The sequence below is a fragment of the bacterium 336/3 genome, assembly GCA_001281695.1.
Classification (GTDB): domain Bacteria; phylum Bacteroidota; class Bacteroidia; order Cytophagales; family Thermonemataceae; genus Raineya.
In genome coordinates this window covers 871179-928849 of the sequence record LJIE01000001.1, presented here as the reverse complement: position 1 = coordinate 928849, position 57671 = coordinate 871179, and the positions used below count along the sequence as shown (strand labels likewise).

The 57671-nt window shown below is 33.3% G+C and carries 49 protein-coding genes, 1 tRNA gene, 2 pseudogenes and 1 other annotated feature (2 of these 53 cut by a window edge); of the genes and pseudogenes, 19 read left to right on the top strand and 33 right to left on the bottom strand.

Going from position 1 to position 57671, the window contains the following annotated elements:
• A protein-coding gene (locus AD998_04340; GenBank protein KOY85483.1) for a hypothetical protein crosses the window boundary here: on the bottom strand, positions 1–78 show its 5' end (the start). It extends 255 nt beyond the left edge of the window; 78 of the gene's 333 nt are visible here — the first part of the coding sequence; the start codon lies at positions 76–78; its stop codon lies off the left edge, out of view.
• 78 nt (positions 79–156) lie between these two features.
• Entirely contained in the window at positions 157–2679 is a 2523-nt protein-coding gene (locus tag AD998_04335) for a hypothetical protein (GenBank protein ID KOY85482.1), read from the bottom strand.
• A 169-nt stretch (positions 2680–2848) separates the two neighbouring features.
• Between AD998_04335 and AD998_04330 the strand changes: the two genes are divergently transcribed.
• A complete protein-coding gene (locus AD998_04330; GenBank protein KOY85481.1) occupies positions 2849–3445 on the top strand; it encodes a hypothetical protein in 597 nt (198 codons plus the stop codon).
• 67 nt (positions 3446–3512) lie between these two features.
• Here AD998_04330 and AD998_04325 read toward each other — a convergent pair.
• The 7 genes from AD998_04325 to AD998_04295 all read right to left on the bottom strand — a co-directional run bounded on the left by AD998_04325 (position 3513) and on the right by AD998_04295 (position 10238).
• Positions 3513–3600, bottom strand: a tRNA-Ser gene (locus AD998_04325).
• Positions 3601–3672: 72 nt separating this feature from the next.
• A complete protein-coding gene (locus tag AD998_04320; GenBank protein ID KOY85480.1) occupies positions 3673–5295 on the bottom strand; it encodes a hypothetical protein in 1623 nt (540 codons plus the stop codon).
• A 301-nt stretch (positions 5296–5596) separates the two neighbouring features.
• The gene (locus AD998_04315) at positions 5597–7150 is read right to left on the bottom strand and encodes a ribonuclease G (GenBank protein KOY85479.1); all 1554 of its coding nucleotides are present in this window, start codon (positions 7148–7150) and stop codon (positions 5597–5599) included.
• Between the two features lie 189 nt (positions 7151–7339).
• Positions 7340–8170, bottom strand: coding sequence for a hypothetical protein (locus AD998_04310; protein KOY85478.1), 831 nt, complete (start codon positions 8168–8170; stop codon positions 7340–7342).
• Position 8171: 1 nt separating this feature from the next.
• Positions 8172–8495 (bottom strand): DNA-binding protein, encoded by a 324-nt coding sequence (locus AD998_04305; GenBank protein KOY85477.1) that lies wholly within the window; start codon positions 8493–8495, stop codon positions 8172–8174.
• A 151-nt stretch (positions 8496–8646) separates the two neighbouring features.
• Entirely contained in the window at positions 8647–9753 is a 1107-nt protein-coding gene (locus AD998_04300; protein ID KOY85476.1) for a hypothetical protein, read from the bottom strand.
• Between the two features lie 158 nt (positions 9754–9911).
• Positions 9912–10238, bottom strand: a complete 327-nt coding sequence (locus AD998_04295; GenBank protein KOY88050.1) for a hypothetical protein — start codon at positions 10236–10238, stop codon at positions 9912–9914.
• A gap of 18 nt (positions 10239–10256) precedes the next feature.
• On the opposite strand from AD998_04295, the gene AD998_04290 reads away from it, so the two are divergent.
• The 6 genes and pseudogenes from AD998_04290 to AD998_04265 all read left to right on the top strand — a co-directional run bounded on the left by AD998_04290 (position 10257) and on the right by AD998_04265 (position 15927).
• A complete protein-coding gene (locus AD998_04290; GenBank protein KOY85475.1) occupies positions 10257–10766 on the top strand; it encodes a carboxylesterase in 510 nt (169 codons plus the stop codon).
• Positions 10767–10849: 83 nt separating this feature from the next.
• Entirely contained in the window at positions 10850–12343 is a 1494-nt protein-coding gene (locus AD998_04285) for a hypothetical protein (protein ID KOY85474.1), read from the top strand.
• Between the two features lie 604 nt (positions 12344–12947).
• Positions 12948–13499: pseudogene (locus AD998_04280) on the top strand (hypothetical protein).
• Between the two features lie 505 nt (positions 13500–14004).
• The gene (locus AD998_04275; GenBank protein ID KOY85473.1) at positions 14005–14505 is read left to right on the top strand and encodes an RNA polymerase subunit sigma-70; all 501 of its coding nucleotides are present in this window, start codon (positions 14005–14007) and stop codon (positions 14503–14505) included.
• A 4-nt stretch (positions 14506–14509) separates the two neighbouring features.
• Positions 14510–15169 carry a hypothetical protein gene (locus tag AD998_04270; GenBank protein KOY85472.1) on the top strand — a complete coding sequence of 220 codons (660 nt, stop codon included), beginning with the start codon at positions 14510–14512 and terminating at the stop codon, positions 15167–15169.
• A gap of 41 nt (positions 15170–15210) precedes the next feature.
• Positions 15211–15927, top strand: coding sequence for a pyridoxine 5'-phosphate synthase (locus AD998_04265; GenBank protein ID KOY85471.1), 717 nt, complete (start codon positions 15211–15213; stop codon positions 15925–15927).
• On the opposite strand, the gene AD998_04260 is transcribed toward AD998_04265, so the two are convergent.
• On the bottom strand, positions 15916–16275 hold the full coding sequence (locus AD998_04260; protein KOY85470.1) for a hypothetical protein: 360 nt from the start codon (positions 16273–16275) through the stop codon (positions 15916–15918). The genes AD998_04265 and AD998_04260 overlap by 12 nt on opposite strands.
• An 88-nt stretch (positions 16276–16363) precedes the next feature.
• On the opposite strand from AD998_04260, the gene AD998_04255 reads away from it, so the two are divergent.
• Positions 16364–17317, top strand: a complete 954-nt coding sequence (locus AD998_04255; protein KOY85469.1) for a hypothetical protein — start codon at positions 16364–16366, stop codon at positions 17315–17317.
• A 24-nt stretch (positions 17318–17341) separates the two neighbouring features.
• Here AD998_04255 and AD998_04250 read toward each other — a convergent pair whose 3' ends face one another.
• From AD998_04250 to AD998_04220, 7 genes are all read right to left on the bottom strand, one after another.
• On the bottom strand, positions 17342–18112 hold the full coding sequence (locus AD998_04250) for a UDP-2,3-diacylglucosamine hydrolase (GenBank protein ID KOY85468.1): 771 nt from the start codon (positions 18110–18112) through the stop codon (positions 17342–17344).
• 81 nt (positions 18113–18193) lie between these two features.
• Positions 18194–19276, bottom strand: coding sequence for an alcohol dehydrogenase (locus AD998_04245; GenBank protein KOY85467.1), 1083 nt, complete (start codon positions 19274–19276; stop codon positions 18194–18196).
• 53 nt (positions 19277–19329) lie between these two features.
• Positions 19330–20646: a hypothetical protein gene (locus AD998_04240; protein KOY85466.1), complete on the bottom strand. Its 1317-nt coding sequence runs from the start codon at positions 20644–20646 to the stop codon at positions 19330–19332.
• A 7-nt stretch (positions 20647–20653) separates the two neighbouring features.
• A complete protein-coding gene (locus AD998_04235; GenBank protein ID KOY85465.1) occupies positions 20654–21343 on the bottom strand; it encodes a chemotaxis protein CheY in 690 nt (229 codons plus the stop codon).
• Positions 21333–22376 carry a hypothetical protein gene (locus AD998_04230; protein KOY85464.1) on the bottom strand — a complete coding sequence of 348 codons (1044 nt, stop codon included), beginning with the start codon at positions 22374–22376 and terminating at the stop codon, positions 21333–21335. Before AD998_04230 ends, AD998_04235 begins: the two co-directional genes overlap by 11 nt.
• A 22-nt stretch (positions 22377–22398) precedes the next feature.
• Entirely contained in the window at positions 22399–23298 is a 900-nt protein-coding gene (locus AD998_04225; protein KOY85463.1) for a hypothetical protein, read from the bottom strand.
• Positions 23299–23304: 6 nt separating this feature from the next.
• Entirely contained in the window at positions 23305–24201 is an 897-nt protein-coding gene (locus AD998_04220; GenBank protein KOY85462.1) for a multidrug ABC transporter ATP-binding protein, read from the bottom strand.
• Positions 24202–24517: 316 nt separating this feature from the next.
• On the opposite strand from AD998_04220, the gene AD998_04215 reads away from it, so the two are divergent.
• The 5 genes from AD998_04215 to AD998_04195 all read left to right on the top strand — a co-directional run bounded on the left by AD998_04215 (position 24518) and on the right by AD998_04195 (position 28029).
• Positions 24518–25108 (top strand): hypothetical protein, encoded by a 591-nt coding sequence (locus AD998_04215; protein KOY85461.1) that lies wholly within the window; start codon positions 24518–24520, stop codon positions 25106–25108.
• 9 nt (positions 25109–25117) lie between these two features.
• Positions 25118–26272: a molecular chaperone DnaJ gene (locus AD998_04210; GenBank protein ID KOY85460.1), complete on the top strand. Its 1155-nt coding sequence runs from the start codon at positions 25118–25120 to the stop codon at positions 26270–26272.
• A 136-nt stretch (positions 26273–26408) separates the two neighbouring features.
• Entirely contained in the window at positions 26409–26810 is a 402-nt protein-coding gene (locus tag AD998_04205) for a hypothetical protein (GenBank protein KOY85459.1), read from the top strand.
• Positions 26811–27040: 230 nt separating this feature from the next.
• Complete coding sequence (locus tag AD998_04200; GenBank protein KOY85458.1) at positions 27041–27253, top strand: hypothetical protein; 213 nt, start codon at positions 27041–27043, stop codon at positions 27251–27253.
• Positions 27254–27330: 77 nt separating this feature from the next.
• Positions 27331–28029, top strand: a complete 699-nt coding sequence (locus AD998_04195; protein KOY85457.1) for an urease-associated protein — start codon at positions 27331–27333, stop codon at positions 28027–28029.
• A 55-nt stretch (positions 28030–28084) separates the two neighbouring features.
• Here AD998_04195 and AD998_04190 read toward each other — a convergent pair whose 3' ends face one another.
• The 6 genes from AD998_04190 to AD998_04165 all read right to left on the bottom strand — a co-directional run bounded on the left by AD998_04190 (position 28085) and on the right by AD998_04165 (position 30726).
• Positions 28085–28441 carry a hypothetical protein gene (locus tag AD998_04190; protein KOY88049.1) on the bottom strand — a complete coding sequence of 119 codons (357 nt, stop codon included), beginning with the start codon at positions 28439–28441 and terminating at the stop codon, positions 28085–28087.
• A 280-nt stretch (positions 28442–28721) separates the two neighbouring features.
• The gene (locus tag AD998_04185) at positions 28722–28988 is read right to left on the bottom strand and encodes a hypothetical protein (protein ID KOY85456.1); all 267 of its coding nucleotides are present in this window, start codon (positions 28986–28988) and stop codon (positions 28722–28724) included.
• Between the two features lie 101 nt (positions 28989–29089).
• Positions 29090–29425, bottom strand: coding sequence for a hypothetical protein (locus AD998_04180; GenBank protein KOY88048.1), 336 nt, complete (start codon positions 29423–29425; stop codon positions 29090–29092).
• A gap of 4 nt (positions 29426–29429) precedes the next feature.
• Positions 29430–30002 carry an RNA polymerase subunit sigma-24 gene (locus AD998_04175; GenBank protein KOY85455.1) on the bottom strand — a complete coding sequence of 191 codons (573 nt, stop codon included), beginning with the start codon at positions 30000–30002 and terminating at the stop codon, positions 29430–29432.
• A gap of 54 nt (positions 30003–30056) precedes the next feature.
• Complete coding sequence (locus AD998_04170) at positions 30057–30257, bottom strand: hypothetical protein (protein KOY85454.1); 201 nt, start codon at positions 30255–30257, stop codon at positions 30057–30059.
• Positions 30247–30726 (bottom strand): hypothetical protein, encoded by a 480-nt coding sequence (locus AD998_04165; protein ID KOY85453.1) that lies wholly within the window; start codon positions 30724–30726, stop codon positions 30247–30249. The genes AD998_04170 and AD998_04165 overlap by 11 nt, the downstream gene beginning before the upstream one ends.
• A 232-nt stretch (positions 30727–30958) precedes the next feature.
• Between AD998_04165 and AD998_04160 the strand changes: the two genes are divergently transcribed.
• Complete coding sequence (locus AD998_04160; protein KOY85452.1) at positions 30959–34345, top strand: isoleucine--tRNA ligase; 3387 nt, start codon at positions 30959–30961, stop codon at positions 34343–34345.
• A gap of 95 nt (positions 34346–34440) precedes the next feature.
• Positions 34441–34863 (top strand): fasciclin, encoded by a 423-nt coding sequence (locus AD998_04155; protein ID KOY85451.1) that lies wholly within the window; start codon positions 34441–34443, stop codon positions 34861–34863.
• Between the two features lie 252 nt (positions 34864–35115).
• On the opposite strand, the gene AD998_04150 is transcribed toward AD998_04155, so the two are convergent.
• The 3 genes and pseudogenes from AD998_04150 to AD998_04140 form a co-directional block, all read right to left on the bottom strand.
• Positions 35116–37365 (bottom strand): hypothetical protein, encoded by a 2250-nt coding sequence (locus AD998_04150; protein ID KOY85450.1) that lies wholly within the window; start codon positions 37363–37365, stop codon positions 35116–35118.
• A 2-nt stretch (positions 37366–37367) separates the two neighbouring features.
• A complete protein-coding gene (locus tag AD998_04145; protein ID KOY85449.1) occupies positions 37368–38297 on the bottom strand; it encodes a hypothetical protein in 930 nt (309 codons plus the stop codon).
• A gap of 1180 nt (positions 38298–39477) precedes the next feature.
• Positions 39478–42003 (bottom strand): annotated as a pseudogene (locus tag AD998_04140) (hypothetical protein).
• Between the two features lie 2692 nt (positions 42004–44695).
• Between AD998_04140 and AD998_04135 the strand changes: the two are divergent.
• Complete coding sequence (locus AD998_04135; GenBank protein ID KOY88047.1) at positions 44696–44890, top strand: hypothetical protein; 195 nt, start codon at positions 44696–44698, stop codon at positions 44888–44890.
• Between the two features lie 2567 nt (positions 44891–47457).
• Here the strand turns inward: AD998_04135 and AD998_04130 are convergent.
• From AD998_04130 to AD998_04110, 5 genes are all read right to left on the bottom strand, one after another.
• On the bottom strand, positions 47458–48126 hold the full coding sequence (locus AD998_04130; GenBank protein KOY85448.1) for a hypothetical protein: 669 nt from the start codon (positions 48124–48126) through the stop codon (positions 47458–47460).
• Between the two features lie 33 nt (positions 48127–48159).
• Positions 48160–48939, bottom strand: a complete 780-nt coding sequence (locus AD998_04125; protein ID KOY88046.1) for an alpha/beta hydrolase — start codon at positions 48937–48939, stop codon at positions 48160–48162.
• Between the two features lie 285 nt (positions 48940–49224).
• Positions 49225–50481 carry an 8-amino-7-oxononanoate synthase gene (locus AD998_04120; protein ID KOY85447.1) on the bottom strand — a complete coding sequence of 419 codons (1257 nt, stop codon included), beginning with the start codon at positions 50479–50481 and terminating at the stop codon, positions 49225–49227.
• Positions 50482–50563: 82 nt separating this feature from the next.
• Entirely contained in the window at positions 50564–51310 is a 747-nt protein-coding gene (locus tag AD998_04115) for a capsular biosynthesis protein (GenBank protein ID KOY85446.1), read from the bottom strand.
• Entirely contained in the window at positions 51307–53757 is a 2451-nt protein-coding gene (locus AD998_04110; GenBank protein ID KOY85445.1) for a hypothetical protein, read from the bottom strand. Before AD998_04110 ends, AD998_04115 begins: the two co-directional genes overlap by 4 nt.
• Before the next feature lie 119 nt (positions 53758–53876).
• On the opposite strand from AD998_04110, the gene AD998_04105 reads away from it, so the two are divergent.
• Entirely contained in the window at positions 53877–54512 is a 636-nt protein-coding gene (locus AD998_04105) for an MBL fold metallo-hydrolase (protein ID KOY85444.1), read from the top strand.
• 112 nt (positions 54513–54624) lie between these two features.
• Here the strand turns inward: AD998_04105 and AD998_04100 are convergent, their stop codons facing one another.
• On the bottom strand, positions 54625–55050 hold the full coding sequence (locus tag AD998_04100) for a hypothetical protein (protein KOY85443.1): 426 nt from the start codon (positions 55048–55050) through the stop codon (positions 54625–54627).
• 59 nt (positions 55051–55109) lie between these two features.
• Positions 55110–56429 (bottom strand): O-acetylhomoserine aminocarboxypropyltransferase, encoded by a 1320-nt coding sequence (locus AD998_04095; protein KOY85442.1) that lies wholly within the window; start codon positions 56427–56429, stop codon positions 55110–55112.
• A 30-nt stretch (positions 56430–56459) separates the two neighbouring features.
• Here AD998_04095 and AD998_04090 point away from each other — a divergent pair, with 30 nt between their 5' ends.
• Together AD998_04090 and AD998_04085 are read left to right on the top strand one after the other, a co-directional pair.
• Positions 56460–56642, top strand: a complete 183-nt coding sequence (locus AD998_04090) for a hypothetical protein (protein KOY85441.1) — start codon at positions 56460–56462, stop codon at positions 56640–56642.
• Between the two features lie 7 nt (positions 56643–56649).
• Positions 56650–56753 (bottom strand) — a binding site (SAM riboswitch).
• A 181-nt stretch (positions 56754–56934) separates the two neighbouring features.
• Positions 56935–57671, top strand: the start of a protein-coding gene (locus AD998_04085) for a hypothetical protein (protein ID KOY85440.1). Its footprint extends 1420 nt past the window's final position; only the first 737 of its 2157 coding nucleotides appear in the window; the start codon lies at positions 56935–56937; its stop codon lies beyond the right edge, outside the window.

The following is a 57671-nucleotide window of genomic DNA, read 5'->3' as shown; positions in this document are numbered from 1 at the left end:
TTCTTTATCAAAAAAATTGTCTATCTCTATATATTTTTCTTCTCCATTTTTTAGCTCTCCTATTTTTTCTCCATTCATAAATATTATATAGGAGCAATATTTATTAAACCTTTCATAAGGTCGTGTTAAAATTAAAGTTTCCATAGTCATTGCTTCTTATCTATTAGAACTTTCGATTATTTTCCTATTTTTAAGTAAAAGAAGGTCTTTTTTATCTATAGCAGGATTATGTCTATCACATACATAAATATCTTTTTGTCCATCTCCATCCAAATCAGCGACTATTACTCCCAAACCATCTCTTACATATTTCTTTCCTAAAACAGCATCTGTCTCATCTGCAAATGTACCTTTACCATTATTCAGGTATATCTTCAAATAGCCTCCAAAAACATTGGAAACCACTAAATCCAAACTACCATCATTATTTATATCTTCAAAAACAGCATCAATGGTATGGTCTGTATCTGTTGGAAGTCTTGAATCTGTTTCGTCTGTAAATTTTCCTCTTCCATTATTGATATAAAGCCTATTCTGAGGATTTTTATTACCTATAAAATTCACATTAGACAAAAATAAATCCAAATCTCCATCTTTATCCACATCTGCAAAGCTAATTTTTCTAGTTTCCATATCAACACCTTTAGGGAGGTTTGTTTCTGTTACATCTGTAAAAAAGCCTTTACCATTATTGATGTACAATAAATTACCATCTTCGCAACCAACAAATAAATCCAAATCGCCATCTTTATCCACATCCAACAGAGCTAAATCTTGTGTAACTCTTTTTATTTGAGGCAAACGGTTATTTTCTTGGTTAAAAGTTCCATCTCCCTTGTTAATAAGTATAGTATTCACTCCATTATTACCAAATATCAAATCCAGTTTACCATCTTTATTCAAATCAGCTGTAATGATAGCATTGGCTTCTGAATCAGGTAGTTTAAAACTCGATTCTTTAAATACCCCCTTCCCTGTATTGATATAATATTCATGGATTTTATCATCTTCGCTACAAAATATTAAGTCTAATAATTTATCTCCATTAAAGTCAGCAACCACCACATCTTCGCTATCATGTACTACTTGTGGCAATCTTTGAGTCGATTCATTTGTAAAAACACCTTTCCCATTATTTATGAGAATTGTATTTGCCTGAAATTCATTGGCAAGCACAATATCTAAATCTTTATCCCCATCTATATCTATAGCTTTTACATCCATACTTGCTCCTTTTGCTCCATTATCCATCAAGTTTTCACTTGCTTCCCTAAAAAGAGGCTCTTTTCTCTTATTAGGCATTTTTTTAAGAACATCTTTCATCCAATCACAGGTATAGTCAAAAACTTTAGGATTAAATCTGGTAGCTGCATATTGTTGATAGGCTTGTGGATTATCTTGCCATTTCATAAATTCTTCCATTGTTCCAATCTCTTCAAAACCATGTGTAGTTTTAGGAGCAAGCCAAAAAGTTCCATTCCCTGAGCGTTTAGAATTTACATACTTGATAAGATTAATATGGTCATCAGCATTGTTGGCAGCAATATCACATTCGCCATAAATAGCCAATACATCATTTTGATAGTTACTTAATGCTTTTGCCAAATTATGTTGATTTAATTCTTTGTAAGTCAAAGGGCTTCTTGATGATGATGTTATTTTTGTAGCAGGATTATAACCTAAGATTTCTTGCATTGCCATCAATCCAATAGGTTCTTTACAAATTTCATCAATAGGCTTATCTTTATAAAAGTAATCGTATAAATATGGTTTAAACATCTCTAAACTAGCTCTGAGAGCTCCTAAATCTTCACCTCTCCATTGTAATTGAATCAGATATGCATCACAAAGATATTCTAACCAAGGTTTGAAACCTGTACCATACACTACAATCCCTCTTGGCTGAAATTTTTCAGCTAAAATGGGTGCTGTAATGCCCCCCATAGAGTGTCCAAAAAGAAAAATAGAAGACTTATCTACTTCTTTGAGTGTAAGTAAATGTTTATAACCAGCTTCGTACATGGCTAATTCTTCGTGATAACCCATTGTTTCACAAGGAGGCATACCCATATTATCTCCCATATCGGCCTTCTCCATTCTGAATACAGCAAAACCTCTATCTACCATTGCATCAAGAGCTTGTTTAGTTTTGTCTAACTCTTGAAAGTTATCCATGGAATAACAAGCTAAACCTTGCAGAAAATAAACTGTTCCCAGTGGTTTTTTACCTTTAAGTGTTTTGTAAATGGTTCGTACATAACCATTTTTATAAGCAAACTCCCCATATACAACATCTGCTGTGGCACTTGTTTCTTTAGGACGAGCTACCACTTTGCCTTCTAATGTCATTGGGTTCTGGTTACGAACAAGAGAAATTGTTATTTTTTCGCCATCCCTTAAGTTCTTTGCAATGGGAAATAGTTCATTTGGAGCATTAATAGGCTTGTTATTGATTTGAGTAATAATATCATTGGGTTGAATGCCTAAACTGGCTGCCGTAGTATTGGGTACAATAAAGCGAATCAAAGCTCCTTTTTGATATTGTAACTTAGTCAATAAGCTATCAGGAACTTTCTGGTAGAAACCTACTCCAAGACTTCCTTTTCGTATAAGATTCTGAGCCCATGACTTCTGAGTCACTAACAGAAAACATAAGAGAGGTAAAAATAGATATTTCATAAACGGTTTTATTTATTTACGAATATATCAAGTATATAACGTTCTTATTTGTCAAATCCTGCTTATTTTAGCATATACAGTAAAAAACTAATAATTTGTAGAATTTACATTATTTTTTGTATAGTTTAGAAACATAGAGTAAACCATTATGAGAAAGTACATATATCAAATGATTCTATTTATTCTTAATGCTTTCATTTTTGGATGTTTTTGCTTTTATATAATTTTTTCTTTTTTTATAGTGGTTACTGATTTTGGAGAGTTTACTGGCAAAGAAGTAGCCGATGAAATTTCAAATAAATTTACTTTTTATACATTCATTATTTTTTTAATTACAATTGGCATAAATTATTTAATACTTAAAAATATAGTTAAAACAAGAATGTCCTTTTTAAAAAGTCTGATTCTTCCAATCATTGGATTATTCATTTCTATTTTGACTCTTACATTTAATAAAAGCAAATTCATTGAAAGACAAACCTCTGTTACTCAACTTCAACATTATTTAGATAGTTCCATTGAAAATATTGAAGTTCAAAATAAAAATAAGAAATTAATAATTAACAATAAAGACAGTGTAAAAGCCATTGCTTATACAATCTACTCTCTTAGAAAAATAAATGTTGCTTATAAATTTGGAAAGGAATACAGAATCATTATGAACAAGAAAGATACAATTTTCTCTGATGGAATTATTTTTACTTTTAAAGGTAAATACTTTAAAAGTAAAGGTGATTTTTTAGATAAATATTTTGAAAAGTTATAGAAGCATCATAGCATTACCGATTTTGCAGCCTTATACAAATAAAAAAACCTAAACGAATGTTTAGGTTTAGTAGAGAGAGAGGGATTCGAACCCCCGGACCTGTTACAGTCAACGGTTTTCAAGACCGCCGCATTCGACCGCTCTGCCATCTCTCTGTGTTTGGAGTGCAAATATAAGAATTATATTTTACACTCCAAATTTTTTTTATGTTTTTGTAAAAATATTATCTATTGAATAGCTTTGCTTACATCGCAACTTCCCCAACCAAATTGAGGATGACGGTTATTGCCAAAATTGGAATAAATTCTGAGTCTGTATAAAATATCATTGGCTGTAGCACCAGGGAATTTAGACCATACCAAAGCCGCCATACCTGCCATAGTTGCTGTAGCTACAGAAGAGCCTCCAATAGTTGAAGGATATGGACGAGAACTTTTAGACATACCCAATGGAGTTTTTGCAGTACCAGCAGGTAAATTATCATTTTGCATCACTACAACAAAATCTGTTTCTGCACCTACTACTGCTTCATCAGCTCTTGTAAAATTAGTTTTGATACCTGAAACGGCTACTGTTTCATTTACCATATTTGCAGGGAATACAATACTTGAAGCACCATTCCAGTTAGAGAAAACAGATACTAACCAAGGTGCTGTACCTGATGCAACAAAAATTAGTTTACCTCTATTTTTTGCATTACGAATGGCATCTGCTATGGTTGTCACGTTGCCTATTCTACCCAAGCTCATACTAATAATTCTTACAGAAGAAGAATTGGCTGCTGTATTAAAGGCATTGGCTACTGCTGCAACTTCTTCGGCAGTATCTATCACTACATCATTTACAACTTTTGCCATATATAAGTTACAACCATAAGCCACCCCCATCATAGATTGCTCTCTATCAAAACCAAAACCATTATCCATACGAGGAGCTCCTATTACTCCTGCTAAAGCTGTGCCATGACCACAATTGTCTTGAGGATCATTTACACTATTAGAGATAAAAGATTGCTTACGGAAACTTCTGCCTTTAATTAAACCATTGTTAATGTATGTAGTTAATAATTGTTGTTGGTCAAAATGTCCACCATCTAAAACCATAACTTCTATTCCTTTACCTGTAACATTACTTGCCCAAGCACCTTTGATTCTGTGATAACCATAATTCCATGATTCCATTGCAATAGAATTTGGATTAGGAGTTAAAAAACTCACTGTAACTGGTGAGTATGCTCCACAACCAAAATTTTGAGGTAAGATCGACTCCGTAGCAATTTGCTGATTTTCATAATGTTTTGATGGTTCATAAGTTGGTTCAGCATAACGAAGGAAATCACTTTTCTTCATTTTTTTAAGTGTATTAGGGTTTGAAATCCTAATAACTATAGCAGATAGTTCATCCATTTCTGAAACTAATATATCTTCTTGTTTTACAGATGGATTAATTTTTGCTTCTTCTTCTAAGATAAGATTTAATAAAGCCCCCTTCTCACTTGTCCAACTTGTTGTACGACTTCCAGAAGACTCTAAAAGATGTTTTTGTACCTCTAATTCTGATACTTGAGCAGGTTTGTACCCTACAAATAGAAGTTTATCTTGTGAATGTTGAATAGCACTCCAAACTACATTAATTGGAGACTTATTCCAATCAAGACCTTCTTGTGAGTTTTTCATTTGCTCTTCAATTGCTTTGTTTAAGTCATTTTCATTCAAAACCATGACTTCATCTGCAATCTGTGTAGATGCATTTGTCTGAGGCTGAATATCTTGGACAGTTTCAGCTTTTTTACAGCTATACAATGTAGCTACTGAGGCTAAAATCAGGAAACTTTGCTTAAGATTTTTCATACTGCGTACACTTTAGGAAATTAAAATTAAATTGATTATATTGTTTAATTGTTCTTAGAAATATCATATTACTTCCGGACGTTTATGAATTTCAAAAACATGGTACAAAAGTAGCTCCTTGAATTATATTGGCAAATTTTTAAGGAGGATTAGGAGTGGACAATAATCTAAAAATAGAGGACTCTAAGTGGACACTTATCAAATTTATTAGAAAAGTTATATCTAAAAGCAGAAAAGTTTTATTAAAAGATAGGGTATATAAAAAGGTAGGAATAAAAAAACCCTCATGAAGAGGGTTTTTTTACAATTCAATTTCTTCTTCTTGCTTATTTTTAAAACGAAACTCATTGATTCCAAATGAGCTATCAGCAAGAATTTTTACCCATCTACCATAACGGAAGAACCACTTAAATCTTTTGGAGCGGAACCATCCTTTGGTAAAATAAGCATATAAATAAGGATGAACAATGAGTTGAATGCCTTTTTCATTATTTTTTTGAATCAGGTATTCTAAATTTTGTTCTATCAAATCAGAAACAATAATACTTGCTCCAATTTTGCCTGTGCCTCCACAAGCTGAGCAGTCTTCGAGTGTTGCAATATTTACTTCTGGGCGTACTCTTTGGCGTGTAACTTGCATCAAGCCAAAGCGTGTAAGAGGTAAAATAGTGTGTTTGGCTCTATCATCGGCCATAGCTTCTTTCATTTTTTCATAGATAACACGCTTATTATCAGCTTTTTTCATATCTATAAAATCAATAACCACGATTCCTCCCATATCTCTCATACGGAGTTGGCGGGCTATTTCAGTAGCAGCCTCTAAGTTTACATTCAGAGCTGTTGCTTCTTGGTCTGCTTCAGAAGAAGATTTATTACCACTATTTACATCAATTACATGGAGAGCTTCTGTATGTTCAATAATCAGGTAGCCTCCACCCGAAAGAGGTACTGTTTTGCCAAAAAGTCCTTTAAGTTGTCTCTCTATACCAAGAGTTTCAAATATTTTAGTTTTGCTATTGTGTAGCTTTACAATTTTTTCTTGCTTAGGAGCAATTTTTTTGATATAGCCTCTAATTTCTTCGTAAAGTAGTTTATCATCTACCACAATATTATCGAAATTATCGTTAAGCATATCACGCAAAATTGCAGAAACGCGACCAATCTCACCTATTACTTTTTCACGAGGCATAGCCTCTTTGAGATTTTTATAACCTTCTTGCCATTTTTGCATCAGGCTTTGTAAATCAGCTTCTATTTCGGATAGTTCCACATTTTCGGCTACAGTTCTGACAATCACCCCAAAGTTTTCGGGTTTTACAGAATTCACCAATTTAGAAAGCCTTTGTCTTTCATCTCGGCTTACAATTTTCTTAGAAATGCTGACTGCATCTGAGAAAGGAACTAATACTAAATATCGTCCAGCTAATGAAAGTTCACAAGCCAAACGAGGTCCTTTGGTTGATATGGGTTCTTTAGCAATTTGAACTAAAATAGGAGTATTTTTCTGTAATACCTCTTCTATTTTACCCATTTTATCAATTTCAGACTCTAATTTGAAGCCTTTTAAAAAAGCTGATTGTTGTCTTTTGGCTATTACTTCTTTGGTATATTTGAGCAACGACCTCACATTTGCACCTAAGTCTAAGTAATGTAGGAAACCATCTTTTTCATAACCTACATCTACAAAAGCTGCATTCATGCCAGGTACTAACTTTTTGATAACCCCCAAGTAAATATCACCTACTACAAACTGACTGCCTTCTTGCTCTACGTGGTATTCAACAATCTGTTTTTCCTTGAGTAGAGCAATACGTACCCCTTCAGGGCTGGCATTGATAATCAGTTCATTATTCAAATTGATAGTATTTTTTGGTTATACAATAAATAAATGAAGGGCTTTCACGTATTGAAAGCCCAAACGTAAGAGAAGTATGTTACTTCTTCTTGTGACGATTTTTTCTTAATCTCTTTTTACGCTTATGAGTAGCGATTTTGTGTCTTTTTCTTTTCTTTCCACAAGGCATAATAGTAATATTTTTAAAGGTTAACGAATACTTTTAATTTTCTTTTCTAACTCCTTTTTAATGTCGGGAGATATATCCAAAGCCAAAACATTAGTCAAGGCTTCTTTTACCTTTTCGGGTTTACCAGTTTCCTCATAACACTGTGCAAGGTAAATCCAAGCATCAGGATTTTTTGGATTAATAGCAACTACTTGTTCAAGTCTATCAATAGCATCAGGGAAAGCTCCACGTTCTGCAAAGAAAGTTCCCAAATAAAACAAAGCTAATTCATTCTTAGGATCTTTTTTCACTACTGCCGAAACCATTTGGATACCTTTCATAGGTGCTTGAGGGTTTAAGCTTTTATATAAAACCCCCATTTTTGTTTGAGCTAATAAATTACTCTCATTCAAACTTAACACTTTTTCATAGGCTGTATAACCTTTTTGCCCTAGTGTACGAATTTTCGTACTATCTAAGGCAAAGGTAAATGCTTCAAAATATGTTTCGGCTGTTTTAAGCCATGTTGCTTCATTATTGATTTTATTAGATAGTTTTTCTGCATAATTGGCAGCACTATCCCACTGATTAATAGCCTTAAAAGATACTATCAAAGAATCAGTCCATTGACTTTGTTCTTGGATAGATGTAGATTTTAATAAATTTTTCTTAAACAGTGTAATTTTTTGTTTCTGATTTTCAGATATTTCCATAGTATGAGATTCCTCTTTGGTTGCTTCAGTCTTTTTATTATTCAAAGACTCTTGTGTTACCATACCTGAAGGATTTTTCACAACAACTTTGGGTAGGAAGAATAAACCTGCTACCAAAACTATTGCACCTGTTACTATGATTATCTGAGGTTTGAGCACACTATGCTAAGTTTTTCTTTTTAACTTGCTTTGCATTTTTGTCACTTACAGTTTTCTTTACCTGATCAACAAAAGTTTTAGCAGGTTTGAAAGCAGGAACATAATGAGCATCAATGATAAGTGCTGTATTTTTAGAAATGTTACGAGCTGTTTTCTTTGCTCTTTTCTTATTGATAAAAGAACCGAAACCTCTTACATAAACGTTTTCGCCTTTTACCATGTTACCTTTGATCACGTTGAAAAACTCTTCAACTGTTTTTTGAACCTCTGTACGGTCAATGCCTGTGTTGTTGGCGATTTCTGAAATAACTTCTGCTTTTGTCATCTTTTTATTGTTAATTTATGCTAAACAAGAAATTAGCTTTAATTTTTGGAGGCACAAAGATAAGATAATCAAACACATAAAAAAAACTTTTATTAAAAATCTTTTTTATATTGTTAAAATTCTGACTTTAAACCGAATAGTCTGAATAGATTTAGATATTTTTCTTTCTGTTTTTCTGATAATCTTCAAAGATATAATGCCCTAAGCCTTTGAGTGAGCTGTAATAAGCTCTTCCCTGATTAACTTCTGTAAACTCTCTTACAAACTCTTGTAAATATGGGTCTGAAGCTATCATAAAAGTAGTGATGGGTATTTTCAGTCTACGGCATTGAGCACCTAAATTAAGTGTTCTGTTTAATATTTTTTTATCCAAGCCAAAGCTATTTTTATAATATCGGATACCTTCTTTCAGACAAGTGGGCTTTCCATCTGTTATCATAAAAATTTGTTTGTTGGCATTTTTTCTTCTTCTGAGCAAGTCCATTGCCAATTCCAAACCAGCTACTGTATTGGTATGGTAAGGTCCTACTTGTAGATAAGGTAAATCTTTGATATTAATCTGCCAAGCATCATTTCCAAATACCAAAATATCAAGAGTATCTTTAGGATATTTAGTTGTAATCAGTTCGGCTAGTGCCATTGCCACTTTTTTTGCAGGTGTGATGCGATCTTCTCCATAAAGAATCATGGAGTGAGAAATATCAATCATCAGAACCGTAGAAGTTTGAGCTTTGTATTCTGTTTCTACAACTTCCAAATCTTCTTGAGTTAGGAAAAAATTTTCGTATCCATGATTAATTTGAGCATTTCTGATAGATTCTGTGAATGCTATTTTATCCAATTCATCCCCAAATTGAAAGGTTTTTCTATCAGAACCCAGTTCATCACCCTGCCCTGTTTTCTTGGTTTGATGATTTCCTACTTTTGTTTTTTTTAGTTTACCAAATATTTCATCTAAGGCATTTCTTCGAATAGTTTGCTCACTTTTGGGAGTAATTTGTAAACCACTACGTTCTTGTTCATTTTCTTCGATATAGCCTTTTTGTTTTAGATCTTCAATAAAATCTCCTATTCCATAGCCATCGTCTGTGAGATTATATTTTTTATCTAAATTATTGAGCCATGCCAATGCCTCTGCCACATTCCCTCCTGTCATATTAATGAGATCAAGGAATATTTTTAACAAATCCTGAAAGTTTGCTTTTCCTTGTTGGCTACTTTCTTCAGGGGCATAATCAGTAAAACGGTAACCTAACATAGAATTAAAATATTAGATGTGATGTATCAAGAACAAGAAAATGTATCTGTTTTTTGAGCAAAATGTTAAGAAAGAGCAGTCATCAAACACTTTTTTCTGAAAACTCAAACAGATACTAAACTAACATTATTCTAAACTAAAAAGTTTGAAGAAATTTGTTATTCTTCCTCTTCTACAATGACAAATACGTCTTCGTTAGGCTTTTGAAGCAAGTGTTTTTCACGAGCAAATCGCTCAAAATTTTCAGATTCAGTGTAATCTTTCATTTGTTGTTTGAGCGAATTATTTAATTCTTCATAATATATTTTTTCTTTCAGCAGTCGGTCTTGGCGTTTTTTCCATTTATATTGACTGATAAAATCATTTACATCAAAAAAGAGCATCCAAACAAACAAAGCAAAGCCTGTCATAAAGTAAAAATTCTTTGTAAATTTGGGCAAATGAATTTTTTTTATTTGTTTTATTACCTTTCTCAACACACTCATAAGGTCTTCGATAAATTTATGCATAAAATTACACTAAATCATGGGAATGAGCAAACAAATTTTGAAGTAGAAACCTCTCAAGATCAGAAAATAATCAACCAAGAAGCATTTGATTGGGATTTTACAACGCTCAATGATTCTACTTTTCATGTAGTACACCAAGACCAATCGTTTACAATAGAAGTAGTAAAAGCTGATTTCCAAGAGAAAAGTTTCCAGTTGAAAATCAATGGAGAAGTTTTTGATTATACAGCCAAAGATCGTATGGATTTACTTTTGGAAAAAATGGGGTTGAATAGTACAGCTTCTGTTAAAGTAAATCAAGTGAAAGCTCCCATGCCTGGACTGATTATAAATATTAAGATTGAAGTAGGTCAGAAAGTACAAAAAGGAGATATTTTGCTCATTTTGGAGGCAATGAAGATGGAAAATGTAATCAAATCGCCTACAGATGCCACTATTAAGGCTATTAAAATTAAACAAGGAGAAAATGTAGAAAAGAATAAGGTTTTAATAGAATTTGAATAAAGCTTATTAATTCAAATTTTATATACACTTTAAAATAATAGAATAAAAAGCCTATATTTTATAATATTAATAATTAAAATTAAATGCAGAAGATATTCTTGGTATTTATCTTTATTCTTTTTATTCTAAATCACAAGATATTTTCACAAGAGAATAAAAATTTAGTTATAAAGTTTGAAAATGGATTAAGCACAACTAATCAACTTAAAGATAGTGCAATTACGCATTATCATATTGTTGATAGAATGAAACTTAGAAAAGTTCCCTCAGTAGCTATTTCAGTAATTAAAAATGGAAATATTGTTCTATCCAAAAGTTATGGATTAGCTGATATCTCAAAAAATACAAAAGCAGATAGTTCAACGTTATTTCATTTTGCTTCAATTAGTAAGACTGCCAATGCATTGTGTGTGATGAAATTAATTGAACAAGGTAAACTTTCACTTAATACTGATTTTAGAGAGTATATAAAAGATGGAAGTTTTAAGGAAAATAAATTTTCAAAAGGACAAAAAATTACAATTGCTAACTTATTAAGCCACACTGCAGGTATTATTAGGGATGATGGAGCTTCAGGGGATTACACACATAACAAACCTTTACCAAATATTACACAAATTGTAAAAGGCGAAAAACCCGCTTTAGGAAAGGGTGCTATTAGCATCCGTAAACCCAATGAAGATTATCAGTATTCTAACCAAGCAATCTGTATTATTCAAAAAATATTGTCTGATAATTTTGATACGGATTATAACCGTTTGTTAACCAATAGTATTTTTAGACCTTTACAAATGAATAATAGTACTTTTGCAGTAAAGTTAAATAATGTACAAGAAGAAAAATTGGCTCGTGGTTATGTATATGATTATGAAGTTGTGCCTTCTTGGGTTTTTCCTTGTCAGGCTGAGGGAGGATTAGTTTCTACTACTGATGATATTGCAAAAATGGTTATTGCAATTCAAAATGCTTATAATGAAAAAGATAATACATTTCTCAAAAAAGAAACTATTCAAAAAATGTTTACACCACAATTAGGTGAAAAAACCTACGATGGCAATTTAGATGTACCTTATAAAAATGGTTTGGGTATCATGTTGTTTGAAAAAGGAAACAGACAATATTTTACACATGCGGGTAGCATAGATGGCTATACATCTGTATATATAGGAAGTCTTGATGGAAAAGATGGGGCTGTAATTATTGTAAATACTTCTTACGCAGGAATAATCCTTGAAATATTAAATAGCATTGCCACTACTTTTCATTGGGAGAACTATGTAAGTTATCAATATAAGACTGTTATTCAACCAAATATCAAATCAAATGATATTTTAACAGGTAGTTATACCCTCAAAACTCTAAAAAAAGAATTTAATATTTCCATTACAAAGAATAATAATCAGTTCTATATCCAAAATAGCAATGATGGTACACCTGAAAAGCTATATTTCTCATCTGAAAATACTGCTTTTGTATTATCAAGAAACTACTCTGTTACATTTTTAGATAAAGACACTATTCTTATCAAAAACAATGGAGAATTTTCAGGTGAAGCGAAAAGAATAAATAAAAATTAAATAATAAAATTTTATTATTTTTTTTCTTTATATTTGATATATCAATTATATTTACATCAAATACAAATCACAAAAACTTATTACCTATTTTCTCTATTTACAAAGATGATATTATAAAAATATCTTAAGCATATCATTAATAACAAAATTTGACCTTTGAATAAGGTTGAATATTTATAAATTATTCTTTCCAAAATTATTTCGAACAAAAACTAATAACAAAATGAAAAACAGCATCTTTTCTTTAATTTTTTTTGTTTTTGTCCACATTGTGTCAATAGGACAAACCAAGTTAATGGACTTAAAAACTAAAAATACAGTGGTTGATAATATTTGCAAAGCATTAGATAAAAACTAAGTTTTCCCTGAAAAGGCAAAACTTATGACTGACTTTATCAAAGAGCAAAATAAAAAAGGTGTATATGACACATTGAAAAGACCAAATGATTTGGCTCGTCAAATAAACAAAGATATTCGTTCTATTTACCATGATAAACACCTCAGAATTGATTATGACTTTGAACTTGAAAAAGAAATAATAGAATTTTTATCTTCAAAAAAAGGAGCTGAGAAAATAACAACAGAAGATATTGAAAAAGACAAGAAGAAAAATTTCCATTTCAGAAAAGTAGAAATTTTACCCTCAAATATTGGCTATATTCAGTTAAATGGTTTTGCTGTTCCCAGTCAAGCAACCAGTGAAACTATTCATGCTGCTATGCAATTTGTAGCTAATACAGATGCATTAATTATTGATTTAAGAAATAATTTTGGAGGAAATGGACTGGTTGCTGGTGAAGTTTTAAACTATTTTTTCAGTTCCAAAACTTATACAGGTAGACGTTTTAATAGAATTGATAATAAATGGAATGATCAATATATTGAAAACCATTCAAAAAAAACAAGAGGGTTGGTTATGAAAATGCCCATTTACATACTCACTAGTGAAAGAACTTTCTCTGCAGCAGAGAGTTTTGCCTATAATTTGCAAAACCTAAAAAATGCCACAATAGTAGGAGAAATCACAAGAGGTGGAGCTCATTTGACACGAAGTTTTAGTCTAAGCAATGGATTTGTAGGTTTTATACCTTATTCACGTTCTGAGCATGTGATAACAAAAACAGATTGGGAAGGAAAAGGAATCATTCCAAAAATACAAATACCAGAAGAAAATGCCTTACTTACAGCTCAAGGTCTTATTTTAGAGGATAAAAAAAATGCTGCAAAATCAGATACTGAGAAAAATCAAATTAATTTTCTAATCAATTTTCTTAAATCAAAAAGTATTGTATTCACTCTTAATCCTTCTATTGCATCAAAACTTGTAGGTGAATACGACTATTTTGAAGTAACCCTTAAAGATAATCAGTTACTATTTATGGATAAAAAAAATTATAAAAGTCCTGAAAAAATGATTGGTATTACCCAAATACTTTATCAAATTGGCAATGATTATCAAATTGAGTTTATTTTTGATGAGAATGGTTTCTGTAATTCGTTTAAGATGTATTGGGATGATGGTTATACAGATACTGTTTTAAGAAATAAAAAATAGTTTTAAAAAAGTGTGATTAAATCACAAAACCTACGAATAATAGAGAAGAAATTGTCTCACTCTGTTATTCGTTTTTTTATGATTTTTTTTAATTACAATTGTCTTTATGGATTATAGTCAGTGGTTTCAGGATATTATAGAAGAGCATAAGGGCATTTTTTTAAAAATAGCTCGTACTTATTGTTTTGGTGAACTTGATAGACAAGACCTTGTACAAGAAATGATGATACAAGTATGGAGAGCTCTTCCCAAATACAATCAAAGTGTTAAAATTTCCACTTGGCTATATCGGATAGCCCTGAATGTTGCTATTTCATTTTATCGAAAAGGCTCTATTAAAAAATCTAAAGATGTTCCTTTAAACAAACAAGTTTTTCAGATTCAGGAAGAACAAACACCTCAAAAAGAACAACAAATCAGTCTTTTAGAACAATTTATTAGTGAATTAAAAGAACTTGATAAAGCCCTGATTTTACTTTATTTGGAAGATAAGACTCATGCAGAAATTGCAGATATTTTAGGAATTTCTGTAACCAATGTAGCTACCAAAGTAGGCAGAATTAAAGAAAAACTGAAACTACAATTCTCAAAACATTCAAATTTTTAAAACTATGGAAGAATTTAATTTAAAACAAATGTGGCAATCTTATCATCAGAAATTGGAAGATGTATTGCTGATAAATAAACAACAAACTGAAGAAATTAGTACGCTGAAAGCTCAGTCTTTTATCTCTTCTATGAAGCCTATAAAAATATTTACGATTATAATAGGTGTTTTATGGGTGTTAATGGTGGATTATATTGTCATCAATTTAACATTGTATGCTTTTAGTTCTACAAGTATTTTCTTTTTGATTTCAGCAGGTTTGCAAAGTCTTATTACAAAAATTGCAATTGGAGTGTATTTATACCAAATGTATTTAATCCACAATATAGATATAAGCCATTCCATTATCCAAACACAAGAACAAATTACTCGTTTACAGGCTTCTACTCTATGGGTGACACGAATATTATTTTTACAGCTACCACTTTGGACAACTTTTTATTGGGGTGATTATGTGTTTGAAAACCTCTGGGTTTTTGCTTTACAAATGAGCGTTATATCTATATTTGTGTATGTGGCTGTTTGGTTATTTCTGAATATCAAAAAAGAAAACAGAGACAAAAAATGGTTTTTATTAATATTTAAAGGAAAAGAATGGACTCCTTTATTGAATGCCATGAAAGCTCTAGAACAAATAGACGATTTTAAGACTGAAAAAAACTAAACTTTTATTAAATTTGTCTTGGATTCCTACTTCAACAAGCCATGACAAAACTAAGTGTAAACATCAATAAATTTGCCACTATCCGTAATGCAAGAGGGGGCAATAATCCTGATATTCAGAAAGTAACAACAGATATTCAAAATTTTGGAGCTGAGGGTGTTACAGTTCACCCACGTCCAGATGAAAGGCATATTCGTTATCAGGATGTTTTAGATATTGCTCCACTCATTACCACAGAGTTTAATATTGAAGGCTACCCTGATAGACAATGGCTTGATTTAGTTTTGAAAGTAAAACCCACACAAGCTACGCTTGTCCCTGATGCTCCCAATGTACTTACATCAAATGCTGGCTGGGATACTATTAAGCATCAAAGTTTTTTGAAAGAAATTGTGGCAGAATTAAAAAATGCTGGTATTCGAGTTTCATTATTTACAGATACCTCTCAGGAAACTATTGAAGGTGCTGCCAAAATAGGCACAGACCGAATTGAGCTTTATACAGAGCCTTACGCTCATCATTTTGATCAAAACCCATTGAATGCAGTAATACCTTATAAAAAAGCTGCTGAAATTGCTCATAGTTTAGGTTTAGGCATCAATGCAGGACACGATTTGAGTTTAGAGAATTTATATTATTTCCATCAGAGTGTGCCTCATTTATTAGAAGTCTCGATTGGGCATGCGTTAGTCTGCGATGCTTTGTATTTAGGCTTAGAAAATACGATTCAATTGTATTTGAGGTCTTTAAGAAGTTAATTTATAACCCAGCCAAACCAACAATAGAGTGAGGCAAACATTAGCTAATACATTTAAAACGGCTAATAGCATAGATTTTTGAGCTAATACAAAAGTTTCATAACTAAAAGCTGAAAAAGTTGTAAACCCTCCCAAAAAGCCTGTTACTATAATCAGTTTGTTTCTAGTGGCAGGCTCTTGGTACATTCCGAAAAACAAGCCTATCAGAAAAGCTCCTATGGTATTTACTATCAAGGTATTATAAGGAAATTTTTGCCAGTTCAAATATTGAGTCAGAAGTGTTATTCCATACCTCACCACGCTTCCTACCCCACCACCAACAAACACCCAAAGAAATTCTTTCCACATAAATAGTATAATTTATTAAGAAGATAAAATTATAAAAATATTTACTTTTAAGCTCAATTACTATCAAAAGTTCTAAGTTAATTTTTCTATGAAAAAAGCTTACCAAGTTATTGCCATAAGTTCAATATTTTATGTTTTAATAAGGTTTTTTACATTGATTTTCGCATGGAGCAAGACCTTTGAGTTTATTTATTACAACGCAACCAATGATTCTTTTTGGTTTTTTATTAGTTATCTTCTACCCATTTTAATAGGCACATTAAGTGCTTTATTGCTGAGAGAATCTCTATTTTTTATCAATTTTGGAAAGGTATTCTTCCCTTGTTTGGTTGTAACAAGTTTAGTATGCGGAATTCTCAATTTTAATTCGTGGGGGTATTTCTCCAAAAGACCCTCCGTTTTTAGTGAGTTAAAAGAGGCAAACCAATTTCTTTCCATTACTCATTTAAAAAATAATCAAATCAGCAAAGATACCAATCTATTTTCTTTTTTTGATTCTAGCTTAAATCCTGATTACTACTATCAGATTTATGAAAGACCTTTCTTAATGATATTAGAAGGTAAATACTATGATTATTATTTATCCAACTATGAGAAAATTTATAAATCAAAAACTGCTAAAACTTCTGATAAAGAGATACAACAAATTCTAAAAAAGATAGAAAACACAGGATTCTTTAAAAAACAACACGATTCGTTAAGTGGATTGTTTATTAAGTTTGGAGCCAGCATAGATGGTCATCACACAACTCTTATAAACGCAAACGACCCCACAATGCCTCATGCTGTTTTGTATGACAAGGCGTATACTTACGTGATTATTAGGGTAGGTACACTCTCTACCTGCCATCGTGAAGTTTTTGAATTTTTAATTTACAACGATACGATTATAAAAAAGCAAAAGTTCTTTTATGGTTGTTCATATTCTGAAGAAATAGAATATTCAAGATTTGTTTTTGCTCTTGAGCCTATCTTGCTGATATTAACATTAATCATTTACTTGCTTATTGTGCTTATCAGAAAAAAATTACGCAAAACATAATTTTTTGAAAAGAATTTAAGTCTTTCAATTCTCTTCAAATGTCTTCAAAACCAAATCTTTACCATCATAAACAGCGTAAGTACAATGATGTAGCCATTCCCCTAAATTCATATATCTGGCTTTTTCACCAACTTTTAAGTCAAGAGGCAAGTGTCTGTGTCCAAAAACGTAATAATCTCGGTGTTTTTTTTGTTCCTGTTCTTTGGTATATGTCCAAAGCCACTCTCCTTCTCCTAAAAAGTGTTCTTCTCCTTTTTTGGTACTTTGTATTCGGCTATGTCTTGACCAGTATTTTGCAATTCCTATACCCACATTGGGGTGTAAAAAACCAAATAACCACTGACAAACAGGATTGGCAAATATCTTTTTCAAGATTTTATATTTTCTATCACCAGGTCCCAAACCATCACCATGTCCCAAATAAAAAGTCTGGTTTCCAATCACTACGTCCAAAGGTTTTCTGTAAATAGGAATACCCAATTCTTTTGTAAAGTAGTCAAAAAGCCACATATCGTGGTTTCCTGTAAAAAATACAACTTGTATGCCACTATCCACCAATTCAGCAAGTTTTCCCTGAAAACGTATCATGCCCTTTGGGATGGCATGTTTGTACTCGAACCAAAAATCAAAAATATCACCCATCAAAAAAATTACCTGAGCATCCGTTTTAATGGAGTCGAGCCAACGAATTATTTTTCGTTCACGTTCTTGGCTTTTTTCAAGTGTAGGTACTCCCAAATGGAAGTCAGAAGCAAAATATATTTTTTGGTTGGGTTTGAGTTCTATGGATTGCATTTAATCAAAAAGTTACAAAATATTATTTTATAAAACCTGATAGGTTTTAATTTAAAAAGGGCGAAAAAATCGCCCTATATTTTACATTTTCAAATACAATTCTTTTAATTTTTGACGAGTGAGCTTTTGTTCCCAATCATCACCAATAGCATGTTTCCACATGTGAGTGAGTGCCCAACAAACATCAATCATTTTCTCGATTTCTGCATCAGTCCAGTCTTTAGAAAGATTTTTAGGGATAAAAATATTATTCTTCTCCACCATTTCATTGAATTCCTTCACACCCTCTGGGTAGTATTCACCTAAATGAGGGAATATCACACAATTTGCAAAACAATGTCTTGTTCCAAACACATACGAAAGCCCATAAGAAAGAGCATGACACACTCCCACTTCTGAATAAGTAAGGCTTAATCCTCCAAAATAAGAAGCAACCATCAGTTTTTCATCGTTGACAGCAGTTTGCCCATAACCTTCATTGATATACACATCTTTACAAAGTTCAATGGCTTTGTAACCATAAGCCTCACTAAATGTGTTTTTTAAGCGACCATTCATAGATTCTACACAATGAATATAAGTATCCATTCCTGTATAAAACCACTCATTTCTTGGTACGCTGGCAATCAAATCGGGGTCAAGAACAATTTGGTCAAAAACTGTCCAATCACATTTTAAACCTAATTTTTTGGTAGGTCCAGTGAGTACAGCTGTCATAGATACTTCTGCACCTGTACCCGAAATAGTAGGTACACCCACATGATAAATCCCTGGTTTTTTAATCAGATTAAGTCCCTGATACTGAACTGATGAGCCTTCATTGGTAAACATCAAAGATAAGGCTTTGGCTATATCCATGATACTTCCACCACCAATACCAATTACTCCAGCAGGAAGACCTTTCTGAGATAAAAATCTATCTCTGAATTCGTCTATTTGAGATGTTTTAGGCTCCTCTCCAGAGGTGTAGATAAACTCCACCACATCATTGCTTTCAGCAGGAATTCTTGCTTTAAATTCTTCTTTATCTTGAAAATAATCATCTACCAAAAACAAAAAATACCCCTGATTCTCATGGCGTTTTTCAGAAATAATCTCACCCAATTTGGCAAAACTACCACGTCCATAAGCACATTTATTAACAGATTTAAAATTTTTGAACATATTAGCTACGTTTTAGGGCTGCAATTTACGATTTTATCTAAAATCTAAAAAGTTTATTTTTGAAGGCTTGGGTTATCTAATCTGCCCATAAACAATATCATACCACTTTCTTTTTCTTTTATCCAAAATACAAATGGATGATTGGCGTGAAACTCTTTGGGTATGGGTATTTCTCTGGCTTCTTCTGTTTTTAATTCAATTGTAACGGCTGAGGCTTCTGTTTCTTTTTCATTTACATTGATAAATGCCTTATGAAATATTTGACCAAGTGGCATACTTGTATTATTATCAAACATCAATTTAAAATTAGCTGTACCAGAGAACGCTTCTTTCACACCCATTTTGTCTAAAAATTCGCTGATATTGATAACATCCGTTCTAATCGTAAATTTAGGCATACTCAAATTTGTCAATTCGGATTTCATAGCTTTTTCCCAAGCTTCTATTTTATTTGTATTTATCTGATTTTGAATATTTTGAATCTGATTTTTTACTTTAGGAAGAGCTATAAACATACTAATTCTATCGTTTTTGTAAGGGAGTTCAACCACCTGCCACAAAGCGTCTTCTGTGTAAGACAAATTAGCTTCGTATTTGTGCATAAACATAGCCTTTGTGGTGTCTTTGCCCTTCAGATAAAATGTTTTTTCCTGAGTCTGATTTTCATTAAAAGCCTCTGCCCAAGGAGCTTTCATATAAATTGCATTGAGCATGGCAAGTTTGGTATCAGGATCTAATGCTTCAATAATACTAGGTATTGTGCCTCTTGTATTTTTATTGACCCACTCGTTGATAACTTTTACCAATTCTGGGTTTTTAAAATCACCTGATTTTATTTGAAACTCAAAGTTCTTTTTAATTAAATCAGTGAATTCAGTTTTCAAAGAAATGTCTTTATTGACCCAAATAGCATTGGCAATATTAAACTTGTAGGTTGTATCCTGATTGATTTGGTATAAATGCCCAAAAAGATTATAAAAATTCTTCGCTGTATTTGCATCCGACTGAGTATACAGCAGTTTTTCGAGTTCTGCCTTCGTTTTTTCTTGGCTGGCAAGCAGATTTACGCCCAAAATACTATATACACTTGTAGGAGAAAAAAACACATTAGAATCTTTTACCATCATTTGTTTATACAAATCCATTGCAAAAAGATTATGCTTCTGAGCTAATTTCTTTGCCCCTTCATCCAATTTGGCATCTTTGAAGCTATTTTTATCAAACAGTTCACTTTGTTTGGCTGTATCAGCCTTTTTTACAGAAGTTTGCAAACTGTCATTTTCTGATTTTTTGTTTGCAGAATCAGTATTGCAAGCAAGAAAATTTGCTGTAAAAGCAATCAGGGCTACATTTTTTAGTTTTTTTATCATCAGATGCTTATTTTATCAAATCAAAGAAATCTTTTCGATAACTATCCGAAATAGGAATGAGTTTATTGCCTATTTTAATTCTGTCTTTTTCAATGGATTCTATATGCCCAATAGCTACCATATACGATTTATGAACCCTACAAACAATATTTGAAGGTATTTCCTTCTCCAAATCTGTAAATGTTTGGAGTGTCATGATTTTCTTTGTGGTTGTATGGATTTGTCTATAATCATCCATGCCTTCAATATAGATAATATCCTCTAAATTAATTTTTTCCAAACGATATTCAGTTTTCACAAAGATAAATTTTTTCTGACTTGTCAGGCTTTCTTGTTTATTTCCAACAAGCTCCTGAACCCTACTGACAGCCTGTACAAAACGTTCAAATGTATAAGGTTTAAGCAGATAATCAGCAACTTGCAACTCATAACCCTTGAGAGCATACTCCTGATACGCTGTTGTAAAAACAACCTGACTTGTAATAGTGGCATTTTCAAGAAGTTGAATACCCGAAAAATTACCCAGATTGATGTCTAAAAAAAGTAAATCAACAGTATTATTTTTCAAAAAACCTAAAGCCTCTAAGGCGTTATCAAATACTCCCAGAAGCTCCAAAAAAGGAACTTTATTGACATAATCTTTTGCTCTTTCCTGAGCCAAAGGCTCATCCTCTACAATAATACAGTTAATTTTCATCTGTTTTGATGTTTAAATGTACTTCATAGTTTTCATATGTTTGTTTTATTTCCAATGTGTGTTTTTTCGCATACAGAAGCTCCAATCTTTTTTGAATCAAATCATTGCCCAACCCTCCAAAATCTTTTTGAGCTATCATATTTTGTATTTTATTTTTACAAAAAAAATCAATTGAGTTATTATTTACAAGTATCTGTATTTCAATTACATTACCTTCTTTCAAAACAGGTGCATATTTAAAAGCATTTTCAATGAATGGAATGAAAATCATGGGTGCAATTATATGTTTTTGAATATTTCCTTCCACTGAAAATATAGCAAAATTAGGATTAGAAGTTCTTATTTTCTGTAAATCCATGTATTTTGTAATGTATTCTACTTCTTTTTGGAGAGATATTCTTTCTGTTTTGGTTTCATAGAGCATAAAACGCATAATTTCTGAAAGTTTATTTAAGTACAAAGATGCTTGCTGGGCATCTTTTTCAATCAGAATATCAATATTGTTGAGTGTATTGAAAAGAAAATGAGGGTCTATTTGTGATTTAATGAGAGCCAATTCTATTTCAAGATTCTTTTGGGTAATTTGTTCTTTCCATTTAATGTCCTGATACCAATTGATAAAACCCTTTACCACAAGCCCCAACGTCCCATGAATTACAGATAAAACTCCTAGCATAATACCTACTTCCAAAGCTATACCTACAATTTTTTCAAATGTCAAATTTGGATTGATAAAAGGCACAACAATAAAAAAAGTAACAGTAATACTGATAAGAGTTAAGATAACTGCTCCTATTGCAAATTTTTTATGCTTTTTCTGATTGATGAATGGAATTAAGAAAAAATAGCTTCCATAAAAAGAAATAATAGCAGGTAACACTGTAAAAACTCCTATAAAAGTCATGGCTATGTATTTTTCTTTTTGCCAAAAATCTTTTTGTGGTTGTACTGTCAAGAGCAAAATAATCATCAACAAAAGGAAATAACATAGCCAGTAGCCTATATTGAGAATAATAACAAAGATTTTCTTCATTTTTTACGCATGTACTTAATATCTATTGTTTATTTACCAACATACTCAATTTATTGGCAGCATTTTTCTTGGTATTTAATCCCCAAATGGATATCATCCACAATAAATTTAATATTAAAACAATTTTTAATACTTTACCATAATGTAATCTTAAATCCTGATTTCTAAATAAAAACAACACATAACTCAAAATTGTAGCTAAGAAAAAATAGCTTACAGCCCAACTTCTGATATTATTTTGGAGAAGAAGATGTTTATTACCCATTAAATGTTCAATAGCTGCATAATTGTATGGCAATATATAATTATGTTCCCAACCAATGCCTATCAATGAAGCTATCAGTAATACAAAGCCTACTCCAATTGATACAATAAAATTTTTAATATGTAAGCTCAAAAGGTATTGAAAACCCAAAATAGGCAATATTCCCAACATAAAATACAGATTTTTCTCCATAAATATTTTGATAGGAAATTCTCCTTTAGGAAAAGGAACAGAAGCATAAAGCAATGTAGGAACAATACCTGTTAAGTAAATCCCTATATTCAATAGTACAAAAAAACCAAAAAGCATGATAAATACAACCAAGTATTTTGACCAGAAAATAGTATGGAGGCTTTGAGGAGAGGTAAGTACTTGTTTCCATGCGTTGTTTCGGTACTCTATCTGATGAATAAGGCTTGCTACTAAAATAATCCCAACAGGTAAAACCAATATTGCCATATTCTCCCAACAACGATTGAACAATATAAACCATACTTGTTCTAAAGAGTTTTCTTGAATAGTTTGCTTATAACGAACAAGCCTTGCTATTAAAATAATGGAAGGTATCAGTAATCCACCCACCAATGTAAGCCATAAGGCACTACTTCTGCGTAATTTGAGCCATTCGCTCTGGAAGCTATATAAAAAATTTATCATAATTTTTTAGTTTATAAGGTTCATAAATACCGTTTCTATATTATTTTGATTTGTAGTTGCCTCGTAAACAGCTATATCGTGTGTAACAAGCATTTTTACAATAGAAGCAACTTCTAATTCATTCTGGATTTTCACCTCAATTGTATTGTCCTGTACACTAAAAGCATAATTTGTAAGCAATTCGGTTGCTTTAGCAAGAGCATTTGTTCTGAGACGAACGTTATTCGACACACTTCGCAATTTGAAAAACTCATCCAATGTCCCTTCAAATCTCATTGTGCCCTGATGAATCACTCCAATATGAGTGGTCATTTTTTCCATTTCTGAAAGTAAATGACTTGAAATCAGGATAGTTATTCCATAATTTTTATTCAGGTTTTTCAACAAGTCTCTCATTTCTATCATCCCATTAGGGTCTAAACCATTGGTGGGTTCATCTAAAATAAGTAGTTTCGGATGATGCAAAAGGGCAATAGCAATTCCCATACGTTGTTTCATTCCCAAAGAAAACTGTCCTGTTTTTTTCAAACCCACATTTTCGAGTCCAACAAGTTTTAAGACTTCTTCTATTCTATTCTTAGGGCATTGATAAATCCTTCGCCAAATTTCCAAATTTTCTTTTGCTGTTAAATGGCTATAAATAGAAGGCATTTCTATCAGAGAGCCTATTTCTCTCAATACTTCTATCCTATTCTTTTCTAAAACTTTACCCAAAACAGAAATATCTCCATTTTGCTTTTTAAGTAAACCTAAAATAAGTCGAAGAGTAGTGGTTTTACCTGCTCCGTTAGGTCCTAAAAAACCATAAATACTCCCTTCAGGAATACACAAGCTAATATTTTGAAGAATAACATTGTCTTTTGAAAACTGATAACCTAAATTCTTAATTTCTATGGCATTCATAATTTTTTTTCTTTGATGACGCACCAAAGAAAATCATCAGTTTTCTTTCTAAAAATTAAATTAGGTATATCAACCAAACATCTCCATCAGTTTTACAAATTATTCGGTGAAAGTTTTTTAAATTTTCGTCTAATCCGATTTCTAAAACTATTTGCCATGAAAAATTTTCCTTTTATTTCTATTTGTTAAATGCATAATTTTAGGGCTTATAATCGTAGCATTCACAGATAAAAAACAATAAAACACACTGCCATTCTGTCATAAAAAACCTTTGGCAAAAAAATTGATAATTGCATCTCAAAAGCTATTTATTTTTATGGAAAATATGAATCAAGACGAACTTAAAGAAACTAAAGTAGGAGAAGAAACTCCTCAAGAATCAAAAGAAAATACAACTCCTGAAGAAAAAACAGAAGAAGTAAAAAATCAGGACAATGCTTCTGCTTCTTTAGAAGAAAAAGTACGTTTGCTAGAGAAAAATTTAGCTGAACAAAAAGATTCTTATTTGAGATTGTACGCTGATTTTGAAAATTTTAGACGCAGAACAGCTAAAGAAAAAATAGATTTTTTAGAGCAAGCCAATGCCAAATTACTGACAGATATTCTGCCAGTATTTGATGATTTTGAAAGAGCCCTCAAATCTTTTGAAACTCCTGAATTAAAAATAGAAACAGCAAAAGAAGGTGTTAACTTGATTTATCAGAAGTTTTCTAAATTCTTAGAAAAACAAAGCTTGGTGGTGATGGAGTCTAATGGGCAAGATTTTGACCCAGACAAGCATGAAGCCATTGCTCAAGTACCTGCCCCATCCGAAGAACTGAAAGGTAAAGTGATTGATACAGTAGAAAAAGGTTATTATTTAGGCGAAAAAGTAGTTCGTTTTGCCAAAGTAGTAATAGGAAACTAAAATACAACTATGGCAAAGAGAGATTATTATGAAATATTAGGGGTAGCACGTACAGCTACACCCGAAGAATTAAAAAAAGCATATCGCCAACTTGCTATCAAATATCATCCAGATAAAAACCCTGGTAATCATGAGGCTGAAGAGAAATTTAAAGAAGCTGCAGAAGCCTATGAAGTTCTTTCAGATACAGAAAAACGCAAACGTTATGATCAGTTTGGACATGGAGGTTTAGGAGCTGGTGGAGCTGGATATGGAGATTTTGGTGGAGGTATGGATATGGAAGATATTTTCTCTAGATTTAGTGATATTTTTGGCGGAGGGAGTGGTTTTGAAAGTTTTTTCGGAGGTGGAGGTGGAAGAGGTGCAACCATGAGAAGAGGAACAAATTTACGTATTAAACTCAAGCTTACCCTACAAGAAGTAGCTGAAGGTTCAGAAAAGAAAATAAAAGTAAAACGTCATGTAGCTTGTAAGTCATGTAATGGCAATGGTTCCAAAAATGGAGTTTCTCTACAAAATTGTGGAACTTGTGGAGGCACAGGGCAAGTAAGAAGAGTTACTAACACCATGCTTGGTCAGATGATAAGTACAGCCACTTGTCCTACTTGCGAAGGTACTGGAAAAATAATTAGTCAAAAATGTGATGTTTGTGTAGGTGAAGGACGAGTATTAGAAGAGGAAATCATTCCTATTCGTGTGCCTGCTGGTGTGATGGAAGGTATGCAACTTTCTATTGCTGGAAAAGGAAATTATCCTCAGCGTGGTGGACAATATGGAGATTTATATGTAGTAATTGAAGAAGCTGAAGACGAACAACTCAAACGTGATGGTAGCAATATTATATACGATTTATATATCAGTTTTGTAGACGCAGCTCTTGGAGCATCTGTAGAAGTTCCCACTATTGATGGTAAAGTGAAAATCAAAATAGAGCCAGGCACTCAAAGTGGCAAGATTTTAAGGCTTAAAGGAAAAGGAGTAAAAGATATTCAGAGATATGAGCGTGGTGATCAATTGGTACATATCAATATTTGGACACCAAAAAAATTAACTCCAGATGAAAAAATTATTTTAGAAAAACTCCGAAATTCTAAAAATTTTATGCCATCCCCAGATAAAAGTGAAAAAAGTTTCTTTGAAAAAATGAAAGAATTTTTTCAATAACATTAAAAGCCTCCTCTATTTGGAGGCTTTTTTATTATCATACCATTATCCCAAATAAATTATGTAAAAGATACAACCATTTTCTTTTTTAGTCGTAAACATGAATGAGCATGTATATCACTAAATCTCGAATTTTATGAAAGTATCTAAGCAACATTCCATTTCACAGATTATTATATTTGCTTTTTTGGTAAGCATTGTATCTGTCTCGTTTCAAATGAGCATTGTACCAGCCAAGTTACCTTCAACCATGCTGGGAAAATTTAAAGGTGATTTAAACTATGGAGGTTCTAAAATGATAAGTGCCAGTGGTACTGGAATAGCTAATATAGTAGAAACAGGAAAAAACACTTACTCCATTGAGTTTAATAAAAATGTACCTCCCGTAGAAAATATTAGTTTTCAACTTACTTCTAAAGGAACTTATATTGCAACCCATGTAAAAGGTGAAGTAGCTGGTATTACTCTTTCACAAAACTCTCTAGACATCGCTATTGTAGCAGGTACAAAAACATGGAACTTTAGTGGTAAAAAATAATTTGCATATTTCAAGATAAGTAAGCCTCCATTTAGGAGGCTTTTTTTATGACTATAATCATAGCATTCCTTACTTTTTTTCATGTTTTTATGATGTTCAAACATCTATCTTTATATCATACAATCCATGACAAAAGCTTTCAAATTCATATTGGTCTGTCTGATTTGCATTTTACTTGTTTCTCTTATTGTATTAAGTATTCAATATTTCACGTCTTAATTTCTACTATTATGAAAAAGAATGTAGGTTCTGCTGATAAAATCATCCGTTTGGTGATTGCTACTATTTTTGTAGCTCTATATTTTACCAATATTGTTACTGGTACTTTGGGTATTATTTTGTTAGTTTTAGCTGGAGTATTTAGTTTAACAAGTGCAATAGGCTTTTGCCCTTTATATAGTATTTTTGGACTTTCTACTTGCCCTGTAAAACGAGCAGAATAAAAATTTATTTTTAGCCTTTATTGGGTTACTTTTTTTCTATTGGGAAATTAAAAGATGAATTTATATTTTAATTTCCCATGAAAATAGCTTTCAAACCCATCAGAATTCTCAAAAGAGTAGGTATTGCGATTCTTTTCTTTGTAACAACGTTATGTACATATGCTCTTTCTGCCTATACGCTTTCAAGAATGAGTGTAAATGCTGAACCCAATACGTCTAAAGATATTTCGATTTATATTTTAACTAATGGCGTTCATACAGATATTGTATTGCCTATCAAAACAAATTTTATTGACTGGAGTGAAGAAATTAAATTTGAGAATACTAATAGTAAAGATACAGCATTTCAGTATGTAGCTTTGGGTTGGGGTGATAGAGGCTTTTACTTGGAAACGCCTACTTGGGCTGATTTAAAATTCTCAACTGCCTTCAAAGCTGCTTTTGGATTAAGTAAAACAGCCATCCATACTACTTTTTATCAAGAATTAAAAGAAGGAAAAAATTGTGTAAAAATTAAAATTTCAGCAAATCAATATCAGAAACTCATAGAATATGTAAAAAAGAGTTTTAAAACTGACTCTGAAAATCATTTTGTTTGTATCCAAACTGATGCAAGATATGGAAAAAATGATGCTTTTTATGAAGCTACAGGCAGTTATAGTTTATTTCATACTTGCAATACTTGGACAAACAATGCCCTGAAAATAGCTGGGCAAAAAGCTTGCGTCTGGACTCCCTTTGATACAGGAATTTTTTATCATTATCAACATAACTAATTTTGCCTTTTCCATATTTTACAAACAAAAAGCCTGTGTAGTACACAGGCTTTTTTTATTTTACTTCTACTTTATACTCTTTTTTCTGAGCTTCTTTAGTTTTGGGTAAAGATACTATCAAAACTCCATTTTCAGATTTTGCACTAATGTTTTCCACATCTACTTGCCCATTTAAGTTGAGTGTTCTTTCAAAATTTTTGACAGGAAACTCTTGGCGAGTGAAATTTGGAGAAGCTTCTATTGTTTTTGTTCCACTGATATAGAGTACATCATCTACCACTGTAAGAGAAATATGTTCTTTCTCAAAACCTACTGCAAATACATGCACTTCATAAGCTGTTTCCGACTCTACAACGTTCATGGGAACATTGTATTTAGGTCTGCGATAACCTCCTTTTGTAAAATGAGGCATAAAGTATTGTTTCTGATATGCAGAGCCACAACCATGTGAGCTACCTGCTGAATGAAATCCTTTGAACATAATTATTTTGAGGGTTGAGGGTTTGTTTTTTGATTTTCTTTGATATTTGATTGATGACAAGCATGTTTATGCTTATGATGTGGTTTTACAAAAGCCACAAGACTTCCGAAAGTGATGGCAGCAGCCAAAAAACCTACGATTATTTTTGATTTTCTATTCATAGCTGTACGAGTTTAAGAGTTGTAAATAGATAGACGAATGAGAAACTTTTTTACTTTAAAGGCGTAGCTTCTTTTTGATAATTGCACCTTGCAGATGCTAAAGAGACTCTAAATTGTGTATATTCATCTTCACTCATATTGCGTATTTTTTCAGCAAAACGAATTTGATAGTACATCCATTTTTCTCTGCGTTTGCCTCCGAAAAGACGAGCCAGTCCAAATAAAATAAACATACTGACCAAAAAGACAGGTACAAAAAATGCCATCGCACCAAGCAATACACCTATCAATACCGATTTAAAAATTGATTTCACCATAGTTGTAGAAATTTTGGGTTACAACTATGCAGACGTACAAATAGAATTTTTACTTTAATTATTTTGAAATTATTTTGAAAAAAATTAAAAAACCCATCAGTTTAGTTATCTGATGGGTTTTGTTTATTACAACGTTGTTTCCATTCTTCTTTAAATTTCAGCTTTTCCTCATCTGTCATATTCATAAACTTTTGTTTAAAAGCTTCTTTCTCGAAGGGTGTTCGATGATGTGATTTTCTAGAACCCCACCCTCCCACAAGTAATCGAGATAGTACTAATAATCCCATCGCTTGCCAATACGAAATTTGAGGTAGTTTGAATATTTCAGGCATCAACCAATTCCAAAGAAGCCATACAGCAGCACTTCCAGCAGCCAAAGCCACCAGTAAAATTGGAAAGGCAAGCCATCTTTTATCAGAATTGGGAGATGCTTTCATCATTTTAATAGTTTAGTTCTTCATACAAATAGCCTAGCTTATTTCTCAGATGTTTTATAGCATATTGTTTTCTGCTGATAATTGTTTTGAGATTTTCACCTGTTTGGTCTGCTATTTCTTGCAAAGTTAAGTCTTCTATTTCATTCATCATAAAAACCTGCCTTTGTTTTTCAGGTAATTCTTCCAAAGCCTCCATAAGCTCTCGCCAGAATGTTTCTTTGAAAAATTCTAAATCTGGATTGTTACTATCATCTAAAAGAAGTATTTCTTTAAAATTCAACTCTCCTTCTTCATTTTCATAAGCATAATCTTCTAAAAGTTCATTTGTTTTCTTTCTATAACTATCTGTTACTTTATTTCGAGCAACTCGGTGCAACCAAGCATTTACATTCTCCAAATTATCCGGATCTATATTGCTTAACTGATACCAAATATCTTGTAAAATGTCTTCGGCATCTTCCGAAGATTTTACTTTACCCCGAATAAATCCAAATAACTTTTTGCTGTATTTCTTGACAGTTTCGGTGATGGATATGGAGTTTTTTTGAGCCATTGATAAATTCATTACGGTCTTCATACACACGAAGACGAATGAGCAAGTTTTTTACTTTAAATCTAAGAAAAAAAGCTTTTAATCTGTTTCTTCAAGGAAAAAAATTTCTTCAACCATTACACCAAAATATTTCGCAATTTTTAAAGCCAACACAGTAGAAGGAACATACTTGTTTTTTTCCATTGTATTAATAGTTTGCCTGCTCACACCAATAGCTTGAGCCAATTGCTCCTGTGAAATATCTTTAATGGCTCTGTGTATTTTGATTTTATTCGTCATGGTTTCCTCCTTTCTGAATCAAATATAATTTAATTTGAAAACGAATAATGAAAAAAACTAAAGATGAAATCATACTAATAATCATAAAATTAAAATAACCAACTCCATAAATGAAAGCTGTCCCCAAAATCACAAATGTGATATTAAAATAGGTTGCCCAAACCAGACTTTCATATCGAATTGCTGTGACCATTTCATCCTCAATTTTTGTCCTGCCAAACCCCACCATCAAGCCTCCTATCAAACAAGTAATCAATAGTAGCTCATCTAAAATATGATTTTCTATGATTTGGAAAAACCCAGTCTTTCCTAAAAACTCATCATGATAGATAGCAAAGACCTTTGTTTTTAATATTGCATCCATTGAACTTTCTGTTATCCAGAAATACATACAAACTATTATAGGAATGATAAAAAGCCCCCATCCTACTTTTTTCCATGAGTTTGGAAATAAAAAAAGTGTTGTCATAAAATTATAAAGTTTAGTTCATGTCATAAATGTAAAATAAACCTTACAAAAAATAAAATTATTTTTACATTATGTAAAAATAATTTTACATAAAACAACAAAAACATCTTTTAATACATTTGAAATGTGTTTGTTAAGGGTTTTGAAGTCTTGAATATAATTTTTCATTCTTTTTTTTTTTCGTATCTTTGCACTCTGAAAATCAGCGTTGATAACATAAATTTTCAAAAAAATGTATCCTGAACACAAAAATCTCCATTACGCCGAAGTAGCCAATCAAATCTTGAAGTTTTGGAAAGACAATCAAGTATTTGAACAATCGGTAACAAAGAGAGAAGGTAAGCCTACATTTACCTTCTACGAGGGTCCTCCATCTGCAAACGGGACACCTGGTATTCACCACGTAATGGCTCGTACTATTAAAGATATTTTTTGTAGATATAAAACCCTTCAAGGCTTCCAAGTACACAGAAAAGGTGGCTGGGACACCCATGGTTTGCCTGTTGAATTGCAAGTAGAAAAGATGCTGGGCATCACAAAAGACGATATTGGAACAAAGATTTCAGTAGAAGCCTACAACCAAAAGTGTAGAGAAACAGTAATGATGTACACTGACCAGTGGAATGACCTGACTGAAAAAATGGGTTACTGGGTCGATTTACAGAATCCATATATCACTTACGAGAATACTTATATTGAAAGTTTGTGGTTTTTACTCAAAGAAATCTACAAAAAAGACTTGTTGTACAAAGGTTATAGTGTACAACCCTACTCGCCCGCTGCTGGTACAGGCTTGAGTTCTCATGAACTCAATTACCCTGGTACATATCAAGATGTGTCTGATACTTCTGTTGTAGCTGAGTTTAAAGTAAAACATTCTGAAAAATCAGCATTTTTATTTGAAAATACTGATGAAGATGTACGAATCTTAGCTTGGACAACCACCCCTTGGACTCTCCCTGCAAACTGTGCTCTGGCTGTTGGTGAAAATATCAGTTATGTAAAAGTAAAAACTTTTAATCAATATACATTCAAAGCTGTTTCGGTGGTATTAGCCAAAGATTTATTGGGTAAGTATTTCCCTGAAAAAGCTAAAGAATTACGCCTTGAAGAATACAAAGCAGGCGATAAACTGATACCTTTTGAGCTGGTAGCTGAGTTTAAAGGCAAAGATTTGCTTGAAATCCGTTATGAGCAGCTCATGCCTTATGTTACCAATGAAGATTTAGAAAAAAATGCCTTTAGAGTAATTGCAGGTGATTTTGTAACCACTGAAGATGGTACAGGTATTGTTCATACAGCTTCTGTATTTGGTGCTGATGACTTTAGGATTTGTAAGCAAAACAACATTCCTTCTGTCATGGTGTTTGACGAAAATGACAAAGAAGTGCCTGTAGTGGATAAAAAAGGCAAATTTGTAAAAGAAGTAGGCAGTCGTTTGGCTGAAAGTGTAAAGCATTTTGGTATCAAAACGCATAAAGTCTATGGCGAAAATGATTTTTATGTAAAAAATTATCTCTCTGAAGACGAAACCCAAGAAAATTATAAATCTACAGATGTTTTAATTTCCATCATTTTAAAACAAGAAAACAAAGCATTTCATGTAGAAAAATATTCGCACAGTTATCCACATTGCTGGCGTACTGGTAAACCTGTATTGTATTATCCTTTGGATAGCTGGTTTATCAAAACTACTGCCCTAAAAGACAGAATGGTGGAACTAAACAAAACAATTAACTGGAAACCTGAAAGTACAGGTTCTGGGCGTTTTGGTAGCTGGTTAGAGAATTTGGTGGATTGGAATTTATCCCGTTCACGTTATTGGGGTACACCTCTGCCCATCTGGAGAACAGAAAATGGTGATGCTGAAAAATGTATAGGTTCACTTACTGAACTCAAAACTGAAATAGAAAAAGCTAATCAGGTATTAGGCTTAAACCAACCTACAGAACTCCCTGATTTACATAGACCTTATGTGGACAATGTGGTTTTGGTTTCGGATAGTGGCGAAAAAATGATTCGTGAAACAGACTTAATAGATGTTTGGTTTGATAGTGGAGCTATGCCTTATGCACAATGGCATTATCCTTTTGAAAATCAGGAGATTTATAAAAATGCTTACCCTGCCGATTTCATCTCAGAGGGTGTTGACCAAACAAGAGGTTGGTTCTTTACACTTCATGCCATTGCAGTAATGCTTTTTGATAGCGTAGCATTCAAAAATGTGGTTTCTACAGGGCTTGTATTGGATAAAAATGGCGAGAAAATGTCCAAATCAAAAGGAAATGTTGTCAATCCTTTTGAAACCATGGAGAAATACGGAGCAGATACCACTCGTTGGTACATGATAGAAAATGCCAACCCTTGGGATAACCTTAAATTCGATTTGGATGGTATCGTGGAAGTAAGAAATAAGTTTTTTGGAACGCTTCATAACACCTACAACTTTTTTGCTCTTTATGCCAATTTGGATAAATTCAAGCCCACAGGTTTGAAAAACCAAGCATTTACCGAGCTTGACCGTTGGGTACTTTCTAAACTCCAGACTACTATTTTGGAAGTAGAAAAGGCATTTAACGAATACGAACCAACTAAAGCTGCTCGTACCATCAGCGATTTTGTTACTGAGCATCTTTCTAATTGGTACGTAAGGCTTTCTCGTAAACGTTTTTGGGTAGGTGAAATGAATACAGACAAACAAGCTGCCTACGAAACTTTGTTTGAGTGTTTGAAAGTAGTTGCTCAAATGATGTCACCAATTGCTCCGTTTTATGCAGATTTCTTATATAAAAATTTGGTTGGTTCTGAAGGTGAAGAAATTTCGATACATCTTACTAACTGGCAAAAAGCAGATGAAAACCTCATTGACAAAGATTTAGAGCAAAAAATGGATTTAGCTCAGAATATTTGTTCGCTTACTCATGCCTTACGTAAAAAGGAGAAACTTAAAGTTCGTCAGCCATTGAGCAGAATATTAATTCCTGTACTCAATGCTCATAGCAAAGAGCAAGTTACTACTGTTCAGGAGCTTATCAAAGCAGAAGTGAACATCAAGGCGATTGAATACATTGATGATACATCTGGAATTTTGGTAAAAAGCATCAAACCTAACTTTAAGCGTTTAGGTGAAATCTACAAAACCAAAATGAAAGAAGTAACAGGCATCATTCAACAGTTTAGCCAAGAGGATATCAATAAATTGGAGAAAGAAGGACTTTTTGAAGCTCAAACTTCTGATGGATTCATCACACTTACAATGGAAGATGTAGTAGTAGAAGCCAAAGAAATTGCAGGCTGGTCTGTATCAAGTGATAAAGGGCTTACTGTAGCTTTGGATATTACACTCACAGACAATTTGAAGCAAGAAGGTATAGCCAGAGAGCTTGTAAATCGTTTACAAAATCTAAGAAAAGACAAAAACTTAGAAGTAGCTGATAAAATTAAGGTGCAAATACAACAAGCTTCTGATGAAGTAAATACAGCTTTAGAAAAACATAAAAATTACATTGCTGGTGAAGTACAAGCTCTTTCTTTTGAACTTGTTCCTGCTCTTAATGGAAACTCTGAAGAAGTTGATATGGAAGATTTTGTATTGAAGGTCAATATTGAGAAGGTCTAAAAACTGAAATTTATGTAAGTTAATGATTTTTGTGTGTAAAGTTTATGGATTTTTTTTACTGAACTTTGTCAAGTAGAATATCTACAATCACTTAAATTTTTTCTAACATGGACTCAAACAAAAATATTGTAACTTTGGCTTCTGAAAGTGCCAAAACGCTTGCTGCCGCTGTAAAAGCAGCAGGATTAGTAGAAACTCTAGAAGGAAAAGGACCTTTCACAGTATTTGCACCAACCGATGCCGCTTTTAGTGCCATTCAGAAAGATGTAGATAGTTTATTAAAGCCTGAAAACAAAGCTAAACTTACTAAAACACTTACCTATCATGTAGTAAGTGGTAAGCATTTGGCTGCTGAACTCAAAGATGGACAAGAGCTTACTACTGTAGAAGGTGGGAAAATAAGAGTTTCTGTCAAAGATGGTAAAGTAATGGTTGGAGATGCCCATGTATCTTCAGCAGATGTTGCTGCATCTAATGGTGTGGTGCATCTTATTGATAAAGTATTGATGCCTAAGTAGAAATACACAATATCAAAATTCTATATTCCCAATACTATTATTTGTATTGGGAATATTTTTGATGTGATATTAAAAGTGTAAATTTTGTTTGCAACTCCATATTGAAAGATTAAAATGAAAAAATATGTTCTAAAAACTCAAATATTTAAACAGAAGTCCAAGAAATTCTTATTTAATATCATCAAAAACAAGAACTAAGATTAGAGAAATTGACTCAAAAATCAAAAGAGCAGGCTTTAAGCCTGCTCTTTATTAAGGTTTCCCTTCTTTCTCTTTTTTCTTTCTTTCTTCTTCCGAAGCTTTTTTCTCATCAAACTTATCGTCTTTTATTCCTTTATTAGAATCATATTTATCTTTAATTTCTACACCTTCTACTTCCAATACTTCAAATTCTACCCTTCTATTTTTAGCTCTACCTTCTTTAGTATTATTGGTTTCTATGGGTTTACTTTCCCCAAAACCTTGCCATTTCATTCTTTCAATGGGTATTCCTTTAGAATTGATATAGCTATAAACAGATTTTGCTCTTCGATTTGATAAGTCTAAGTTTTTAGCATCTGTACCTACAGCATCCGTGTGAGCATACACACCTATTTTTAAACTCGGATTTTCCTTCATCAATTCGTAGATATAATCTACTTCTTTTTTGGATTGTAGAGTCAGTTTATCAGAATTAAACTCGAAATTGATATTGTTTACTACCAAAACCATATTTTTCTTTAATCTTTTAAGCAAAACAATTTTTTCTGTTTTTTTCTTATTATCTACAATGCTCATGGTGTCATTCTTGAAGAAATACCCTTTTGCAGTTACATTCAAGTCAAACTTTCCATTTCCTATCTTTTCTACAGTCGTTTTACTGACTTCCTTCTGCTCAAAAACTGCTTTTTTGGTTTTATCTACTATTAGTAAGTGTGATGCAACAGGCTCTCGAGTTTCTTCATCCAAAATTACCACAACAGGCATATTCTGAGGAATTGGAACAAGAGGAATCTCTATCAAATCTCCATTTTTATAAGTCTTAAGTTGCTCGGGTGTCAAAGTCATTCTTTTTTCTTCAAAACCTTCTTTTTTCACAACAAAGCTATAAGTTTTTGTTCTGTTAAATTTACCTTCTACCATTCCATTTTCCCCTGAAACACTGCTACTAACCACCTCTTCAACACTAATATCTACATTAGCCATTGGAATTGGATTCTTAGTTTCAGCATGAATCGTAATTGCTTTGAGCGTAATAAAATTACCAAAAGGTTTTCCTGAAAATTTGTAAATATCATCTTGAGCAGCAGCACTAGCTCTATCAGATGAAAGATAGCCTGCCATTCCTGTTTCATCTACAATAATACCAAAATCATCTTGAGAAGAGTTGAGTGGCAAACCTACATTAGTAGGTTTCTCAAATTGTCCATTTACATTCTCAGCAAAGAAAATATCTAAACCTCCAAAACCTCCGTATCCTGTTGAAGAGAAAAACAAATGTCCTTTACCATCCATAAAAGGAAATTCTTCTTTACCTTCTGTATTGATACCCTTACCCATATTTACAGGTTTTCCCCAAACACCATTTTCGAGTTTAGACATATAAATATCTGTCTCTCCTAAACCACCAGGCATATCAGAAGCGAAATAAAGTGTTTGTCCATCTGGCGAAAGTGTAGGATGCCCAACACTATATTCATCACTATTATATGGAAAAGGAACTACATTGCCCCAAGAACCATTTTCAGTTTTTTCTGCAAAAAACATTTTTAATTTATTTACTCCTTCAGAACTTTCTTTGTATTTACCTTCAAAATAATTGTTACGAGTAAAAACAACCTTGTTATTTCCTTGAAAAAAAGCTACAGGTCCTTCATGATAACGACTATTAAGTTTTTTGTTAAAAACTTCTACATTGCCATTTGCATCTACTACATACAAATCTAAAAAAGAGGTTTTCGTCCACTTAAACTCATCTTTTCTGATACCATTGCTTGTAGAATGGCGATTTGAGCAAAAAACAATTTTATCTCCCATAAAAGCAGGGCTAAAATCAGAGCCAGTTTCAGAATTGAAAGTTGCTTTTTCAATACTATAATCATTTGCACTTTTCTCTAAACTACTCATTTCCTTAGTATAGAAATTTACAAAGTTATTGCCTCTGCTATCACTTGCCATTTCCTGAGCATATTTAGCATACCATACTTTTGCTTCCTCATATTTCTTTTCATTGGCAAGAGATTCTGCATAATAAAGTTTGGCAATAGGTTTAGAACCTGCTCTTTGAGCTACTTTACCATACCATTTTTCAGCATTTTTGGTATCGTTAATTTGGCGATAGCTTTCTGCCAATTTTTCTTCAGAGTCTGCATCTTCAGGATTTTTAGCCACAAGACTTTCATAATGTTTGATAGCTTCAACATAATGAAAACTTGAGAAATCTTTGTCTGCTACTTTCTTCTTGAGACTTTGACCATACACCAGTATGGGAAAGAATGCTACTATAATAAATATCTTTTTCATGCTTAAAAGAATCTTGGAGTGATAATTTTAGTTTTATCAGATTTTAACTGATAACGCAACATCAATTCATGACTACCACTATTGTATTTTTGTAGGTCTGTCGTAGAAAAATCATAGGCATAACCAGCACTCAATTGTTCATTGATTTTATATCCTACCAGAATATTGGCAGAACTAAATGAACGCCAAGAAGCTCCCACTCCAAATCTATCTAAATACCATAATGTTGCATTCAAATCTACTTGTAAAGGTGCTCCTCCTACTCCTTTAAATAAAACAGAGGGTTTCAATACCAAGTCTTCTTTCAAATCAAAAGCATAACCTGCTGTAATGAAATAATGTCTGTACTGTCTCGCTCCATTTGTATCATTTAAAAATTGATACTCATCTGTAAGTGAATTATTTATCAAATGAGGAATAGAAACTCCTACAAAAAGTCTATCTGTATTATACCATGTTCCTACACCTACATTGGGTTGTAAATGGTTGATATTATTGGAAAAAGCTGGGTCATTAGGGTCTCCTAAATTTACTCCTTGCAAATCTGCTGTATACTGGCTAAATCCAACTTGTAAACCTAAAGCCAATCTACCCTTTTCAGAAGTTTTGATGCGATAAGCATAAGAACCAAAAGCACCAATAGTACTTATAATCCCTATTCTATCTGCAACTAAATTCAGACCTACTCCCATTTTTTCACCTCTAAAAGGTGCATCTATCGAAAATGTACCTGTATTAGGAGCTCCTTTAATACCTACCCATTGGCTTCTAAATAAACCTGTAAATGTAAGTGCTTCATTACTACCTACATAAGCAGGGTTTACAGCAATTGGATTGAACATATACTGCGAAAACATCGCATCTTGTTGGGCAGATGCTATCAAACTTGATAACATCAAAAACCCTAAAACAATATTTTGAATCTTTTTCATTGTCTTTGTTGGTTTGACTTACAGAAGCTCTCTGGATACCCAGAGAGATCTGCAAGTTGATTTGAAATTAACGTTTGATAGTTAGATAACGTGCATAACGTTCACCATTATCCTTGAATTCAGCTGTATAAAAATATGTGCCATCAGGAAGTTGGTCACCTATACGGATACCTATATTAGCTGTTCCATTCCAATTATCTTCATAATTGTTATTTTCATACACCAAATTACCCCAACGATTATAGATTTTCAAGACTAATGGTCTTCCATTTCTACCTTTGATGATAAAGAAATCGTTTGTACCATCATTATTAGGAGAAAATCCTTCAGGAATAATCACTGTTGGTTCAATAATATTGATAGTTACAGTTGCCGTACTACACTGTCCAAACTGATTACATACTTGGTATGTGAATGTTACTGTACCCACAAAACCATTATTTGGTGTGAATGTAAATGTACCATTAGGGTTTATAACCAATGTACCATTATCGGCTGCTGTACCGCCATTTACAAGGCTAAATACAGGAACTGAACCAATAGGAAGTATGTCATTTATTGATAAAGAATCTGTAATAGGATTATTTACACCTATTGTGTAGTTATCATCAACAGCTACTACTAGAGGAGCTACATTAATTGTTACAGTTGCTTGTGAACATCCCATTGGATTACATATCTGATAAACAAATGTCACTGTTCCTACAAAACCATTGTTTGGTGTGAAAGTAAATGTACCATTAGGGTTCAATACTAATGTACCATTTTGTGTTGCTGTACCACCACTTACCAATGTAAATGTTCCACCACTTGTATTCTGGTCATTTGTTCCAACATTTCCATTTACAGGTATGCCTGCACCTGTATTGTATGTATCATTTACAGCTAAAGGAGGTTGTCCTATAGTGATAGTTACAGTTGCTGAACTACACTGTCCAAACTGATTACATACTTGATAAACAAATGTTGTAGTACCTACAAAACCTGTTGCTGGAGTGAAAGTATAAGTCCCATCAGGGTTCATCACTACTGTTCCTTGAGCAGGGTTAGGAGGTGTTGTTACTGTGAAGGTATATGTTCCACCAGCAGGTAACACATCATTGCCACTTACTCCACCACTTACTGGTGTATTTAGAGATGTTCCATTGGTATCATTGTTAGCAGTAGGTGCAAGATTAACTGGTACTGGAGTAGAGGTAGAAGTATTGTTTCCAGGTGTTGGGTCTGTTTCATTACCCGAAATTGTTGCTGTATTAGCATAACTTCCTGTTGCATTCACTGTCACTACTATATCTAATGTTGCAGAAGCTCCATTGGCTAAGTTTCCAATTGTCCAAACTCCTGTTCCACTGTTATAAGTGCCAACTGATGGTGTTGAAGATACAAATGTATAGCCAGCTGGTAATACATCATTAATTACCACTCCTGTTGCATTACTTGGACCTGCATTGTTAGCTGTAATCGTGAAAGTAATGTTACTTCCAACTGCTGGAGTATTGTTACTTGCCACTTTGGTTACTCCTAAATTCGCTTGTGGAACTGGTACTGGAGTAGAGGTAGAAGTATTATTTCCAGGTGTTGGGTCTGTTTCATTACCCGAAATTGTTGCTGTATTAGCATAACTACCTGTTGCATTCACTGTCACTACTATATCTAATGTTGCAGAAGCTCCATTTGCTAAGTTTCCAATTGTCCAAACTCCTGTTCCACTGTTATAAGTGCCAACTGATGGAGTAGATGATACAAATGTGTAACCAGCAGGTAATACATCATTGATTACCACTCCTGTTGCATTACTTGGACCTGCATTGTTAGCTGTAATTGTGAAAGTAATGTTACTTCCAACTGCTGGGGTATTGTTACTTGCTACTTTGGTCACTCCCAAATTCGCTTGTGGAGCTGGTACTGGAGTAGCAGTAGAAGTATTGTTTCCAGGTGTTGGGTCTGTTTCATTACCCGAAATTGTTGCTGTGTTAGCATAACTACCTGTTACATTCACTGTCACTACTATATCTAATGTTGCAGAAGCTCCATTGGCTAAGTTTCCAATTGTCCAAACTCCTGTTCCATTGTTATAAGTGCCAACTGATGGAGTAGATGATACAAATGTATAACCAGCAGGTAATACATCATTAATTACCACTCCTGTTGCATTACTTGGACCTGCATTGTTAGCTGTAATCGTGAAAGTAATATTACTTCCAACTGCTGGGGTATTGTTACTTGCCACTTTGGTTACTCCTAAATTCGCTTGTGGAACTGGTACTGGAGTAGAGGTAGAAGTATTATTTCCAGGTGTTGGGTCTGTTTCATTACCCGAAATTGTTGCTGTATTAGCATAACTACCTGTTGCATTCACTGTCACTACTATATCTAATGTTGCAGAAGCTCCATTTGCTAAGTTTCCAATTGTCCAAACTCCTGTTCCACTGTTATAAGTGCCAACTGATGGAGTAGATGATACAAATGTGTAACCAGCAGGTAATACATCATTGATTACCACTCCTGTTGCATTACTTGGACCTGCATTGTTAGCTGTAATTGTGAAAGTAATGTTACTTCCAACTGCTGGGGTATTGTTACTTGCTACTTTGGTTACTCCTAAATTCGCTTGTGGAGCTGGTACTGGAGTAGAGGTAGAAGTATTGTTTCCAGGTGTTGGGTCTGTTTCATTACCCGAAATTGTTGCTGTATTAGCATAACTACCTGTTGCATTCACTGTCACTACTATATCTAATGTTGCAGAAGCTCCATTTGCTAAGTTTCCAATTGTCCAAACTCCTGTTCCATTGTTATAAGTGCCAACTGATGGAGTAGATGATACAAATGTGTAACCAGCAGGTAATACATCATTAATTACCACTCCTGTTGCATTACTTGGACCTGCATTGCTGGCTGTAATGGTGAAAGTAATGTTACTTCCAACTGCTGGAGTATTGTTACTTGCTACTTTGGTCACTCCCAAATTCGCTTGTGGAGCTGGTACTGGAGTAGAAGTAGAAGTATTGTTTCCAGGTGTTGGGTCTGTTTCATTACCCGAAATTGTTGCTGTATTAGCATAACTACCTGTTGCATTCACTGTCACTACTATATCTAATGTTGCAGAAGCTCCATTGGCTAAGTTTCCAATTGTCCAAACTCCTGTTCCATTGTTATAAGTGCCAACTGATGGAGTAGATGATACAAATGTATAACCAGCAGGTAATACATCATTAATTACCACTCCTGTTGCATTACTTGGACCTGCATTGTTAGCTGTAATCGTGAAAGTAATATTACTTCCAACTGCTGGAGTATTATTACTTGCTACTTTGGTTACTCCTAAATTCGCTTGTGGAACTGGTACTGGAGTAGAGGTAGAAGTATTATTTCCAGGTGTTGGGTCTGTTTCATTACCCGAAATTGTTGCTGTATTAGCATAACTACCTGTTGCATTCACTGTCACTACTATATCTAATGTTGCAGAAGCTCCATTTGCTAAGTTTCCAATTGTCCAAACTCCTGTTCCACTGTTATAAGTGCCAACTGATGGAGTAGATGATACAAATGTGTAACCAGCAGGTAATACATCATTGATTACCACTCCTGTTGCATTACTTGGACCTGCATTGTTAGCTGTAATTGTGAAAGTAATGTTACTTCCAACTGCTGGGGTATTGTTACTTGCCACTTTGGTTACTCCCAAATTCGCTAGAGGGACTTGTCTCCAATCTCTATCTCCTCCCACTGTAATCACATCTGGATAACTTGTTGGTGTTGTTCCATTGGTTGGATTCCATGAAGCATCATTGTTATCAAATCCATCTAATAAACCATCTCCATCTGTATCTGTTGATCCTCCTATTCCACTATCCGCTGGTGAACCTGCATCTGCTACTCCATTTCCATCACTATCATGACCTTCTATTAAATCTGTTAAGGCATCATTATCTGAGTTTAAATCTGTATAATCAGGATTATCCACTCCATCTGTATTTACTGGTGTAATGCCTGCTCCTCCTATACCTACAATAGCATCATAAGCATTGTCTAAGCCATCTCCATCTGTATCTGTTCCTGTTGGAGCAATATAGCCTGCTGTACTCTGACCTTCCACATTATCTACAATTCCATCATTATCAGCATCTATATCTAAATAGTTAGGCAGACCATTTGAATCTGTATTGGGTGCAGTAGGGAAATTTCCTCCAACTGTACTGTTATTATCAATAGTTGCATTGTTGATGATTCCATCTCCATCAGAGTCTGTTCCATCTACAATACCATCATTGTTGGCATCTAAGGCTGGATTTGTCTCATCAATATCTGTAATTCCATCATTATCTGAATCAATATCCAAATAGTTAGGTCTGCCATCTCCATCTGCATTGGCTGGGGCTGTAAAGTTACCTCCAATTGTGCTGTTGTTGTCAATAGCTGTATTGTTGATAATTCCATCTCCATCAGAGTCTGTTCCATCCACAATACCATCATTATTAGCATCTAAAGCTCCATTGCCATTTTCAGCAACATCACTAATTCCATCATTATCTGAATCTAAATCCAAATAGTTAGGTCTAGTATCTCCATCTGCATTGGCTGGGGCTGTAAAGTTACCTCCAATTGTGCTGTTGTTGTCAATAGCTGTATTGTTGATAATTCCATCTCCATCAGAGTCTGTTCCATCCACAATACCATCATTATTAGCATCTAAAGCTCCATTGCCATTTTCAGCAACATCACTAATTCCATCATTATCTGAATCTAAATCCAAATAGTTAGGTCTACCATCTCCATCTGCATTGGCTGGGGCTGCAAAGTTTCCTCCAATTGTGCTGTTGTTGTCAATAGCTGCATTGTTGATAATTCCATCTCCATCTGTATCACTACCATCTACAATACCATCATTGTTGGCATCTAAAGCTCCATTGCCATTTTCAGCAACATCACTAATTCCATCATTATCTGAGTCTAAATCTTGACTATTGGGTACTCCATCTCCATCACTATCCACATTTGGATTGTTTACAGGTACACCTAATATCAACACAAGACCTTGAGCATTTACTGTGGGTACTCCTGTGCCTGCTATTCCATTTCCATCTGGATCACTACCTCCTGATTCACTCACATCACTAATACCATCATTATCTGAATCTAAATCATAAGCATCAATTACACCATCTTGATCTTGGTCATAAGCATCATTTATTCCATCGCTATCTGTGTCCACAAAAGCTGGTACACCCACTCCTGGTGTTGTATCTATGTAGTTTGGTATTCCATCTCCATCTGCATCTGCTAATGGATCTACTCCTCCACTTTCATTCAAATCAGTGATACCATCATTATCATCATCCAAATCCACTAAATCAGGTATGCCATCTCCATCATGATCTCTAATTTGTCTCCAATCTCTATCTCCTCCCACTGTAATCACATCTGGATAATTTGTTGGTGTTGTTCCATTGGTTGGATTCCATGAAGCATCATTGTTATCAAATCCATCTAATAAACCATCTCCATCTGAGTCTGTTAATCCTCCTATTCCACTATCCGCTGGTGAACCTGTATCTGCTACTCCATTTCCATCACTATCATGACCTTCCACCAAATCAAAACTTCCATCATTATCTGTATCTAAATCAATATAGTCTGCTACATCTGCTCCATCTGTATTTACTGGTGTAATACCATTATTGACATTTCCACCAAATACAGCATCATCATTGTCATAAGCATTATCTAAACCATCATTATCAGAGTCTGTTCCTGTTGGAGCAATATAGCCTGCTGTACTCTGACCTTCCACATTATCTACAATTCCATCATTATCAGCGTCTATATCCAAATAGTTGGGTAAACCTGAAAAATCAGAATTTAAGAGATTTAATGACACTAGAGCATCCACTACATCACTCCAACCATCTGATCCTGTTGCTCCATCTGGTCTTCCATCATTGTTAGCATCAGGCAATCCTGATTCAACAAAATCTATAATACCATCATTATCTGAGTCAATATCAAGGTAATTAGGTCTGCCATCTCCATCAGGATTATCTAGTGGATAAGAGCTAGGCCTTCCATCATTATTACCATCAGGACCAGTAGCTGTGATAGGTGTACCAGATGCACCTGCATTAGAATCATATAAGTCTATAAAACCATTGGCGTTTGCATCTGTATAATTATCTGCAAGTCCATCATTATTAACATCTACTCCCCCTGCTTCTATTACATCAGGAATGCCATCATTGTCAGCATCCAAGTCAAAAATATTGGCAATGCCATCACCATCTGAATCAGGATTACCTAAACCTAAATTATCAAGAGGATCAAACAAGCCATTTGGCCCAACTGTAGCACTTGTTGCTCCATCTACAATTCCATTACCATCTGCATCTACACCACCTGCTTCAATTACATCAGGAATACCATCATTATCACTATCCAAGTCTAAGTTATTGGCCACTCCATCACCATCATTATCTCCTGTTCCTTCATCTGCATCAATAATACCATCATTATCATCATCTATATCTACAGTATCATTAATCCCATCACCATCTGCATCGTTACAGTTTCTAGCAGAAACAACAAAGTTGACACTTTGACTACAAGTACCAACTGTAACAGTAAGTATGTAAGTTCCTGCAATATTTGCAGTAATGGTGGTAGTAAAATTAGGGTTTGAACCTGTATTGGTAGAGGCAATGGTTACCCCATTAGGATTGACCCATGTAAATGTGGGTGAGCCACTTGGTACTGTAACAGGAACACTTACACTTACCGAATTAGGTAAACCAACTGTACAAATAAAAGGATTTGTAGGTGTTGGTGTTCCTACTGTAAATGGTTTGGTTCTATTCTCGAAACGTAAACACACCTGACTCGTAATACCAAACTCATTTTGAACGCTTACAGTTACAGTTTCTCTTGCACAAGAAGGAGCTCCTGGTTGCATTGTGTAAGTTACACAAGTACCAGAAATTGTTACTGTTCCTTCAGTACCAGCACCTGCATAACCACTTGCTGTTGCTCCAGTAATGGTATTATTAGAACCGCAACCTGTTACCAAAAGACAATGTGTAATGGGAACACCAGGATCCACTTCTCCTGCTTGGTATCCGTTTGTTGGTTGGAGAGTTACTGGATCTAAAACTTCTATGGTTTTCTCATAATTAGAATAAAAAGCATAATTTCCTGTCCCTCCTGTACGAGAGTTTACTCCTAAGTGAAACTTTTCGTTACAAGTAACCCTATTATTAACACCAATAGCTGAAATATTAGCATCTAAAAATACAACATACGAATAACCTGATGTACCAATTGTATTTGCCTGAGCAGCAGGAAGAGCTCCTCCACCATCAGGGTCTATATTTGCTGCAAATACTGTATAGGGCTGATTTCTAAACCTAAGTGTAGAAAGGCCTGATGTAGGAACAATTACAAAAGCTGAACTGGTTGTTCCTGGACGTTCAAAATCTAACTGTTTACTACCTATACAAGTACTGATTGGTGGTAAAATATCCATACCAAATTCACTTGTACCATAAGTACTTGCATGATAAACGTACAAACGATTGGATGCTTGTAAATTGTAAGCTTTATATTGAATATCATCAAAATAGTATGTAAAATACTGACCTGCATTCAATGTTGTAGGAACTGCTCTGCCTCTACCATCTGTACCGCCAGAAACACCATTTACAGTAAAAGTTGTGTTATTTTCTACTGAAATGATAACTAAATAATCTTTTACATTATTTACATTTCCACCATCTAGAGCTATATAGTTTGTTTCTAATGCTTGTGTAGGTACAATTTGATGAAATCCCGCATCTGAATCACCACCTTGAGTAGTGTTGGTATGTTGTGAGCCACTGTTTACAACAATATCTTTATCAGAAGTTATACGAACACCTGTAACACTCATTCTTTCATCTAAAGTAGCTATCATATAGCTCTGTCCAGCATTGAGTGTAACTGTTACTTCTCTGCTTGCTGGTAATGCAAGAGCAGATGTTGTATTTTCTGAGCCATCAGAGAGAGCCATATTTACAACTGTATTATCAAATAATCTAAATGTAGGAGGTACATAAAATGTAACTTGTGTATTATTTTGGGTTGCCATCACAGATACAAAATGTCTTTCTTGATGGTGACCCGTTGAATTTGTCATATCTGTTTGGCTGGCTGCATAAAAAGAACGACCTAATGCAGCTCTTCCTTGTAATTGCAATAAATCTTGGTTGTTTGTAGCACAGCCAGCCCTTGAAAGCAATCTGTAAGTTGCTTGTAGGGGTTGGTCAGCCTCAATAATTAAACCTTTATTACTTTGTACTGTGTTTAAAGAAGGGTTATTACTCATAATTTGAGTAATAGGTATAGAGACTCCATCAATAGGGATATTTACAGGATTAGCAATAGGAATATTGACTGTTTGTAAAATTGTTCCATTAGGGGCTTTTATTGTTACTGTTGTAGCTCTTCCTAAAGTAGAGATTACCAAGTCTTCTGTACCATAATAATTACAGTTATAACTTACTCTATCTCCAAAAATCGGAGGCATGTAATAAGTATAGGGAGCTGTACACTCTAAAGAAGGGTCGCAACTGGGACAATCTGGGTCTTGACAATCTATTAGATTGTCATTATCATTGTCGATTCCATCAGTACAGTTAGTTTCTTGGGCAAAGGATATCAAAGATATAAGCCAAAAAACACTTATAAATATTAGTGTTTTTTTGAATTTTGATAACCATTTTTGAGGCGTAGTCTTCACCATCATAAATTTTGGTTTGTTTTGAAGTTTAAAAAGTATCAAAAAGGCATTGTTTGAGAATACAATAATAATTTAAAAATAAATAACCTATATTGGTTATTCATTAATATATACACTATACTCGATGAAATAAGTTTATTTCTCGGTAAAATTATTTTTCAGAGATTTAAGATGCTTAAGTATTGGTGATTAGTATTATTTAAAAATCAAAAGTGTTTTAATTTTTCTGTTTCTAAACAATAAAAATTAAGATGGAAATCACCTATATTAAGTATAAGGAAATAATAAGAAGCTCTATGAAAAGTATGATTAATTTCTCAAAGATACAAGATTCTATATGATATTTTTTTGTCATATAGAATCCATTTCTTTTAAATTTATCTGTATGGATAGTATTTAGAAACTTAAATACTTAAATAAAAGTCCTAAACGTTCTTGCTCAATATCATCAAAAACAAGAGCTTGATGGTATTTGGCAGCTATATCATAGCCAAAACGCTCAAAAGTAGCCACTATTCGACTAATATCTATTTGATTTATTTTGAGTGTAACTAAAAGTCTAAAAGGTTCTTGAGGAATTGTATCTGTAAAGAGATGTAAGATTTTCGCATTATTCGTCTCAACAAGCCGACTAATTTCTGACAAACTATAATCTGTCTGATTGACAGCAAGTATTAAGATAGAGCCTTCTTCTTGAAAAGAGTAAATATTTGCTAATTTATTGATAAAGTTTTTGGCAGTGATAGCTCCTAAAAACATACCTTCTTCATCCAATAGAGCTATCATTTCCTTGTCATTTTTTAGAAGAGATATGCCATCCATCCAATTTTGGTTTTCATATATGAAGGTATCAGGGTATTCGAGAGCTATCAAGTTCCACTCTATTTCATTCTCCCAAAGTTCAAGAAGTGTATTTTCATAGATAAGACCTTTGTAAATCCCCTCCTCTGTAATTACAGGTAAGGCATGACAATGCAACTCTTCCATCCATCTGAGAGCTTTTTCGAGGGAGTCACCCACTTTAAGTGGACTAATATTGGGATTAGTAAAGTCTTGCATTGTCATAGTGGTAAGGATTTATGTAAATATCATCAAAATCTATGCTACATTTTCACTTACATATCCAAGCCTATGTAAGAATTGATGCAAGATTGCATTAAATTTTTCTGGATGTTCCATCATCGGGGCATGTCCACATTTATCAATAAAACGCAACTCTGTATTAGGCATTCTATCATCAAATTCATAAGCAACCAATGGAGGAGTAATTGTATCATTTAGTCCCCAAATTAGAAGTGTTGGGATTTTTATTTTAGGGATATCCTTTGCCATATTGTGTCTTTGAGCAGATTTGGCAATGGCTACAATTTTCATACATTTCGGAATACTTTTAGTAATTTCGAAAACCTCTAACACCAAGTCTTCTGTAGCTGTTTTGGGGTCAAAGAAGGTATATTCTACCCTATCTTTGATATAGTCGAAACTTCCACGTTTGGGATAAGAGCCTCCCATTGTATTTTCAAAAAGTCCAGAACTACCAGTCAGTACTAAGCTTTTCACATTACTTTGATTACGAAGTGTATAATTTAGTGCAATATGTCCACCTAAAGAATTTCCTAAAAGGGTAACGTTCTGTAATTTTTTAAATTCGACAAAACCTTCAATAAAATCTGTTAATGATTCTATACCTGTATTTTTGAGAGGTAAGTCATAAACAGGCATCATAGGAATTACTACTCTATAACTATTTGAAAATTCATTTATAACTGCTTTCCAGTTGCTTAAAGCTCCAAAAAGTCCATGAAGCAACAATAAAATCTCTCCTTGTCCTTCATCTATGTATGTATAATCTCCTTCTTTTTTAGTCTGTAAGTCCATAATTTGAAAAATAATGCTGATTTGAGAATACAAAATTGTTTTTTTTTCAATAGAAAACAAGAAAAATATTTTTTTTATGGTAATCTTTTAATGTTTAGTCTAAAAAAGGTTCATGTATTTTTTATTTTTCCTTTCTATTTTTTTCCTAAAAAACGATTTATCTACCTTAGTAGTTTTTAATAAAAACGTTCTGATAAATTCTTGTCTGGGTATTGATAATATAAAACAACTTTAATAATAAAAATAAAGGTTGATATGTTTATATCAACCTTTCAAATATATTTTTTAGCTATTTTTCATATCAGGAACAGCAATAGCTTCACCAGCATAAGCTCCATCTTTAAGTTTTACAGCTACTTCTTCAAAAGCTGCAATAGTTATATCTACATCTTCAAGTGTATGAACAGCTGTAGGGATTAAACGCAACATAATTCTATCTTTAGGGATTACAGGATAAGCTACTACAGAACAGAAAATATTGTAATTTTCACGTAAATCTAATGCCATTTTAGTAGCCTCTCCTTTACCTCCTTGGAAAAACACAGGTGTAACAGGTGATACTGTACGACCAATATTGAAGCCTTTAGCTCTTAATTTGGTTTGTAAAGCATTTACTATTTTCCAAAGGTTTTCACGTAATTCTGGACGAGTTTGTAGCAATTCCAAACGTTTCAAAGCTCCTTCTACAAGAGGCATTGGAAGTGTTTTAGCAAAAATTTGTGAACGCATGTTATAACGCAAATAATCACACACTTGAGCATCAGCAGAAAGGAAAGCTCCAATACTTGCCATAGATTTTGCAAATGTAGAGAAATAAATATCTATACCGTCTTGACATCCTTGAGCCTCACCAGAACCTGCTCCAGTTGCACCCATTGTTCCAAAACCATGAGCATCATCTACAAGCAAACGGAATTCGTATTTCTTTTTAAGAGCAACTACATCTTTTAGATTGCCCATTGTTCCCTCCATACCAAATACACCTTCTGTAATTACAAGGATAGAACCTCCTGTTTGTTCAATGATACGAGTTGCTCTTTTTAATTGCGTTTCTAATGACTCCATATCATTATGAGGATACACAAAACGCTTACCCATATGTAAACGTACTCCATCAATGATACAAGCATGCGAAAGAGAATCATAAACAATTACATCATGGCGTGTCATCAAACAATCAATTGCTGACATAATACCTTGATAACCAAAGTTTACAAGCACTGTATCTTCTTTACCTACAAATTTAGAAAGACGAGCTTCTAACTCTTCATGTTGGTTTGAGTTTCCTGACATCATTCTTGCACCCATAGGGTAAGCCATTCCCCACTTTGCAGCTGATTCTGCATCTGCCTTACGAACTTCAGGATGGTTAGCCAAACCTAAGTAGTTATTTAAACTCCAAGTCAAAACTTCTTTGCCTCTAAAAGTCATTCTTGGGGCAATTTCACCTTCCAACTTAGGGAATGTAAAATAACCATGAGCCTCTTTAGAATGTTGTCCTAAAGGTCCTCTATCTTTCAATAATCTTTCAAATAAATCCACTTTGATAAAATTTTTAATTAACGATTAATATTCTATAGACAAATTTTGCAAAAGTACACATTTTATAAAATTTATCAAAAATTTACATTAAGGTATTATTAAGTAAGCTCTTTTGAGTTAGTTTTTTGTAATAAGATGTTTTTGTAGCTTCTTTTAGAGCCTCAAAATGTTTATGACCATGGCAATCGGAGGCCGCAAAATGAACTAAGTTTGCATCAATTAATTTTTCTACCATTTTTTTTGCTTCTCTTGAGTAATATCCAGTAAGAGAGAGCAAGTTCACTTGTAAATACACCCCTGTTTCCCAAATGCGTTCAAGCATAGAAAAATTATCATACAGATAAATATATCTTTCAGGATGAGCAAATATCGGTTTATAACCTTCTGTTTGCATCAAAAATATAGCTTCATCCAAAAAAGGTGGTGGATTCATAAAACCTGTTTCAAAAAGCAAATAACGTTCTTCACCAAAAGAAAGCATTTTTTGTTTCTTTTTAAGCATTTCTAAAAACGATTCATCTACATAATATTCGGCAGCAGCCTCTACAGGAAAATAAAAGGCTTTGCTATCTAAAAAGTCTTGTAAATCTTTGAGTTTTTTCTGAATGATTTCAGGAGTATTTCTATAAAAATCACTCATAATATGAGGTGTTGTAATGATTTTTTTGTACCCCAATTCTCTAAATTTTCTAATAATTTCAAAAGATTCTTCCAAAGACTTAACACCATCATCAATGGCAGCAAGCAAATGCGAATGCATATCTACTTGCAAAGTATTTTGCTCAGAAGATTTTTTTCCTCCAAAAATAGCATTTAACAGAGAGGTCATTTTCTTTTAGGCAATTTATCAAGAATGGGTTGTAAAAAACTCCACCATTTTTGTTTTTTAGTATCTTCTTCATAATACCCTCCATAATCATAACCATACCCATAACCATATCCATAAGTACCTTTGGATTCAACAGAGTTGAGTATAAGTCCAATTTTGGTAATTTGATGTACTTTCGTGATTCTTTGAATATTCTTTGCAAAGCCTCGTTTTGAATAATTCGCCCTCATCACAAAAAAACGAACATCCACTTGACGCATAATAATCATAGCATCTGTAACCAAACCCACAGGAGGAGTATCTATTAAAATCACATCATAGAGTTCTTGAAGATTTTTAATTAAATCATTAAATTCATCTCTTAAAATAAGTTCTGATGGGTTAGGAGGAATGGGACCTGATGAAATATAAGAGAGGTTATCAATTTCCGTACTACGCAAACATTCTTCCAACGAATGTCTGCCTATCAAAATGGTGCTTACTCCTTTTTCGTTTGTACCATTTAACCCTAAATGAACTTTTGGTTTACGCATATCCAAGTCGAGTATGACTACTCGAAGTCCAGACATGGCAATAATACCTCCTAAATTAATTGTTACAAACGTTTTACCTTCTCCACTGATGGTTGAAGTTACAGAAATAACTTTTTGAAAATTTCGGCTTTTGTCTTTCTCAGAATGAGAAAACATAAAATCCAAGTTTGTTCTTACATTTCTAAAAGATTCACTAACAGCCGATTTTGGATTTTTATGAACAACTAATTTGGATACTTCGAGCTTTTCTTTTCGATACTTAGGAATAGACCCCATAATAGCTAAGTTTACCAACTTTTCTAGCTCGTTTTGAGTACCTATGGTATTTTTCATGATGTATTTCCCTAAAATCAGTAGTAAACTCAAAGCAGCACCAGCTATTCCTGCTATGATGTAAATAAGGGTCTTTTTGGGAGATATAGGGATTATTGGTATATTGGCAGGGGCTATGACCTCGAAACTTGGTACAGTACCTGCTTCTGCTAATCCAATTTGTATTTTTTGTTGAATTAAGCTATTATAATAACCTTGTACTGTTTCATATTTTTTTCGGAGTTTATTAAACTCAGTTATTTTAGATGGTAGTCCATAAAATGCTTGTTCTATGTCTGAAAGTTTAGAACCTATTTCTGTCATTTCTTTGATGAGCTTTGTTTTATTACGCTCTATACTCTCTGAAATACTTTTTTGCAAATTACCAACTTGAATACCTAGTTTTTGATAACTATAAGTATTCGTATTTTCTGAAAGTTCTTGTTCTTGTCGTACTGCTTTAAGTTTATTAAGTTCAAAAATTTGTTGCATAATAGCTGCATCAATTTCTGGCATGATGGGTACTATTTTGTTATCAGCAACTCTTTGTTGTGTATAAATTTGTAATTCTACTATACTTTGAAGTTTGGCATTTAGTTTTATTCTCTCTTCTGTGAGTTGTTGTATTTTAGTTACTAGCTCTCCTATTTTGGCTTCTACGTTATTGGTTTTATTTTCTATGATAAAATTCTCCATTTGAGTCTCATAAGCATTCAACTCTTTTTCAGTTTTTTCTATCTGAGAATCTAGATATTCTTGTTTTTGTTTGTTTGCTCTATTTTTTATCTCAACACTTTTATTACGATATACTTCGCTGAGTGTATGCAAAATATCACGAGCTTTGGATGCATTATAGTCTTTAAAACTAATTCCTATAATTTTTGCCTGTGGGTTGACTATTGCAGCCTCCAACCCAGATGATAAGTATCCCATGATAGCACCTCTACTATTGGGTATAAAAAATATATTTTCGTAGTATGCCTTTAAATCCTTTTTTTGACTGATAATAAAATTAAAATCTGTATTTTTCAGTTCTTGGTCAAATACTCCTCTATATTCTGCTAAAATCTTACCATTTAGCTTTCGTTTGAGGATATAATTCCTGCCATCTTCTACAAATATATAGAATACCTGTCCATAGATGCCTTCATTATAAATAGTAGATTGTACATGGATAGGTGAGTATCCATACATTTCATTATCCAATATCCTTCCTTCTGCAAAGTAACTTACAGACAAGTCAAGTTTTTTGGTAACTTCTTCATAAATGATAGGGGAACGAATCACCTCTAACTCACCAGCAATATTATCTTGTGGAGCTGTAATTAATGGATTTTGGATATTAAGTCCACTTGATTCATCTTTGATTTCCATTTTCAGATTAGAAGAACTCTGAAATAATGGTTTTGTATAACGAAGATAAAGGTAAGCTGCTAAAAGAAAAATAGTGGGAATAATAATGACCCAATACCAATTTTTACGTAAAATATGTAATATTTTATCAATATCAATACTATCTAATGGGCTTTGTTCCTCTTCTCCCAATTCAGAGTTTTGCATCATTTGTCTGAATTTTTCTTCCTCTGTCAGAAATTGAGCCATAAAATCTTTATATCACTAAAAAGGCTTAAAATATTCAAAAAAAATTATCATGTAAATCTACAAAAAAAACTTAACAAACCAAATTTTAGCTATTTTTGGGTTTTAAAACACTACCCATCATGATTCAAATTGCATCTTTTGAGTTTAGTCCTTTTTCTGAAAATACATACGTCTTATACGATGAAACCCTTGAAGCAGTTGTGATAGACCCAGGTTGTTATGACCATTATGAAAGACAACAATTAAAAAGCTTTATAGATACTCATAAACTAAAGGTTGTAAAACTACTCAATACACATTGCCATTTAGACCATGTTTTTGGCAACGAGTTTGTAAAAAAAACTTGGCATGTACAGGCTTATGCTCATGATTTAGAAAATTTTAATATTGGCTTTTTAGAAGCATCTGCTCGTATGTTTGGTATAGGGCATATTGAAGCTACCAGAATAGATAGTTTTATAGAAGAGGGCGATGTAGTTGAATTTGGAAAATCTTCTTTAGATGTTATTTTTACACCTGGACACTCACCTGGACATGTTGTTTTTTATAACAAAGAGCAAAATTTTTGTATCAATGGAGATGTTTTATTTAAAATGAGTATAGGGAGAACTGATTTACCAGGAGGCAATCACCAACAACTCATCAAGTCTATCAAAGAAAAAATGTTTGTGCTTCCTGATGATACAGTTATCTACACTGGGCATGGAAATCCCACTACTATTGGTTTTGAGAAAGTTCATAACCCTTTCCTATAAAAGATAAATGAGAAGCATGGCTTCCCAATATCCTTCAACCAGCTATGTAGAATAGTTTTTACTATTCTATGTTATACAAAGCTAACATTTTTTTGATAAAAACCAAATACTTTTAAGGTTGGGGCTTATATTCTCTGAAACCAGCTTTTCCATCACTAACGCCTTCTAAATAATCTTTAACTTTTGCAAATTGCCCCATTTGAATTTTTACTATTTTTTGATTGAAACAATTTTTTGATAAATCATTTGCTAAGAGTACAATGGAGAACTCTGCTGCTTGTTTGTCATCTTCTTTTTTGTATCTGCCTTTGGGTTTGCCAAATACTTTGATGAGGATAGTATCTTTTTGGGTATCAAATAATTGATATTTTTTTAGGTCAAGTTTTTCTTGTGTTACATAATCCAATAAACATTGGGCTTGGGCTTTATCTTTCAGGTTCTCAAAAGATACTCCATAATCATGATTATTTAATGTATTTGCATTTTGGCAAGCGTATAAACACATTGTACTCAAAAGTATTAATAGTATTTTTTTCATGTTTTTTGATTTTATATTTCCACACCAAATATACATTAGTGTGGAAATATAACAACTTTCTATGCCTCTATCAACTCCAATTCTTTTACTTTTGCAAAAGCTTGTTCAAAATCGGCAATAATGTCTTCTATATGTTCGATACCAACACTCACACGCAAAAGCGTAGGCGTTACACCTGCCGAAATCTGTTCTTCCTCTGTAAGTTGTTGGTGAGTAGTCGCTGATGGCTGAATGATAAGTGTTTTCGCATCTCCTACATTGGCAAGGTGGCTTGTTAATTTCAAGCTATCTACAAAATTTTGAGCTGTTTGTTTATCTCCTTGAATAGCAAAAGACAAAACACCTCCAAAACCATTTTTAAGGTATTTCTTCGCCAATTGATGATATGAGCTACTCTCTAACCCTGGGTAATTCACATTGGCTACTTGTGGATGGCGTTCTAACCATTTGGCTAAAGCCAATGTATTATCTACATGACGTTGTACACGCAACGAAAGGGTTTCTACACCTTGTAAAAGCAAGAAAGAGTTAAATGGACTAATCGCAGGACCCCAATCTCTTAAACCTTCTACTCTTGCTCTGATAATAAAATTCAAATTACCAAAAGGACCATTCACACCAAATACATCATTGAATATGAGTCCATGATAGCCTTCAGAGGGTTCTGTAAATTGAGGAAACTTTCCATTACCCCAATTATATTTTCCAGAATCTATAATAACCCCTCCAATACTTGTTCCATGCCCTCCTATCCATTTGGTGGCAGAAGCCACTACCACAGCAGCACCATGCTCAATGGGTCTGAATAAATAACCTGCTGCCCCAAAAGTATTATCTACAATAAGAGGCAAATCATGTTTTTTAGCCAATGCTGCAATTGCTTCAAAGTCAGGGATATTAAATCCTGGATTACCAATAGTTTCTAAATATAAAGCTTTGGTTTTTGAGTCAATGAGCTTTTCAAATTCTTCTACTTTATCGCCTTTAGCAAAGCGAGCTTCAATACCCAATCTTTTAAATTGTACTTTAAACTGATTGTATGTACCTCCATATACAAAAGATGTAGAAACAAAATTATCACCTGTTTGTAAAATATTGGTCAGAGCAATAAACTGTGCTGCCTGTCCAGAGGCTACTGCCAAAGCAGCAATACCACCCTCTAAAGCTGCAATACGCTTTTCAAATACATCCGTAGTGGGATTCATCAAGCGTGTATAGATGTTTCCAAATTCTTTGAGAGCAAATAGATTAGCTCCATGTTCGGCATTTTCAAACACATACGAAGTAGTTTGATAAATAGGGACAGCTCTTGAACCGGTGGTAGGGTCAGCTTCTTGTCCAGCATGTAATTGTAGGGTTTCAAAACGATAGTTTGACATGATAGTAATGGTTTTAAAAGTGAATATTGAATGAATAAAAAAAATGGAATGAAGTATTTTCTGACCCAAGCATATTACAGCAAAGGCAAAAATTGGGGGAAGCAAAATATCTATAAAAGATATAATGCTAACAGCAACAACAACAAGCTAAACAGATTAGCAAGAAATTGTTTGAAGTGTTTTTCTGAGATGTTTTGTTTGGTTTTTCCATGAACGTGAAAATTTATAACTCCTAAAAATTAGGCAGGTTTTGGCACCTTTCTCTTACAGAGATGGTTGTCAGAAGTTCATAGAGCCTGTTCTCTCCCTTCTTCTTTATAAACTACGCCTTTTGATAGGTGAAGTCGTTGCAAAGATAATTATTTTTTGATTATTCCAAATTTTTATTTTAAAAAATCAGTTTTACTTGTCATATATATTGTTAAAATCATATATTTTAACTATCATTCGGAACAATCTATTTTCAATAAAATACCATTTCGTTATCAAAAGTTATGTTGATTAAATGAAGACTTTTCTGTTTATTTATATTTTCACATTCTTTTTCAATAATCTGTATAGTCAGGTAGTTGCATTACAAGAAAGTAAGCCCTCTCAAGAAGTTGGTGATTTTTTAACTTTTGTAGAGGACAAAACTAATAAACTTACAATTGATGAAATATCTAAATCTGAATTTCAAAAAGAGTTTCAGATAAATAAACAAAAAGTTTTCAATGTTGGTATCAGTTCTTCTACCTTTTGGCTTAAAATTAGAGTACAAAATACAAGTCCACAAGTTCGAGATTGGCTTATTTATAGTTCTTATACCTTTTTGGATGAAGTTGTTTTATATAAAAAAAACAACCAAAATGTTTGGATAGGAGAAACGACTGGTATTAAACATTCTTTTACCCAACGTTCCATAAAACACAGATATATTGCTTTTTCTCTTACTTTCCAAGATACAACTCCCCAAACAGTTTACCTGAAAATCAGATCTGAAACACCTATACAATTCCCCCTTTATATAGAAAGAGGAAGCTATTTTGCAGAGCCTTCTCGAACGTTAGAACTTTTTTATGGTGTTTTTATTGGTATTACAGGTCTGATGTTTCTAGGTAGTATATTCTTTTTTGTATATTTTAAAGACAAAGAATATCTGTATTACAGTATTTTCTTAACAGGAGCTATCACATTTTATTTGTCATTAAGCGGGCATTTCTTTCAATATATTTGGCGAGATAATGGACAAACAGGTAAAGT

Coding starts and splice junctions, on each gene's coding strand:
- AD998_04335 (KOY85482.1), bottom strand. CDS start 2,679: ATGAAATATCTATTTTTACCTCTCTTATGTTTTCTGTTAGTGACTCAG.
- AD998_04330 (KOY85481.1), top strand. CDS start 2,849: ATGATTCTATTTATTCTTAATGCTTTCATTTTTGGATGTTTTTGCTTT.
- AD998_04320 (KOY85480.1), bottom strand. CDS start 5,295: ATGAAAAATCTTAAGCAAAGTTTCCTGATTTTAGCCTCAGTAGCTACA.
- AD998_04305 (KOY85477.1), bottom strand. CDS start 8,495: ATGACAAAAGCAGAAGTTATTTCAGAAATCGCCAACAACACAGGCATT.
- AD998_04300 (KOY85476.1), bottom strand. CDS start 9,753: ATGTTAGGTTACCGTTTTACTGATTATGCCCCTGAAGAAAGTAGCCAA.
- AD998_04295 (KOY88050.1), bottom strand. CDS start 10,238: ATGAGTGTGTTGAGAAAGGTAATAAAACAAATAAAAAAAATTCATTTG.
- AD998_04290 (KOY85475.1), top strand. CDS start 10,257: ATGCATAAAATTACACTAAATCATGGGAATGAGCAAACAAATTTTGAA.
- AD998_04285 (KOY85474.1), top strand. CDS start 10,850: ATGCAGAAGATATTCTTGGTATTTATCTTTATTCTTTTTATTCTAAAT.
- AD998_04275 (KOY85473.1), top strand. CDS start 14,005: ATGGATTATAGTCAGTGGTTTCAGGATATTATAGAAGAGCATAAGGGC.
- AD998_04270 (KOY85472.1), top strand. CDS start 14,510: ATGGAAGAATTTAATTTAAAACAAATGTGGCAATCTTATCATCAGAAA.
- AD998_04265 (KOY85471.1), top strand. CDS start 15,211: ATGACAAAACTAAGTGTAAACATCAATAAATTTGCCACTATCCGTAAT.
- AD998_04260 (KOY85470.1), bottom strand. CDS start 16,275: ATGTGGAAAGAATTTCTTTGGGTGTTTGTTGGTGGTGGGGTAGGAAGC.
- AD998_04255 (KOY85469.1), top strand. CDS start 16,364: ATGAAAAAAGCTTACCAAGTTATTGCCATAAGTTCAATATTTTATGTT.
- AD998_04250 (KOY85468.1), bottom strand. CDS start 18,112: ATGCAATCCATAGAACTCAAACCCAACCAAAAAATATATTTTGCTTCT.
- AD998_04245 (KOY85467.1), bottom strand. CDS start 19,276: ATGTTCAAAAATTTTAAATCTGTTAATAAATGTGCTTATGGACGTGGT.
- AD998_04240 (KOY85466.1), bottom strand. CDS start 20,646: ATGATAAAAAAACTAAAAAATGTAGCCCTGATTGCTTTTACAGCAAAT.
- AD998_04235 (KOY85465.1), bottom strand. CDS start 21,343: ATGAAAATTAACTGTATTATTGTAGAGGATGAGCCTTTGGCTCAGGAA.
- AD998_04230 (KOY85464.1), bottom strand. CDS start 22,376: ATGAAGAAAATCTTTGTTATTATTCTCAATATAGGCTACTGGCTATGT.
- AD998_04225 (KOY85463.1), bottom strand. CDS start 23,298: ATGATAAATTTTTTATATAGCTTCCAGAGCGAATGGCTCAAATTACGC.
- AD998_04220 (KOY85462.1), bottom strand. CDS start 24,201: ATGAATGCCATAGAAATTAAGAATTTAGGTTATCAGTTTTCAAAAGAC.
- AD998_04215 (KOY85461.1), top strand. CDS start 24,518: ATGGAAAATATGAATCAAGACGAACTTAAAGAAACTAAAGTAGGAGAA.
- AD998_04210 (KOY85460.1), top strand. CDS start 25,118: ATGGCAAAGAGAGATTATTATGAAATATTAGGGGTAGCACGTACAGCT.
- AD998_04205 (KOY85459.1), top strand. CDS start 26,409: ATGAAAGTATCTAAGCAACATTCCATTTCACAGATTATTATATTTGCT.
- AD998_04200 (KOY85458.1), top strand. CDS start 27,041: ATGAAAAAGAATGTAGGTTCTGCTGATAAAATCATCCGTTTGGTGATT.
- AD998_04195 (KOY85457.1), top strand. CDS start 27,331: ATGAAAATAGCTTTCAAACCCATCAGAATTCTCAAAAGAGTAGGTATT.
- AD998_04190 (KOY88049.1), bottom strand. CDS start 28,441: ATGCCTCATTTTACAAAAGGAGGTTATCGCAGACCTAAATACAATGTT.
- AD998_04185 (KOY85456.1), bottom strand. CDS start 28,988: ATGGTGAAATCAATTTTTAAATCGGTATTGATAGGTGTATTGCTTGGT.
- AD998_04180 (KOY88048.1), bottom strand. CDS start 29,425: ATGAAAGCATCTCCCAATTCTGATAAAAGATGGCTTGCCTTTCCAATT.
- AD998_04175 (KOY85455.1), bottom strand. CDS start 30,002: ATGAAGACCGTAATGAATTTATCAATGGCTCAAAAAAACTCCATATCC.
- AD998_04170 (KOY85454.1), bottom strand. CDS start 30,257: ATGACGAATAAAATCAAAATACACAGAGCCATTAAAGATATTTCACAG.
- AD998_04165 (KOY85453.1), bottom strand. CDS start 30,726: ATGACAACACTTTTTTTATTTCCAAACTCATGGAAAAAAGTAGGATGG.
- AD998_04160 (KOY85452.1), top strand. CDS start 30,959: ATGTATCCTGAACACAAAAATCTCCATTACGCCGAAGTAGCCAATCAA.
- AD998_04150 (KOY85450.1), bottom strand. CDS start 37,365: ATGAAAAAGATATTTATTATAGTAGCATTCTTTCCCATACTGGTGTAT.
- AD998_04145 (KOY85449.1), bottom strand. CDS start 38,297: ATGAAAAAGATTCAAAATATTGTTTTAGGGTTTTTGATGTTATCAAGT.
- AD998_04130 (KOY85448.1), bottom strand. CDS start 48,126: ATGACAATGCAAGACTTTACTAATCCCAATATTAGTCCACTTAAAGTG.
- AD998_04125 (KOY88046.1), bottom strand. CDS start 48,939: ATGGACTTACAGACTAAAAAAGAAGGAGATTATACATACATAGATGAA.
- AD998_04115 (KOY85446.1), bottom strand. CDS start 51,310: ATGACCTCTCTGTTAAATGCTATTTTTGGAGGAAAAAAATCTTCTGAG.
- AD998_04110 (KOY85445.1), bottom strand. CDS start 53,757: ATGGCTCAATTTCTGACAGAGGAAGAAAAATTCAGACAAATGATGCAA.
- AD998_04105 (KOY85444.1), top strand. CDS start 53,877: ATGATTCAAATTGCATCTTTTGAGTTTAGTCCTTTTTCTGAAAATACA.
- AD998_04100 (KOY85443.1), bottom strand. CDS start 55,050: ATGAAAAAAATACTATTAATACTTTTGAGTACAATGTGTTTATACGCT.
- AD998_04095 (KOY85442.1), bottom strand. CDS start 56,429: ATGTCAAACTATCGTTTTGAAACCCTACAATTACATGCTGGACAAGAA.
- AD998_04090 (KOY85441.1), top strand. CDS start 56,460: ATGAATAAAAAAAATGGAATGAAGTATTTTCTGACCCAAGCATATTAC.